This window comes from Azospirillum oleiclasticum (assembly GCF_013423485.1).
Taxonomy (GTDB): Bacteria; Pseudomonadota; Alphaproteobacteria; order Azospirillales; family Azospirillaceae; genus Azospirillum; species Azospirillum oleiclasticum.
In genome coordinates, this window is sequence record NZ_JABFFR010000014.1 from 110,912 (window position 1) to 154,929 (window position 44,018).

General features: G+C 70.1%; 41 protein-coding genes, 2 pseudogenes and 1 riboswitch (1 of these 44 cut by a window edge). Of the genes and pseudogenes, 28 read left to right on the top strand and 15 right to left on the bottom strand.

Annotated elements, in window-relative coordinates:
* Positions 1-40, bottom strand: the 5' end (the start) of a protein-coding gene (locus tag HL658_RS17175) for a YqgE/AlgH family protein (protein ID WP_180283545.1). It extends 536 nt beyond the left edge of the window; only the first 40 of its 576 coding nucleotides appear in the window; its start codon is at positions 38-40; its stop codon lies beyond the left edge, outside the window.
* Between the two features lie 136 nt (positions 41-176).
* On the opposite strand from HL658_RS17175, the gene HL658_RS17180 reads away from it, so the two are divergent.
* Together HL658_RS17180 and HL658_RS17185 are read left to right on the top strand one after the other, a co-directional pair.
* Positions 177-2,234, top strand: a complete 2,058-nt coding sequence (locus tag HL658_RS17180) for a protein-disulfide reductase DsbD family protein (protein ID WP_180283546.1) — start codon at positions 177-179, stop codon at positions 2,232-2,234.
* A gap of 109 nt (positions 2,235-2,343) precedes the next feature.
* Positions 2,344-2,826: a peroxiredoxin gene (locus tag HL658_RS17185; RefSeq protein ID WP_180283547.1), complete on the top strand. Its 483-nt coding sequence runs from the start codon at positions 2,344-2,346 to the stop codon at positions 2,824-2,826.
* A 38-nt stretch (positions 2,827-2,864) separates the two neighbouring features.
* Here the strand turns inward: HL658_RS17185 and rnhA are convergent, their stop codons facing one another.
* Both rnhA and HL658_RS17195 read right to left on the bottom strand, forming a co-directional pair.
* Positions 2,865-3,344, bottom strand: coding sequence for a ribonuclease HI (gene rnhA / locus HL658_RS17190; RefSeq protein WP_180283548.1), 480 nt, complete (start codon positions 3,342-3,344; stop codon positions 2,865-2,867).
* 4 nt (positions 3,345-3,348) lie between these two features.
* Positions 3,349-4,320: a homoserine kinase gene (locus HL658_RS17195; RefSeq protein WP_180283549.1), complete on the bottom strand. Its 972-nt coding sequence runs from the start codon at positions 4,318-4,320 to the stop codon at positions 3,349-3,351.
* 81 nt (positions 4,321-4,401) lie between these two features.
* Between HL658_RS17195 and HL658_RS17200 the strand changes: the two genes are divergently transcribed.
* Positions 4,402-4,635: a hypothetical protein gene (locus HL658_RS17200; RefSeq protein ID WP_180283550.1), complete on the top strand. Its 234-nt coding sequence runs from the start codon at positions 4,402-4,404 to the stop codon at positions 4,633-4,635.
* Positions 4,636-4,911: 276 nt separating this feature from the next.
* Here HL658_RS17200 and ispH read toward each other — a convergent pair whose 3' ends face one another.
* Entirely contained in the window at positions 4,912-5,883 is a 972-nt protein-coding gene (gene ispH, locus HL658_RS17205) for a 4-hydroxy-3-methylbut-2-enyl diphosphate reductase (RefSeq protein WP_180283551.1), read from the bottom strand.
* Between the two features lie 116 nt (positions 5,884-5,999).
* Between ispH and HL658_RS17210 the strand changes: the two genes are divergently transcribed.
* The 9 genes from HL658_RS17210 (at position 6,000) to HL658_RS17250 (ending at position 18,434) form a co-directional block, all read left to right on the top strand.
* The gene (locus HL658_RS17210) at positions 6,000-6,584 is read left to right on the top strand and encodes a hypothetical protein (protein ID WP_180283552.1); all 585 of its coding nucleotides are present in this window, start codon (positions 6,000-6,002) and stop codon (positions 6,582-6,584) included.
* A gap of 95 nt (positions 6,585-6,679) precedes the next feature.
* A riboswitch (glycine riboswitch) is annotated at positions 6,680-6,799 on the top strand.
* A 159-nt stretch (positions 6,800-6,958) separates the two neighbouring features.
* Complete coding sequence (gene gcvT, locus HL658_RS17215; protein ID WP_180283553.1) at positions 6,959-8,071, top strand: glycine cleavage system aminomethyltransferase GcvT; 1,113 nt, start codon at positions 6,959-6,961, stop codon at positions 8,069-8,071.
* 38 nt (positions 8,072-8,109) lie between these two features.
* Positions 8,110-8,484, top strand: a complete 375-nt coding sequence (gene gcvH, locus HL658_RS17220; RefSeq protein WP_180283554.1) for a glycine cleavage system protein GcvH — start codon at positions 8,110-8,112, stop codon at positions 8,482-8,484.
* Between the two features lies 1 nt (position 8,485).
* Entirely contained in the window at positions 8,486-9,826 is a 1,341-nt protein-coding gene (gene gcvPA / locus HL658_RS17225) for an aminomethyl-transferring glycine dehydrogenase subunit GcvPA (RefSeq protein ID WP_180283555.1), read from the top strand.
* A 2-nt stretch (positions 9,827-9,828) separates the two neighbouring features.
* Positions 9,829-11,385: an aminomethyl-transferring glycine dehydrogenase subunit GcvPB gene (gene gcvPB / locus HL658_RS17230; RefSeq protein ID WP_180283556.1), complete on the top strand. Its 1,557-nt coding sequence runs from the start codon at positions 9,829-9,831 to the stop codon at positions 11,383-11,385.
* Positions 11,386-11,541: 156 nt separating this feature from the next.
* The gene (locus tag HL658_RS17235) at positions 11,542-11,994 is read left to right on the top strand and encodes a hypothetical protein (protein WP_180283557.1); all 453 of its coding nucleotides are present in this window, start codon (positions 11,542-11,544) and stop codon (positions 11,992-11,994) included.
* A 112-nt stretch (positions 11,995-12,106) separates the two neighbouring features.
* Complete coding sequence (locus HL658_RS17240) at positions 12,107-12,382, top strand: PGPGW domain-containing protein (RefSeq protein WP_180283558.1); 276 nt, start codon at positions 12,107-12,109, stop codon at positions 12,380-12,382.
* Between the two features lie 73 nt (positions 12,383-12,455).
* On the top strand, positions 12,456-13,619 hold the full coding sequence (locus HL658_RS17245; RefSeq protein WP_180283559.1) for an aminotransferase: 1,164 nt from the start codon (positions 12,456-12,458) through the stop codon (positions 13,617-13,619).
* A gap of 150 nt (positions 13,620-13,769) precedes the next feature.
* On the top strand, positions 13,770-18,434 hold the full coding sequence (locus HL658_RS17250; protein ID WP_180283560.1) for an alpha-2-macroglobulin family protein: 4,665 nt from the start codon (positions 13,770-13,772) through the stop codon (positions 18,432-18,434).
* 24 nt (positions 18,435-18,458) lie between these two features.
* Here the strand turns inward: HL658_RS17250 and HL658_RS37790 are convergent, their stop codons facing one another.
* Positions 18,459-18,593 (bottom strand): hypothetical protein, encoded by a 135-nt coding sequence (locus HL658_RS37790; RefSeq protein ID WP_281378799.1) that lies wholly within the window; start codon positions 18,591-18,593, stop codon positions 18,459-18,461.
* Between the two features lie 360 nt (positions 18,594-18,953).
* Between HL658_RS37790 and HL658_RS17260 the strand changes: the two genes are divergently transcribed.
* The 5 genes from HL658_RS17260 to HL658_RS17280 all read left to right on the top strand — a co-directional run bounded on the left by HL658_RS17260 (position 18,954) and on the right by HL658_RS17280 (position 25,799).
* On the top strand, positions 18,954-19,406 hold the full coding sequence (locus HL658_RS17260) for a MerR family transcriptional regulator (protein WP_180283562.1): 453 nt from the start codon (positions 18,954-18,956) through the stop codon (positions 19,404-19,406).
* The gene (locus HL658_RS17265) at positions 19,403-20,539 is read left to right on the top strand and encodes a thiolase family protein (protein ID WP_180283563.1); all 1,137 of its coding nucleotides are present in this window, start codon (positions 19,403-19,405) and stop codon (positions 20,537-20,539) included. Before HL658_RS17260 ends, HL658_RS17265 begins: the two co-directional genes overlap by 4 nt.
* Positions 20,540-20,561: 22 nt before the next feature.
* Positions 20,562-22,895: a 3-hydroxyacyl-CoA dehydrogenase/enoyl-CoA hydratase family protein gene (locus HL658_RS17270; RefSeq protein WP_180283564.1), complete on the top strand. Its 2,334-nt coding sequence runs from the start codon at positions 20,562-20,564 to the stop codon at positions 22,893-22,895.
* Between the two features lie 19 nt (positions 22,896-22,914).
* A complete protein-coding gene (locus HL658_RS17275; protein ID WP_180283565.1) occupies positions 22,915-24,705 on the top strand; it encodes an acyl-CoA dehydrogenase C-terminal domain-containing protein in 1,791 nt (596 codons plus the stop codon).
* A gap of 461 nt (positions 24,706-25,166) precedes the next feature.
* Positions 25,167-25,799, top strand: coding sequence for a response regulator (locus tag HL658_RS17280; protein WP_180283566.1), 633 nt, complete (start codon positions 25,167-25,169; stop codon positions 25,797-25,799).
* Positions 25,800-25,805: 6 nt separating this feature from the next.
* On the opposite strand, the gene HL658_RS17285 is transcribed toward HL658_RS17280, so the two are convergent.
* The 5 genes from HL658_RS17285 to arfB all read right to left on the bottom strand — a co-directional run bounded on the left by HL658_RS17285 (position 25,806) and on the right by arfB (position 29,386).
* On the bottom strand, positions 25,806-26,204 hold the full coding sequence (locus tag HL658_RS17285; protein ID WP_343055166.1) for a CBS domain-containing protein: 399 nt from the start codon (positions 26,202-26,204) through the stop codon (positions 25,806-25,808).
* A 178-nt stretch (positions 26,205-26,382) separates the two neighbouring features.
* Positions 26,383-27,051: an OmpW/AlkL family protein gene (locus HL658_RS17290; RefSeq protein ID WP_180283568.1), complete on the bottom strand. Its 669-nt coding sequence runs from the start codon at positions 27,049-27,051 to the stop codon at positions 26,383-26,385.
* Between the two features lie 201 nt (positions 27,052-27,252).
* Positions 27,253-27,729 (bottom strand): hypothetical protein, encoded by a 477-nt coding sequence (locus HL658_RS17295; RefSeq protein WP_246337657.1) that lies wholly within the window; start codon positions 27,727-27,729, stop codon positions 27,253-27,255.
* Positions 27,730-27,749: 20 nt separating this feature from the next.
* A complete protein-coding gene (locus HL658_RS17300) occupies positions 27,750-28,922 on the bottom strand; it encodes an NAD(P)/FAD-dependent oxidoreductase (RefSeq protein WP_246337658.1) in 1,173 nt (390 codons plus the stop codon).
* A 44-nt stretch (positions 28,923-28,966) separates the two neighbouring features.
* Positions 28,967-29,386: an alternative ribosome rescue aminoacyl-tRNA hydrolase ArfB gene (gene arfB, locus HL658_RS17305; protein WP_180283569.1), complete on the bottom strand. Its 420-nt coding sequence runs from the start codon at positions 29,384-29,386 to the stop codon at positions 28,967-28,969.
* Positions 29,387-29,586: 200 nt separating this feature from the next.
* Here arfB and HL658_RS17310 point away from each other — a divergent pair, with 200 nt between their 5' ends.
* Positions 29,587-30,054, top strand: a complete 468-nt coding sequence (locus tag HL658_RS17310) for a flagellar basal body-associated FliL family protein (protein WP_180283570.1) — start codon at positions 29,587-29,589, stop codon at positions 30,052-30,054.
* A gap of 54 nt (positions 30,055-30,108) precedes the next feature.
* On the opposite strand, the gene pepN is transcribed toward HL658_RS17310, so the two are convergent.
* The 3 genes from pepN to HL658_RS17325 all read right to left on the bottom strand — a co-directional run bounded on the left by pepN (position 30,109) and on the right by HL658_RS17325 (position 34,140).
* The gene (pepN, locus tag HL658_RS17315) at positions 30,109-32,754 is read right to left on the bottom strand and encodes an aminopeptidase N (protein ID WP_180283571.1); all 2,646 of its coding nucleotides are present in this window, start codon (positions 32,752-32,754) and stop codon (positions 30,109-30,111) included.
* Positions 32,755-32,910: 156 nt separating this feature from the next.
* Positions 32,911-33,093 carry a hypothetical protein gene (locus tag HL658_RS17320; protein ID WP_180283572.1) on the bottom strand — a complete coding sequence of 61 codons (183 nt, stop codon included), beginning with the start codon at positions 33,091-33,093 and terminating at the stop codon, positions 32,911-32,913.
* A 261-nt stretch (positions 33,094-33,354) separates the two neighbouring features.
* The gene (locus HL658_RS17325) at positions 33,355-34,140 is read right to left on the bottom strand and encodes a 3-hydroxybutyrate dehydrogenase (RefSeq protein WP_180283573.1); all 786 of its coding nucleotides are present in this window, start codon (positions 34,138-34,140) and stop codon (positions 33,355-33,357) included.
* 283 nt (positions 34,141-34,423) lie between these two features.
* Here HL658_RS17325 and HL658_RS17330 point away from each other — a divergent pair, with 283 nt between their 5' ends.
* Entirely contained in the window at positions 34,424-35,932 is a 1,509-nt protein-coding gene (locus tag HL658_RS17330) for an ATP-binding response regulator (RefSeq protein WP_180283574.1), read from the top strand.
* Here HL658_RS17330 and egtB read toward each other — a convergent pair.
* A complete protein-coding gene (gene egtB / locus HL658_RS17335) occupies positions 35,929-37,248 on the bottom strand; it encodes an ergothioneine biosynthesis protein EgtB (RefSeq protein ID WP_180283575.1) in 1,320 nt (439 codons plus the stop codon). The genes HL658_RS17330 and egtB overlap by 4 nt on opposite strands.
* A 179-nt stretch (positions 37,249-37,427) precedes the next feature.
* On the bottom strand, positions 37,428-38,018 hold the full coding sequence (locus tag HL658_RS17340; protein WP_180283576.1) for a hypothetical protein: 591 nt from the start codon (positions 38,016-38,018) through the stop codon (positions 37,428-37,430).
* Positions 38,019-38,333: 315 nt separating this feature from the next.
* On the opposite strand from HL658_RS17340, the gene HL658_RS17345 reads away from it, so the two are divergent.
* The 9 genes and pseudogenes from HL658_RS17345 to HL658_RS17380 form a co-directional block, all read left to right on the top strand.
* On the top strand, positions 38,334-39,083 hold the full coding sequence (locus HL658_RS17345; protein ID WP_180283577.1) for a YebC/PmpR family DNA-binding transcriptional regulator: 750 nt from the start codon (positions 38,334-38,336) through the stop codon (positions 39,081-39,083).
* 48 nt (positions 39,084-39,131) lie between these two features.
* Positions 39,132-39,626: pseudogene (gene ruvC / locus HL658_RS37130) on the top strand (crossover junction endodeoxyribonuclease RuvC); the annotation flags it as partial.
* A 123-nt stretch (positions 39,627-39,749) separates the two neighbouring features.
* A complete protein-coding gene (locus tag HL658_RS37135; protein ID WP_246337667.1) occupies positions 39,750-40,262 on the top strand; it encodes an endonuclease domain-containing protein in 513 nt (170 codons plus the stop codon).
* On the top strand, positions 40,259-40,879 hold the full coding sequence (ruvA, locus tag HL658_RS17355; RefSeq protein WP_180283578.1) for a Holliday junction branch migration protein RuvA: 621 nt from the start codon (positions 40,259-40,261) through the stop codon (positions 40,877-40,879). The genes HL658_RS37135 and ruvA overlap by 4 nt, the downstream gene beginning before the upstream one ends.
* A complete protein-coding gene (ruvB, locus tag HL658_RS17360; RefSeq protein WP_180283579.1) occupies positions 40,876-41,955 on the top strand; it encodes a Holliday junction branch migration DNA helicase RuvB in 1,080 nt (359 codons plus the stop codon). The genes ruvA and ruvB overlap by 4 nt, the downstream gene beginning before the upstream one ends.
* Positions 41,948-42,412, top strand: a complete 465-nt coding sequence (ybgC, locus tag HL658_RS17365) for a tol-pal system-associated acyl-CoA thioesterase (protein WP_180283580.1) — start codon at positions 41,948-41,950, stop codon at positions 42,410-42,412. The genes ruvB and ybgC overlap by 8 nt, the downstream gene beginning before the upstream one ends.
* A 17-nt stretch (positions 42,413-42,429) precedes the next feature.
* Positions 42,430-43,140, top strand: coding sequence for a protein TolQ (gene tolQ / locus HL658_RS17370; RefSeq protein ID WP_246337659.1), 711 nt, complete (start codon positions 42,430-42,432; stop codon positions 43,138-43,140).
* A gap of 1 nt (position 43,141) precedes the next feature.
* On the top strand, positions 43,142-43,657 hold the full coding sequence (locus HL658_RS17375; protein ID WP_180283582.1) for an ExbD/TolR family protein: 516 nt from the start codon (positions 43,142-43,144) through the stop codon (positions 43,655-43,657).
* Between the two features lie 23 nt (positions 43,658-43,680).
* Positions 43,681-44,018: pseudogene (locus HL658_RS17380) on the top strand (hypothetical protein); the annotation flags it as partial.

Consider the following 44,018-nt stretch of genomic DNA (forward strand, 5'->3'; position numbering starts at 1 on the left):
GCCCTGTGAGATACTCCGAAGACTTGGTGGCACGGGACATGGGTGTTTATCCTTCGTGTCGAGGGCTTGCCGCCCACGGCCTCCTCGCCGGAGTGTGACAGCACCGGCCGAGGCTTGTCATCTAGAATAGCGGGGCGGAAAACCCGCCCGAACCACATATGAGAACAGCCGGCGCGATGAAAAGGTTTGCATTCGGGGTGCTCGTCCTCCTCATCGCCGGAATGGCCGGTCGGGCCGAGGCGGCAGCCGGTCCGTGGGTGAAGGCCGGCCCGGTGGAGGCCCGCCTGGTCGCCGCCGTGGAGGGCACCGGAACGCTGGACGCGATCCCAGCGGGGCTGGAATTGCGGCTCGATCCGGGGTGGAAGACCTACTGGCGCAGCCCCGGCGACGCCGGGTTGCCGCCCACTTTCGATTGGTCGGGGTCCGACAACCTCGACTCGGCCGTGCACCGCTACCCGGCCCCACACCGCTTCACCCTGCTCGGCATCGAGACGGTGGGGTACGACGCCGAGGTGCTGTTCCCCATCCGCGCGGTGCCGCGCCGGGCGGGAGAGCCGGTCACCCTCAAGGCGTCGGTCGATCTGCTCGTCTGCGCCGACATCTGCATCCCGCAGAAGGTCGCAGTCGGGCTGTCGCTGCCGGCCGGACCCGCCACGCCGGGGCCGGAGGCCAACGACATCGCGCGGGCCGAGGCCGCGGTGCCCGGCGACGGGCGCGCCTCGGGCCTGTCCATCACCGCGATCCGCAGCGCCAGCGGGGTGGTGGAGGTGGAGGCCACGGCGCGCGAGCCCTTCGTGTCGCCGGACGTCTTCATCGAGTCGGTTCCGCCGGTGGCCCTCGGCGCGCTTGAGGTCACCTACCTCGACGGCGACCGGCGGGCCATCCTGCGCCTGAAGGCCACGGATCCCGCCCCGGTCGACCTTGCCGGCCGGACGGTCACCGCCACCATCGTGGACGGCGCGCGTTCGGTCGAGGTCCAGGTCCCGGTCGCCGCCGGAGCCACCGCGGCGGCCGACGGCCGCGGGCTGCTGGCGATGCTGGGGGTGGCGCTGCTGGGCGGGCTGATCCTCAACCTGATGCCCTGCGTGCTGCCGGTGCTCTCGCTGAAGCTGCTGTCGGTGGTGCGCCACGGGGACCGGCCGCCCGCCGCGGTGCGGGCCGGCTTCCTGGCGTCGGCCGCGGGCATCCTGGCGTCCTTCCTCGTGCTGGCCGCGGCGATGATCGGGCTGAAGGCGGCGGGCGCCTCGGTCGGCTGGGGCATCCAGTTCCAGCAGCCGCTGTTCCTCGTCTTCATGGTGGTGCTGGTCACGCTGTTCGCCGCCAACCTGTGGGGCGTGTTCGAGGTGCCGCTGCCGCGCGCCGTCGCCGACCGGCTGGGCGGGCAGGAAGGGCAGGGGCTGGGCGGTCCGTTCGCCACCGGGGCCTTCGCCACGCTGCTCGCCACCCCCTGCTCGGCGCCGTTCCTGGGGACCGCGGTCGGCTTCGCCCTGTCGCGCGGAGCGTTCGAGATCCTGGCCGTCTTCGCGGCGCTGGGTGTGGGGCTGGCGCTGCCCTACCTGCTGGTCGCGGCCGTGCCAGGGCTGGCCCGGCTGCTGCCCCGTCCCGGCCGCTGGATGGCGGCCCTGCGCCGGGTCCTGGGGGCGGCGCTGGCGCTGACCGCGGCGTGGCTGCTGTCGGTAATGGCGGTGCAGGTGGGGACGGAGACGGCGGCGCTGGTCGCCGGGCTGATGGTGGCGCTGGTGCTGGCCCTGTGGCTCGGCCGGCGGCTGGGGGAGGGGATGCGCTGGGCCGGGGCCGGAACGGCGGCGGCGCTGGCGCTGGTCGCCTTCGGCGTGCCGATGGTCTTCCAGCCCGCCGCCGACGCGGCCCCCACCGAATCCGCCACACGCTGGGTTCCCTTCGACGAATCCGCCATCGGCAGGGAGGTGGCGGCGGGCCGCGTCGTGCTTGTGGACGTGACGGCGGAGTGGTGCATCACTTGCCTCGCCAACAAGAAGCTGGTGATCAGCCGCGGCGAGGTGGCGCGCCGGCTGGACGACCCGGCGGCCGGCATCGTCGCCATGCGGGCGGACTGGACGCGGCCCGACGAGCGGATCGCCCAGTACCTCGCCGTGCACGGGCGTTACGGCATTCCCTTCAACATTGTCTACGGCCCCTCCGCCCCCGCCGGCATCCCGTTGCCGGAACTGCTGAGCGAGGCGGCCGTGCTGGAGGCCCTGGAGCGGGCGCGCTGACGGGCGGGCGAGGGGCGGGCGAGCGGGCCGTGGGCGTGACAAGCTTGCCGCCCGCGGCGCGCCCGGCTAGAACGGAGCCGGTTCGATCACAACCCCCCGGGAGGGAAACATGGCCATCCAGGTCGGCGACACGATTCCGTCCGTCAAGCTGAAGCACCTGACCGACAACGGCATGCAGGAGGTCGACACGGCCGACCTGTTCAAAGGCAAGAAGGTCGTCCTGTTCTCCGTTCCCGGCGCCTTCACGCCGACCTGCTCCGCCAAGCACCTGCCGGGCTTTGTCGAGCAGGCCGAGGCCCTGAAGGCCAAGGGTGTCGAGGAGATCGTCTGCACCGCCGTCAACGACCCGTTCGTCATGCGCGCCTGGGGCGAGAAGCACAATGTGGCCGGCAAGGTGTTCATGCTGCCGGACGGCAACGCCGCCCTCGCCACCGCGCTCGGCCTGACCATGGACGCCTCGGGCCACGGCCTGGGCACCCGCGGCCAGCGCTTCGCCATCGTCGTGGATGACGGCAAGGTCACCCACGTCGCCGTCGAGAAGCCCGGCCAGTTCGAGGTCTCCTCGGCCGAAGCGGTGATCGCGGCGGTCTGAGCGAAAAAGGGTGCCGGGCCGTATGGCCGGGCACCCCCTCACTTCCGCCGCGCCTCCTCCAGACCCTGGCGGGCGAGCGCGTCGGCGCGTTCGTTCTCGGGGTGGCCGGCGTGGCCGCGCACCCAGTGGAACTCGATGGCATGACGCTGGCGGGCCTCGTCCAGCCGCTGCCACAGGTCCATGTTCTTGACCGGCTTCTTGTCGGCGGTCTTCCAGCCCTTGGCCTTCCAGCCGTGGATCCACTGGGTGATACCGTTCTTCACATACTCGCTGTCGGTGTAGAGCCGCACGGTCACCGGCCGCTTCAGCGCCTCCAACGCCATGATGGCGGCGGTCAGCTCCATGCGGTTGTTGGTGGTGGCGGGCTCGCCGCCGCACAGCTCCTTCTCCACCCCGCCGAAGCGCAGGATGGCGCCCCAGCCGCCGGGACCGGGGTTGCCGCTGCACGCACCGTCGGTGAAGATGTCGACCGCCTTCGGCGCGTCGTTTTGCGGGGCGTCGGGTGCCGGTTCGTCCATTCCCTCAGCCCTCCATGTCCAGGCCATAGTCGCCGGGGCCGCGCACGCCCTGGTGGAAGCGCAGCTTGCGCCGATATTCCAGCGGGTCCTTGGGCCGCACGAAAGCGCCCTCCGGGTGGTTCAGCCAGTCGTAGAGCCGGGTCAGCAGGAAGCGGATGGCGCTGCCGCGGCAGAGCAGGGGCAGGGCCGCGACCTCGCGCGCCGACAGCGGGCGGACCTTGCGGTAGCCGGTCAGCATGGCCCGCGCCTTGGTGGCGTTGAAGGCGCCGTCGGCCTCGAAGCACCAGGCGTTCAGCCCGATGGCGAGGTCGTAGGCCAGCGCATCGTTGCAGGCGAAGTAGAAATCGATCAGCCCCGTCAGCTCCTCCCCGCGGAAGAAGACGTTGTCGGGGAACAGGTCGGCGTGGATGACGCCGGCGGGCAGGTCGGCCGGCCAGCGCGGGCCGAGATGCTCCAGCTCCGCCCCCAGCTCCGCCGACAGGCCGGGCCGCACCTCGTCCGCGCGGTGACGGCATTTGGCGTAGAGCTCCCGCCACCCGGCGAGGCCCAGCGCGTTCGGCCGCGTGAGGGTGAAATCCGCCGCGGCGAGATGCACCCGCGCCAGCGCCGCGCCGACCTCCGCGCAGTGGACGGGCTGCGCGCGGCGCGGCCACTGGCCGGACAGGAAGGTGACGATGACAGCCGGCCGGCCGCACAGCTCCCGCAGAGCCACTCCGTCGCGCGCCGCCACCGGCAGCGGGCAGGCGATGCCGCGGGTGGACAGATGCTCCAGCAGACCCAGGAAGAACGGCAGATCCTCCCGCTTCGTCCGCTTCTCGTAAAGCGTCAGGATGTGGGGGCCACGCTCCGTGACCAGCAGGAAGTTGGAATTCTCGACCCCTTCCGCGATCCCCTTGCAGGACAGTACGGAGCCCAGATCATAATCGGCGACGAAGGCATCGAGATCCTCGTCGGTCACTTCGGTGTAGACGGCCATGGGCGAAGCGCTACCGGGATTCCCCGTCCCGGTCAACGCCGGGCTTGCCCGGCGGGTGCGGGGGCGTGCATCAATGGCCGCATGCGCACGGCCATCCCGATCCTCCTCGTGCTGCCGGCCCTCCTGGCCGGCTGCGGCCTCGACTTCAGCCACGCGCGGGAGGACGCGAACGCCTGCATCGCGCGCGGGTTGACGCCCGGCACCCACGAGTTCGCGGCCTGCCGCACCGGACTGGAAAAGGGCCGCCGCGAGCGTGCGCCGGCGCCGACCGGGCAGGAGGCGATCCCGTTGCTGTTCAACAACCGGTCGGGGTGACCGGCCGCCGGTCAACGCGACGGGCGGTCGCAGGAGAAATCATCCACAATCGGCTGGACGACTGTGTTGACTTTTTGAAACAGTCGTGTGTCCGCCCGATGCACCGACGCAACCAGCAAAAACCAACAAACATGCGGTTTCGAAGGATCCGGCTTGCCGCACAAAAAATGGGCAAAGCCGCAAAAACGTCATGGAACAGGCGCTTTACGCCGGGAATCCTGCGGATTCGCCCACCGACTTATCCACAGGAAATGGGGGTATCTCGGCAGCGCCGCCTCACGCGGTCACCGCCGGCCCCTCCGCCGCCTCGACCAGCGCCTTGGGCAGCTTGAAGACGATGCTCTCCTGCGCGGTGGTTACCGTCTCCAGCGTGACGTCGAAGCGGCTGCGGATGGCGTCCACCACCTCCTCCACCAGCACTTCCGGGGCCGACGCGCCGGCGGTGATGCCCAGCGTGCGCACGCCCTCCAGCCAGGCCCAGTCGATCTCTGCCGCACGCTGGACCAGCCAGGCGCGCCCGCAGCCGCTGGTCTTCGCCACCTCGACCAGCCGCTTGGAGTTGGAGGAGTTGGGCGCGCCCAGCACCAGCAGCGCCTCGATGCGGTGGGCGATGCTCTTCACCGCCTGCTGGCGGTTGGTGGTGGCGTAGCAGATGTCCTCCTTCTTCGGGCCGGAGATGGAGGGGAAACGGGCCTGCAACGCCGCCACGATCCCCGCCGTCTCGTCGATCGACAGGGTGGTCTGGGTGGCGTAGGCGAGGTTGCCGGTGTCGGTGAGGTCGAGCCGGGCCACGTCCTCCTCCGTCTCCACCAGCACGACGGCATCCTCGGGAAGCTGGCCCATGGTGCCGACCACCTCCGGATGGCCGGCGTGGCCGATCAGGACGATGCGCTTGCCCTCCTCGAAATGTCGTTCCACCTCGCGGTGGACCTTGCTGACCAGCGGGCAGGTGGCGTCGAGGTAGAACAGACCGCGGCGGTCGGCCTCTGCCGGCACCTGCTTGGGCACGCCATGGGCGGAGAAGACCACCGGACGGCCGTCCGGCACCTCGTGCAGCTCGTCCACGAAGACCGCACCCTTGGCCTCCAGCGTCTCGACCACGAATCGGTTGTGGACGATCTCGTGCCGGACGAAGACCGGGGCGCCGTAGCGCTCCAGCGCCGTCTCCACGATCTGGATCGCGCGGTCGACGCCGGCGCAGAAACCGCGCGGTGCGGCGAGCAGGATGGTCAGTGGCGCTCTGGTCATGCCGTATCCCGTTTCTCAGGCTCTCGCGGACGCATGCTGCGGTGCGGCTTGTGCCGGCCCCGCCGCTTCTCTACAGTCGCGGCCGGACGCAACGAAAACGACACCAGGCAACGCGCATGCTCCGCCGTTCGCACCCCTATATAGGAACCTTCGCCCGCGCTTGTCTGCCGCTTTCGGCCCTTGTGGGGCTGGGCGGCTGCGGCAGCATGGGGCTGTCGGCACCGACCCCGACCGAACTGGCGCTGGCTTGCCCGAAGGTCGCCATCGTCCGCGATCTCCAGACCGTGACCCAGTTCCGGCCCGGGGCCGGGCGCGATCTGACCGACGTGGAGTCCCGCGCCGCCCTGGTGGACTACGCCGGCAACTGCGAATACGGCAGCGACGGCGTGACCGTCAACGTCAACCTGTTCCTGGTCGCCGAGCGCGGTCCGGCCCTGCAGGGCAGCCAAGCCAAGTACACCTATTTCGTCGCCATGTCCAAGCCGGGCCAGGACCAGCCGGCGATCAAGACCGCCTTCGACACCACGGTGGACTTCCCGGCGGGCAAGAACCGCGCCGGCAACCGGGAGGAGCTGAACCCGAGGATCCCCCTGCCCAAGGACGTGAACGCCAAGGACTGGGCCATCTTCATCGGCTTCCAGTTGACCCCGGAACAATTGGAATACAACCGGAAGCAACTGGAGCAGCCGGTTGTGAAGTAGTGCGGCTGTATGGAGCGGGGCAACTTTTCCGAAGGGTGGTCCACGCATCCGTTGACAAACCCGCCCGGCCGGGTAGGTTAGGCCGCATACGCCGATCATCCCTCGCGGGAGAGACCGCCGCGGAGCCTGCCCCGACAGGGGCATGCGCCGGCCGGGCGGCGCCGAAGGAGCAACCGCCCCCGGAAACTCTCAGGCAGAAGGACCGCAGGGACAGGCACTCTGGAAAGCGGATCGCCGCGCTCGTTGGCGCGATGATCCCACCGAAGGAGTAAGCCGGCGCCGTCCGCGGCCCGGTGAATCTCTCAGGTCCAAGACAGAAGGGGGCCGACCTCCGCGAACCCGCGGGGGATGGCACCATCGTCGGAGGAACCGGAGTGACCGAGGCGCCTGATACCCTCAAGACCACCCCGCTGCACGGGCTCCATCTGGAGCTGAAGGCCCGCATGGTACCCTTCGCCGGCTATGACATGCCGGTGCAATACCCCATGGGCATCATGAAGGAGCACCAGCACACCCGCGCCCGCGCGGGTCTGTTCGACGTGTCCCACATGGGGCAGGTGCGGCTGTTCGGCGACGATCCGGCGGCGGCGCTGGAGTCGCTGGTGCCGGGCGACATTCGCGGGCTGAAGCCGGGGCGGATGCGCTACACCCTGTTCACCAACGAGGCTGGCGGCATCCTGGATGACCTGATGGTCACCAACGCCGACGGGCATCTGTTCCTGGTGGTCAACGCCGCCCGCAAGGAGCACGACATCGCCCACCTGACCGAGCGGCTGAAGGGCCGGGCGGAGGTGGAGCCGCTGCCCGACGCGGCGCTGATGGCGATCCAGGGGCCGGAGGCGGCGGCGGTGCTCGCCCGCTTCATCCCGGAAGCCGCGACCATGGCCTTCATGAGCTACCTGCCGGCCACCTTCGACGGCATCCCGGTGATCGTCACCCGCTCCGGCTACACGGGCGAGGACGGCTACGAGATCTCCTGCGCGTCGGCCGACGCCGACCCCATCGCGCGGCGCCTGCTGGCGGAGGAGGAGGTCGAGGCGATCGGGCTGGGTGCCCGCGATTCGCTGCGGCTGGAAGCCGGGCTCTGCCTCTACGGCCACGACATCGACGAGACGACCACGCCGGTCGAGGCCGCGCTGGAATGGGCGCTGTCCAAGCGCCGCCGGCAGGAGGGCGGCTTTCCCGGCGCCGACACCATCCTGAAGCAGCTTGCCGAGGGAGCGCCGCGCCGCCGCGTGGGCATCCGCCCCGACGGCCGCGCCCCGGCGCGCGAGCACACCGAGATCACCGACGCCGCGGGACGCCGCATCGGCGAGGTCACCAGTGGCGGCTTCGGCCCCACCGCCAACGCGCCGGTCGCCATGGGCTATGTGGAGACCGCGTCGGCCGCCGCCGACACGCCCCTCCAGCTCATGGTGCGCGGCAAGCCGCTGGCCGCGCGGGTGGCCGCCATGCCCTTCGTGCCGCAGCGCTACTACCGCGGTTGACAGACAACACACACGGACTTCCGGACAGGGGACAGGCGATGACCGTCAAGTACACCAAGGATCACGAGTGGGTTCGCATCGAGGGCGACGTCGGCACGGTCGGCGTCACCGACTTCGCCCAGCAGCAGTTGGGCGACGTGGTGTTCGTGGAACTGCCGGAGGCCGGCCGCGAGCTGACGCTGGGTGGCGAGGCGGCGGTGGTGGAGTCGGTGAAGGCGGCGAGCGACGTGTTCGCCCCGGTCTCCGGCACCGTGACCGAGTCGAACGGGGCGCTGGTCGAGGAGCCCTCGATGGTCAACAGCGCGGCCGAGACCGACGGCTGGTTCTTCAAGCTGACGCTGTCCAGCCCGTCGGAGCTGGACGACCTGATGGACGCCGACGCCTACAAGGCCTACGTCGAGGGACTGCACTGAGATGCGTTACCTGCCCCTGACCGAGTCCGACCGGCGGTCGATGCTGGCGACCATCGGCGCCGCGTCGGTCGACGACCTGTTCCGCGACGTGCCCATGGCGGCCCGCCACTCCGGCCCGATCCCCGAGCTCCCCGGCCACATGGGCGAGCTCGAGGTGGAGCGGCTGCTCGGCTCCATGGCCGCCCGCAACCTCGCGGCCGGGTCCTGCCCGAGCTTCCTGGGGGCGGGGTCCTACCGCCACCATGTGCCGTCCACCGTCGATTACATGATCCAGCGCGGCGAGTTCCTCACCGCCTACACGCCCTACCAGCCGGAAATCAGCCAGGGCACGCTCCAGGTCCTGTTCGAGTTCCAGACGCAGGTGGCGCTGCTGACCGGCATGGATGTCGCCAACGCCTCCATGTACGACGGCGCGACCTCCTGCTCGGAGGCCGTGAAGATGGCCAACCGCATCACCCGGCGGAAGAAGGCCATCCTGTCCGGCGGGCTGCACCCGCATTACCGCGACGTGACCACGACGGACGCCGCCTTCACCGGTTTCGACGCCGTGACCCTGCCGCCCGACGCCTTCGGCGGCGAGGATCTGGCGGGCATGGTGGACGCGCAGACCTCCTGCGTGGTGGTGCAGTACCCCAGCGTCTTCGGCCGCATCTACGACTACACGGAGCTGGCGAAGAGCTGCCAGGCCAAGGGCGCGCTCCTCATCGTGGTGGTGACGGAGGCCGTGTCGCTCGGCCTGCTGACCCCGCCCGGCGACATGGGTGCGGACATCGTGGCGGCGGAGGGCCAGTCCTTCGGCAACCCGCTGAACTTCGGCGGACCGTATGTCGGGCTCTTCGCCTGCAAGGAGAAGTACGTACGCCAGATGCCGGGCCGGCTCTGCGGCCAGACGGTGGACGCCGACGGCAAGCGCGGCTTCGTGCTGACTCTCTCCACCCGCGAGCAGCACATCCGGCGGGAGAAGGCGACGTCCAACATCTGCACCAACTCGGGCCTGTGCGCGCTGGCCTTCTCCATCCACGTCTCTCTGCTGGGCGAGGAAGGGCTGGCGGGGCTCGCCCGCCTCAACCACGCCAAGGCCGTGCAGCTCGCCGAGAAGCTGGCGGGTGTCAAGGGGGTGGAGGTCGTCAACGACGCCTTTTTCAACGAGTTCACGGTGAAGCTGCCGAAGCCCGCCGCGGGCGTGGTGGAGACGCTGGCGCAGCGCCGCATCCTGGCCGGCGTGCCGGCCTCCCGCCTGTTCCCCGGCGAACACCCCGACCTGCTGCTGGTCGCGGCGACCGAGACCAACACCGACTCCGACATGGACGCCTTCGCCCAGGCGCTCGCCGAGGTGCTGTGACGATGAACAACCAGGGACGACCCACCGCCATCCCCGCCCCGACCTCCGCGGCGGGCGACACCGTCACCGGCAACCGCGGCCTGCGCATCGAGGAGCCGCTGATCTTCGAGCAGGACAGCCCCGGTCGCTGCGGCGTCGATCTGCCGGCATTGCCCGACGTCGGCCTGCGCCTCGGCCCGGTGAAGCCGCGCGGCAGCATCGGGCTGCCCGGCCTGTCCGAGCCGCAGGTGGTCCGCCACTACACCCGGCTGTCGCAGAAGAACTATGCGATCGACGCCGGGCTGTACCCGCTCGGCTCCTGCACCATGAAGCACAACCCGCGCCTGAACGAGAAGATGGCGCGGCTGCCCGGCTTCGCCGACGTGCACCCGCTCCAGCCGGAGTCGACCGTGCAGGGGGCGCTGGCGCTGATGGACGAGCTGGCCCACTGGCTGAAGGCGCTGACCGGCATGCCGGCGGTGACGCTGGCGCCCGCCGCCGGCGCGCATGGCGAGATGGCCGGCATGATGGCGATCCGCGCGGCGCTGGAGCACCGCGGGGAGGGTGCCCGCAAGCGCGTGCTGGTGCCGGAGAGCGCGCACGGCACCAACCCGGCGACCGCGGCGGCCATCGGCTACAGCGTCGATCCGATCCCGGCGACCGCCGAGGGCCGCGTCGATCTGGAGGCGCTGAAGGCCAAGCTGGGTCCGGACGTGGCGGCGATCATGCTGACCAACCCGAACACCTGCGGCCTGTTCGAGCGCGACATCATCGCGATCGCCGAGGTGGTGCACGCGGCCGGTGCCTTCTTCTACTGCGACGGCGCCAACTTCAACGCCATCGTCGGGCGGGTGATGCCGGCCGAGCTCGGCATCGACGCCATGCACATCAACCTGCACAAGACCTTCTCCACCCCGCACGGCGGCGGCGGCCCCGGCTCCGGCCCGGTGGTCTTCTCCGCGGCGCTGGCGCCCTTCGTGCCGGTGCCCTACGTGCGCAAGGACGGTGACCGCTTCGTGCTGGTCGAGCGCGAGGGGGAGGGCGGCACCGCCTATGGCCGGATGAAGGCCTTCCATGGCCAGATGGGCATGTTCGTGCGCGCGCTGTCCTACATGCTGAGCCATGGGGCGGATGGGCTGTGGCAGGCGTCGGGCGACGCCGTGCTCAACGCCAACTACCTGATGGCGCGGCTCAACGACGTGATGACGGCGCCGTTCGAGGGGCCGTGCATGCACGAATGCCTGTTCGACGACCGCTTCCTGAAGGGCACCGGGGTCAGCACGCTCGACATCGCCAAGGCGCTGATCGACGAGGGCTTCCACCCCATGACCATGTATTTCCCGCTGGTCGTGCACGGCGCCCTGCTGATCGAGCCGACCGAGACGGAGTCCAAGGACGCGCTCGACCAGTTCGTCACCGCGCTCAGGGCGCTGGCGGAGCGGGCGAAGACGGGCGACGCCGCCTGGTTCCAGGCGGCACCGCGCTTCACCCCGCGCCGCCGCCTGGACGAGACCGCCGCAGCCCGCAAGCCGGTGCTGCGCTGGGCGCCCGAGCCGGAACGGCTGGAAGCGGCGGAGTAACGGGGAGGACGTTGGGTCTTGCGGCAAGCGAAGACCCAACGTCCGCCACTGTTCATGACAGGAGTTTAATTTAGAGGTTAAACAATCTTCAGTATCGGCCCGGCGGAGAATGGTGTAGCCTTCTCGCCGGGTTTGAGGTCAACGTGGGAGGCGGAGATGCCGGTGTGGCGCCGTTACCTCGTTCGCGACGCCTCCGGGCGGATGGTCGAACTGCCGAGCCGCGCTTTGGACAAGGCGGAGGACGGCACCTCGCCGATACCGGGCTTCGCCGGCCGCTGCGTCGATGTGGTGGCCGCCGTCCTGGTCGCCGAGCGCGGCCAGAGTCCGCAGGTGGCCGAGGTGTCCTTCACCAAGCTGTATTTCGACAAGAGCGGCTTCGTCGATACCGGCAAGCGCGAACGCATGATCCGCCTGATGCTGGAGAGCGTCGCCGACAAGCGCCTCGCCCGCATTCCCAACGCGGCGCGGGCGGAAGCGGCGGTGCGCGCCGGTGCCGCCCGGCTCCAACTCGCTGACGAGTTCGCGTGGCAGCCCGGCCCGGCGGAAATGAACGAGGTCATGCTGCGGCTCGACCACCGCCCGGCCGGGCAGGGTCACACCGTTCACTGATGGGGCACCACTGACCGGTCGGCATTGAAGTCCGGCCGTCATTGAAGTCCGGTCGGGTCCGGCACCATATGACGGCTCGGCGATCCCGCCGCATCGAGGCCGCGACACCACCATGGCACGCAGCACCGCCGCCACCCTGTCCCTGGCCCGCATGCGCCAGATCGTGTTGATCGGCATGGGCTGGACCATCATCGCCGTCGGTTTCCTTGTTGTCCCCCTGCCGGGGCCGTTCGGTCTGCCGTTGATGCTGGTGGGCGGCGTCATCCTCCTGCGTAATTCCGACGACGCCAAGCGTCTCTTCGTGCGCATGAAGCGCCGGTTCCCCCGCCTGTTCGTTCCGGTGGAGCGCGTCCGCGACCGCCTGCGCCGCCGCCGCCGCGCCGTCTGACCGGCGCCTCTTTACAGCCGCGTGACGGTGCTGCCATGGTGCCCGCCTTCGGTTCGATGCGGAGGAAGCGGCGGTGCGGTCGGGCAATGCGGTCCTGTCGGGGTACGGGACGACCATCTTCGAGGTGATGTCGCGTCTGGCGGATGAGCATGGCGCCATCAATCTGGGCCAGGGCTTCCCTGACGACCGCGGCCCGGCCGACGTGCTCGAAGCCGCCTCCCGCGCTCTCCAGGATGGGTGGAACCAGTACCCGTCGATGATGGGCACGCCGGAGCTTCGACAGGCGCTGGCCGCCCACGCCGCCCGCTTCTACGGGCTTGATGTCGATTGGAAGACCGAGGTGATGGTCACCTCCGGCGCCACCGAGGCGCTGGCCGCCTGCCTGTTCGGACTGATCGAGCCCGGCGACGAGGTGGTGCTGTTCCAGCCGATGTACGACAGCTACCTGCCGATCGTGCGGCGCGCCGGCGGCATCCCGCGCTTCGTCAATCTGCGCGCCCCGGACTGGAGCTTCACCGAGGCCGATCTGGCCGCCGCCTTCAGCGCGAAGACCAAGCTCGTCCTGATCAACGACCCGCTGAACCCGGCGGCCAAGGTGTTCACCCGCGACGAGCTGGCGCTGATCGCCTCCTTCGTCGAGCGGTACGACGCCTTCGCCGTCTGCGACGAGGTGTACGAGCACATCGTCTTCGACGGGCGCCCGCACATCCCGCTGATGACCCTGCCCGGCATGCGCGAGCGCTGCCTGAAGATCGGCTCGGCCGGCAAGACCTTCTCGCTCACCGGCTGGAAGGTCGGCTACATCACCGGCGCTCCGCGCCTGCTCCAGCCCGTGGCGAAGGCGCACCAGTTCCTCACCTTCACCACCCCGCCGAACCTTCAGGCGGCGGTGGCCTACGGGCTGGGCAAGGACGCGTCCTACTTCAGCGGGCTCGCCGAGGGTCTCCAGGCCAAGCGCGACCGGCTGGCGGCGGGCATCGCCGCGGCCGGGCTGGAGGTGCTGCCGTCCGCCGGCACCTATTTCGTGGTGGCCGACATCCGTTCCACCGGCTTCGACGGCACGGACGAGGATTTCTGCCGCTGGCTGACGGCGGAGGCCGGGGTGACCGCGATCCCGGTCAGCGCCTTCTTCGTCCAGGACGCGCCCACCACCTGCATCCGCTTCTGCTTCTCGAAGCGGGACGAGATCCTGGACACGGCGGCGGAGCGGCTGCGCGTCCGTCTGGCGCGCGGGTGACCGGCGGCCTTCCCGGAAGACTTATCCGTTTGGTGCCAAACCCGTAGCGCTTTTCCAGGCGCTTCGGCATACTCCCGCGCCGATTGAAGCCGGGCCGGCCCCGCGGTCGCACCGCAGGCGGCCCCTTCCTCCTTGGGGGCGTTCCCTGTCATGCTGCGTGCGCCGGCGCGTGTCCTTGCCGTTCTCCTTGCGTCGATCGCCCCCGCATCCGCCGACGAGCCGCCGCCGCTGACGGTCACCGCGCTGGAGGTGGTGGCCGAGCGCGATGTGCCGCAGGTCTGCGCCACCCTGTCGGAGCGGCTGGACCGGGTCGGAACCGACTACCGCTCCTTTGTGGAGGTGACGCCGCCGGTCACCGCGACCGTCGTGGTGCGCGATCGCAACCTGTGCGTGGAAGGGCCGCAGCACGGGCAGAAATACACGGTCACGCTGAAGGCGGGCCTGCCCGGTGCGGATGGCGGGACGTTGGCCGCCGCCGAATCACGTGAGGTGGAGATCCCCAACCGCAAGCCGGCGCTCGCCTTCCGCGGCGGCGGCTACATCCTGCCGCGCATCGGGGCGGAGGGGCTGGCCCTGCGCTCCATCAACGTGGACCGGGTGCGCATGCAGGTGCTGCGCATCACCGACCGCGGGCTGGTGGAGAAGATCTATTTCGGCCGCATCAGCCAGCAACTGTCCGACCACGAGGTGGGCGATCTGGTCGACCGCGCCGCGCAGGAGGTGTGGAAGGGCGACATGGCGGTGACCGGCAACCGCAACCAGCCGGCCGTCACCGCCTTTCCCATCGACGCGGTGCTGGGCCGGCTGGAGCCGGGCGTCTACATCGCCGCCGCCGCCATGGCCGACGGGGTGAAGGCCAGCCAGTGGTTCGTCGTCTCCGACCTCACCCTCAACACCGTGCTGGGGGAGGACGGGCTGGTGGTCTTCGCCCGCTCCCTGGCGACGGCGGGGCCGCTGGGCGGGGTGGAGCTGCGGCTGCTCGCCCGCAACAACGCGGAGTTGGGCAAGGTCAGCACCGGTGCCGACGGCATCGCCCGGTTCGACGCGGGCGCACTCCGCGGCACCGGTGACGACGCACCGCAGGCGCTGTTCGCCCGCGGCGCCGGCGGTGACTTCGGCTTTCTCGACCTCGTGGCCCCGGCCTTCGAGCTGGCCGACCGTTCCACCGTGGCGCCGACACCCGGCCGGGCCGACGCCTATCTCTTCTCCGAGCGTGGCATCTACCGCCCCGGCGAGCCGGTGAACCTGACGGCCCTGCTGCGCGACCCGCAGGGCGCCGCCGTGCCGGGCAAGTCGTTGACGCTGCGCCTGCTGCGCCCGGATGGCCTCGAGGTGGACCGCCGGCCGCTCACCGACGGCGGGGCCGGTGCCTACGCGGCACGGCTGGAGCTGCCGCGGGGTGCGCTGACGGGTGCGTGGTCGGCGACCGCTCATCTGGAGCCGGAGGGGCCGGCCGTCGGGCGCGTGGAGTTCCGGGTGGAGGATTTCGTCCCGCCGCGCCTGGGCGTGACGCTCACCGCCGATCGCCCGGCGCTCGACGCGGAGTCCGCCGCCAGCATCACCATCGCCGGCCGTTACGTCTATGGCACCGCCGCCGCCGGCCTGCCGGGCGAGCTGTCGATGACGCTGCGCGCCGCGGAGAACCCCTATCCCCAGCATCCCGGCTACCGTTTCGGGCTGACGCAGGACGATGTGAAGCCGCAGCGCAGCGAACTGCCGGGCTTCACCACCGGCGAGGACGGTCAGGCGCACGGCACCCTGCGGCTGGACCGTGCACCGGAGAGCACCCGCCCGCTGGAGGCGGTGGTGCGCGCGGCCATGGTCGATGTCGGCGGGCGCCCGGTGGCACGCGAACTGGTGCTCCCCGTCCGCCACCGCCCCTTCGCCATCGGCATCCGTCCCCGCTTCGCCGGTGACGCGGTGCCGGAGGGGGCGACGGTCGGCTTCGACGTGATCGCCGTGGCGCCCAACGGCACCCCCATCGACCGCCCCGACCTGTCCTACGAGCTGTACGAGGAGGAGCCGGAATACAGCTGGTTCGAATCGAACGGGCGCTGGGACTACAAGGTGGAGGTGCGCGACCGCCGGCAGACCGGCGGTACGCTGTCGCCAGCCGCCGGCAAGCCCGCCACGGTGGAGGAGCCGGTGACCGCCGGCCGCTACCGGCTGGAGGTGTTCGACCCGAAGACCGGCGTCGCCAGCTCCGTCCGTTTCGCCGCCGGCTGGTGGCTGACGCCGACCACGCTGGAGCGTCCGGACGAGGTGGAGGTCACCGTCATGCTGCCGCGCTACCGCGGCGGCGAGACCGCCTGGGTGCACATCAGCCCGCCCTACCGAAGCCAGGTCCTGATCGCCGTCGCCGACCGGCGCATCCGCATGGCGACGACTCGGGAGATCGGCCCGGAGGGCGCCTTCCTGCAGATTCCCGTGGACCCGTCCTGGATCGGCGGTGTGCATGTGGTCGCCAGCGCCTTCGCCATCCCCGACCCGCAGCAGAAGAGCGGGCCGCGGCGCGGTATCGGCACATCCTGGCTGGCGGTGGACCCGTCCGACCGGTTGCTGAAGGTCGCGGTGACGCCGCCGGGCGAGACCCGACCGCTGACCCGACTGCCCGTCGAGGTGACGGTGGAGGGTGCCGCACCGGGGCAGCCGGCCTATGTCACCGTGTCCGCGGTCGACGAGTCGGTGCTGCGCCTCACCGACTTCCACGGACCCGATCCGGCGGCCCATTATTTCGGACCGCGCGAGCTGACGGTGGAGATGCGCGACGTGTACGGCCGGCTGGTCGAAGCGGAGCCGCCGCCGCGCGCCCGCACCGCCGTGATGCCGTCGCTGCCGACCCCCGCCATGGGGCCGGGCCGGGCCAGCGCCACCCTGTCGCTGGTCTCAGGGATCGTCGCGGTGGGCGAGGGCGGACGGGCGACCATCCCGCTCGATCTGCCGGACTTCACCGGGCGCCTGCGCCTGACGGCGGTCGCCTGGACCGCCGACCGCATGGGGCGCGCCGACTCGGTGGTGGAGGTCCGCGACCCTGTGCAGGTGGACGTGGCGGTGCCGCGCCATCTCGCCCCCGGCGACCGTGCGACCGTCGCCGTGACCATCGCCAACACCGGCGGCCCGGCCGGTGCCTACGCCGCGCGGATCGCCGCCGATGGCGGCGTCGTGGCGCCGGGCGATCCGGTGGCCGTCGGGCATCTGGAGCCCGGTGGGCGGGGTGCCGCCGCTTTCGAGCTTGCCGCCGAGGGCGATGGTCCCGCCCGCCTCACGGTGGAGGTCACGGGGCCGGACGGCCTGCGCCTGACGCGTACCGTCGATGTGACGGTGCGGAGCGCCGAACCGCTGGCGGTTCGGAGCCAGACCGCGGCCCTCGCGGCGGACGGCCTGTTCACCCCGCCGCCGGAACTGGCCGCCGGCCTGCGCCCCGGCGCGTTTGCCGCCGCGATGCTCGGCGGCCCGGTGGAGATCGACGTTCCCGGTCTGCTCGCCGGTCTTGCCCGCGAACCGGGCGGCGGGGCGGAAGCGGCGGCGAGCCACGCGCTGGCCCTGCTGCCCTTCCTCGACACCGCGGCAGCGTTGGGGATCGGCGGCGAGGACGCTTTGCGCGCGCGTGTCCGTCGCGCCCTGGACCGTCTTTGGGCCTATCAGCGCGCCGACGGCGCCTTCGCCCCGTGGTCGGCGACCGGGGACGCGGACGGCTGGCTGTCGGCCTACGCGCTCGACGTGCTGGGCCGGGCACGCACCGCCGGATTCACGGTGGCCGAGGTCCGCTACCGCAAGGGGCTGGAGTCGCTGAAGCGCAGCCTTGAGAATACCTGGATCGACGGGGCCGGCTTCCCGGCCCGCGCCTACACGCTGCTGGTCCTGGCCCGTGCCAAGCTGATCGACGCGGCCCCGCTGCGCCACTTCCGCGAAGCCTTCTGGGACAAGGCGCCGGGCGATCTGGCGCGCGCCCAGATTGCGGCGGCCTTCGCCGCGCTGGGTGACGGCCGCGCCGCCGCCGAGGCGTTCGAGCGGATGGCCGCCGCCCGTTCCACGACCGCCGGACTGCGCGACGACGCGGCGGTGTTCGTGCTGGCGCTGGAGGGGGCGGCGGATCGCGAGCGTGGTGCGGCGGCCGAGCGTCTGCTGCGCGCCGCCGCCCAGCGCGGTGCCGTCACCGCGCAGGAACGGGCGTGGCTGCTGCTGGCCGCCCGCGCGCTGCTGGACAAGTCAGGGCCGGTCAAGCTGCTCGTCGGCGACCAGACGGTCGATCAGCCGCGCGCCGTCATCCGACGACTCGACGCTGCCGCCCTCCCGCCGATCCGCAACGCGGGTGGCGAGGTGAAGGTGGCGGTCACCGTGGCCGGCACCCCGGCCGACGCTGTCCCCGCGGCCGGACAGGGCTTCGCGCTCACCCGGCAGCTTTTCGACACCGCCGGCCGCCCGGCGGCGATGGATGGGATCGTCCGCAATCGCCTGTATGTGGCGGTGCTTGAGGGCGAAGCGACGGACCCGGCCACCGCCCACGCCATGCTCACCGACGTTCTGCCGGCCGGATTCGAGGTGGAGACGGTGCGCCTGTCCGACAGCGGCGCGCTGGGTGGGTTGTCCTGGGCCGGGGGCAGCGTCGGCGTGCGGCACGCGGAGGCGAGGGAGGACCGGGTGAGCGCCGTGCTCGACCTGCCGGCCGAGCAGCGCCGCTTCCGGCTTGTCTATCTGCTCCGGGCCGTGACGCCGGGCAGCTTCCGCGCGCCGGGGGCCGCGGTGGCCGATCTGGACCGCGCCGGCGTGTTCACGCGCCTGGACGCGTCGCAGGTGACGGTGGTGCCGGAATGACGGTGGAGGAGGAGCGGTGGTCGTTCAGACCAGCTCCTCCGGCTCCGACCGCCGGCGGGTGACGAGCATCAGGATGCCCACGAGCAAGGCGAAGAACACCGTCATGATGGCGTAGAACGCCATCGTGATGCCCACCGTCAAGGTGCCGATCAGCACCATCAACAGTATCCAGACACCGAATGAAACGATCGTTCGCGAAGACATGGCCCGTCCCAACCCGTAAGTGGAAGCCGTGGTTTTTTTGATTTTGGAAAGGGTGCCATAGGCATCGGCCGAAGCTCCGCGTGGCATCCTGTCACAGCGCGCCGCCGCCGCACCCAGACCCGCCGACATACCGCGATGTGCGTTAGGAATTGGTAAGGACGGTGGCCGCGTTGGCGGGGCTGCCAACGCGCCACGCCATGCCGTGGCCCTCGCAAACAATCCGCCAATCCCGCTTGACCTCCGCCGTTTTCTCACTTACCTTTACGTAAACGGAAGGCGTCCGAGCCGGCGCCGCAGGGAATCGGAGGGTCGGGGATGGGCGATGCCGCCCGGTTGCGGGACGACTCGGGATACCCGGAGCGCACCTACGCCATCGGCGAGCTGGCCGACGAGTTCGGGCTGACGCTGCGCAGCATCCGGCATTACGAGGACGAGGGGCTGCTCTCGCCCGGCCGGGAGGGGACGGTGCGCGTCTACGACCGTCGCGACCGGGCGCGCCTCGCGCTCATCTGCCGCGGCAAGCGGCTGGGCTTCAGCCTCACCGAGATCAAGGAATTCCTCAGCCTCTACGACACCGACGGGGCGCAGGTGGGGCAGATGCGCTACCTGCGCCGCATGGCGCGCGAGCGCATTGCCGCCCTGCGCCGCCAGCTCGCCGACGTGCAGCAGACGCTGACCGAACTGACCGACATCGATGACCAGATAACCCGGCACCTGCGGCGGCAGGGAGCCGACGACGCAACGAACGAGGAGGGATCACGCTCATGAAACCGGTCGTCATCGCGGGCTTCGCCCGTTCCCCCTTCACCTTCGCGACCAAGGGCGAGCTGGCGAAGGTGCGGCCCGACGATCTGCTGGCGACCGTGGTGTCGGCGCTGGTGGAGCGCACCGGCGCCAAGCCGGCCGACATCGAGGACGTGATTGTCGGCTGCGCCTTCCCCGAGGGCGAGCAGGGCATGAACATCGCCCGCACCGTCTCCTTCCTGGCGAAGCTGCCGGTGACGGCGTCGGCCACCACGGTCAACCGCTATTGCGGCTCCTCCATGCAGGCCATCCACATGGCGGCCGGCGCCATCCAGATGGGTGCGGGCGAGCTGTTCGTGTGCGGCGGCATCGAATCGATGAGCCGGGTGCCGATCATGGGCTTCAACCCGGTGCTGCACGCGTCCCTCGCCAAGGAATGGCCGGAAACCTACTGCTCCATGGGCATCACGGCGGAGAATGTGGCCCGCCGCTACGAGATCGGGCGGGAGGAGCAGCAGGCGGTCGCCGTCGCTTCCCACGCCAAGGCGGCCGAGGCGCAGGCCACCGGCCGCTTTGCCGACGAGATGGTCGCCATCGCCACGCCCTCCGGCCGGGTGGACCGCGACGGTTGCGTGCGGCCGGGAACCACGCAGGAGTCGCTGGCCGGGTTGAAGCCGGCCTTCGACGCGTCCGGCACGGTGACGGCCGGCACATCCTCCCCCCTGACCGACGGGGCGTCGGCGGTGCTGGTGGCGACCGAGGAGTACGCGCGGGCCAACGGCCTGCCGATCCTCGCCCGCATCCGGTCCGTGGCGGTCGCCGGCTGCGCGCCGGAGGTGATGGGCCTCGGCCCCGTCGAGGCGACGCGCAAGGCGCTGGCCCGCGCCGGCCTGTCCATCGGCGACATCGGCCTCGTCGAGCTGAACGAGGCCTTCGCGTCGCAGGCCATCGCCTGCATGCGCGAGCTGGGCATCGACCCCGCCATCGTGAACCTGGACGGCGGCGCCATCGCGCTCGGCCACCCGCTGGGCGCCACCGGTGCCCGCATCACCGGCAAGGCGGCGTCGTTGCTGAAGCGCGAGGGCAAGCGCTACGCGCTGGCCACCCAGTGCATCGGCGGCGGGCAGGGCATCGCCACCATCCTCGAAGCGGTCTGACGGCGCGGGAGGGAGACGGATCATGGAGATCAAACGCGCCGCCGTGATCGGGGCGGGGGTGATGGGAAGCGGCATCGCCGCCCACATCGCCAACACCGGGGTGCCGGTCCTGCTGCTGGACATCGTGAAGCCGGGGGCCGCCGACCGCAGCGCGCTGGCCAAGGGTGCCGTGGAGCGGCTGCTGAAGGCCGACCCCGCCCCCTTCATGCACCCGAAGAACGCCCGGCTGGTGACGCCGGGCAACCTTGACGACGACCTCGGCGCCCTGTCGGAATGCGACTGGATCGTCGAGGCCATCGTCGAGGACCCCAAGCTCAAGGCCGACCTCTACACCCGCATCGACGCGCTGCGGAAGGACGGCTCCGTCGTCTCCTCCAACACCTCCACCATCCCGCTGGCGATGCTGACGCAGGGCCAGTCCGAGCGCTTCAAGCGCGATTTCCTGGTCACCCATTTCTTCAACCCGCCGCGCTACATGCGCCTGCTGGAGATCGTGGCGGGGCCGGAGACGCGGAGCGACGCGCTGGCCGCGGTGGCGGATTTCTGCGACCGCCGGCTGGGCAAGGGCGTGGTGCGCTGCAAGGACACGCCGGGCTTCATCGCCAACCGCATCGGCGTCACCTGGATCCAGTCCGCCGTCAACGCCGCCTTCGACCTGGGCCTGACGGTGGAGGAGGCGGACGCGGTGGTCGGGCGGCCCATGGGCATTCCCAAGACCGGCGTGTTCGGCCTGATGGACCTCGTCGGCATCGATCTGATGCCGCACATCGCCAAGAGCCTGCTCGCCACCCTGCCGGAGGGCGACCTCTACCGCCGCCTGCACCGGGAATTCCCGGTGATCCAGCGCATGATCGCCGACGGCTACACCGGGCGGAAGGGCAAGGGCGGTTTCTACCGCCTGAACCGAGAGGGCGGGGCCAAGGTGAAGGAGGCGATGGACCTCGTCACCGGCCAGTACCGCCCCGCCGAGCGGCCGAGGCCCGAGAGCGTGGCCGCCGCCGGAAGGGATCTGCGGGCATTGGCCGAGCACCCCGACCGCACCGGCCGCTACGCCCGCCGCGTGCTGGCGGAGACCCTGTCCTACGCCGCCTCTCTGGTGCCGGAGATTGCCGACAGCATCGTCGCGGTGGATGAGGCGATGCGCCTCGGCTACGCCTGGAAGCAGGGGCCGTTCGAACTGATCGACCGTCTCGGCACGGCGTGGTTCGCCGAGCTCTGCCGGTCGGAGGGGTTGCCGGTTCCGGCCCTGGTGGAGCAGGCGGCCGGCCGGCCCTTCTACCGGGTGGAAGACGGCAAGCTGCAATATCTGACCACCGGCGGCGTCTACGACGACGTGCGGCGTCCCGACGGCGTGCTGCTGCTGTCCGACGTCAAGCGCGCGTCCAAGCCGGTCTGGAAGAACGGCTCGGCCGCCCTCTGGGACATCGGCGACGGCGTGATGTGCCTGGAGTTCACCAGCAAGATGAACGCGCTGGATGGCGACACCATGGCCGCCTACCAGAAGGCCATGACCCTGATCGGCAGCGGCAAGGGCGACTGGAAGGCGCTGGTGGTCCACAACGAGGGGGACAACTTCTCCGTCGGCGCCAATCTCGGCCTCGCCATGTTCGTCGCCAACATCGCGCTGTGGCCGGCGATCGAGGAGATGGTGGAGGCCGGGCAGCGCACCTACCGCGCGCTCAAATACGCCCCCTTCCCGGTGGTGGCCGCACCCAGCGGCATGGCGCTGGGCGGCGGTTGCGAGATCCTGCTGCACGCCGATCATGTGCAGGCGCATGCGGAGACCTATACCGGGCTGGTCGAGGTGGGCGTCGGCGTGATCCCCGGCTGGGGCGGCTGCACGGAGATGCTGGCCCGCCACGCCGCCAACAGCCGCGGGCCGAAGGGGCCGATGCCGCCGGTGGCCGGCGCCTTCGAGACCATCAGCCTCGCCAAGGTCGCCAAGTCGGCCGCCGAGGCGAAGGATCTGCTGTACCTGAAGGCCACGGACGGTATCACCATGAACCGCGACCGGCTGCTGGCCGACGCCAAAGCCAAGGCGCTGGCGCTGGCCGACGGCTACACCCCGCCGGAGAAGCCGGCCTACACGCTGCCGGGGCCGGGCGGCAAGACGGCGCTGGACCTGTTCGTCCAGGGCTTCGCGCTCCAGGGCAAGGCCACGCCGCACGATGTGGTGGTCTGCGACCATCTCGCCCGCGTGCTCACCGGCGGCCCCAAGACCGATCCGATGGAGCCGGTGGGCGAGGATCGCATCCTGAAGCTGGAGCGGGAGGCCTTCATGGCGCTGGTCCGACACCCGGCGACCATGGACCGCATCGAGCACATGCTCACCACCGGCAAGCCGCTGCGCAACTGAGGAAGGGGAGGGACCGACCATGCCGATCTACAAGGCGCCGCTGGCCGACGTGGAGTTCGTGCTCGATTCCATCGTCGGGGTGAAGGCGCTCTCGACCCTTCCCGGCTTCGAGGACGCCACCCCCGACCTGATCCGCCAGATCCTGGAGGAGGGGGCGAAGCTCTGCGAGGAGGTGCTGTTCCCGCTGAACCAGTCCGGCGACGCGGAGGGCTGCAGCTTCGAGAACGGCGTCGTTCGCACGCCGGCGGGCTTCAAGGAAGCCTATCAAACCTATCTGGAGGGTGGCTGGACCGGGCTGTCCTGCGACCCGGCCTATGGCGGGCAGGGTCTGCCGAAGCTGGTGAACACCATGCTGGAGGAGTTCATCTGCTCCGCCAACCTCAGCTTCGGCATGTATCCCGGCCTGTCGCTGGGGGCCTACAACGCGCTGTCGCTCTACGGCTCCGACGAGTTGAAGGCGCGCTTCCTGCCCAAGCTGGTGGACGGCACCTGGTCCGGCACCATGTGCCTGACCGAGCCGCATTGCGGCACCGACCTGGGGCTGATCCGGACCAAGGCGGTGCCCGGCGAGGACGGCGCCTACGCCATCACCGGCACCAAGATATTCATCTCCGCCGGCGAGCACGACCTGACGGAAAACATTCTGCATCTGGTGCTGGCCCGCCTGCCGGACGCGCCCGCCGGCACCAAGGGCATCAGCCTGTTCCTGGTGCCCAAGTTCCTGCCGCGGGCGGACGGCACGCCAGGGCCGCGCAACGGCGTCGCCTGCGGCTCGATCGAGCACAAGATGGGGATCAAGGCCTCCTCCACCTGCGTGATGAACTTCGACGAGGCCACCGGCTGGCTGGTGGGCGAGCCGCACAAGGGCATGCGGGCGATGTTCGTGATGATGAACGCGGCCCGTCTGGCCGTGGGCATCCAGGGTCTGGGCGTCGCCGAGGTCGCCTATCAGAACGCCGTCGCCTACGCCCGCGACCGGCTCCAGGGCCGTTCGCTGAAGGGCACCAAGGCGCCGGACAAGCCGGCCGACCCCATCATCGTGCACCCCGACGTGCGGCGGAACCTGTTGACCGCGCGCGCCTTCACCGAAGGCGCGCGGGCGCTGGGCGCGCTGGTCGCCTTCCACCTCGATCTGGCGGAGAAGCACCCGGACGCGCGGCAGCGCCAGGAGTCGGACGAGTTCGTCCAGCTCATGACGCCGATCGTCAAGGCGCTGTTCACCGACATCGGCTTCGACGCGGCCAACATCGCGGTGCAGGTGCATGGCGGCCACGGCTTCATCTGGGAGACCGGCGTCGAGCAATATGTGCGCGACGCCCGCATCACCCAGATCTACGAGGGCACCAACGGCATCCAGGCGCTCGACCTCGTCGGCCGCAAGATGGGGCAGGATATGGGGCGGCTGCTGCGCCGCTTCTTCCACCCCGTCCAGGCCGAGCTGGAGGCGGCCATGGACGACGACGGGCTGCTGGAATTCGCCGGCCCGCTGGCCAAGGCCTTCGGCAAGCTTCAGCAGGCGACCGCCCTGATCGCCCAGAAGGGCATGAAGGACCCGGAGGAGGCGGGGGCGGCGGCCAGCGACTATCTGCGGATGTTCGGACTGGTGGCGCTCGGCTGGATGTGGCTGAGAAGCGTCAAGGCGGCCCGCGCCAAGCTGGCGGCTGGGGAGGGCGACGCGGCCTTCCTGGACGCCAAGGTGAAGACCGCCCGCTTCTTCATGGCGAAGCTGCTGCCGCAGACCGGCGCCCTGTTCACCACGATCCTTTCCGGTGCCCGACCGCTGATGGAGATGGAAGAAGCTGCATTTTGATGCGTATTTTAGGTTGCTCCGCCGCTCCGGGATTTCGTGTGTTCCCGGAGCGGCACCAGATGCGTTGCCAACGGAAGCGCGGCCATGGCTTCCCAAGCGAAATCAACAGATAATGCTGTTGTGTGTACGCCGCCGCCAGCCCATAGTGCAGCGGTGGATTGAGCGAAATCACGTCTTTCCATCAGAGCTGCATGTCACAGGGATGACCCCACGGCGTCGGGCGTTCTCAAGTAATGGTTCGGACACATTCTGTCTGATTGTGCGCTGCACCGGACTGTGACAACCGGTGAAAGCGGTTGTCGCTGATCTACCGTTCGTGGTACACCAGAATAGTAGCTCGGATGGAGGCGTGGCTCGTATAGCTTTCGACCCATCGTCATATGCGGATCGACTGCCAATGGCACCAAATCCTCATGTGAAAGGGATGAAATTCGGGCCGGAGTGGAGCGCGGGAGAGTGAGATGAGGATCCTGATCGGCGACGACCATGTGCTGTTCCGGGAGGGACTGCGCAGGCTCCTCGAACAGCTCAAGGACGGCAGCGACTTCCAGGAAGCCAGCAATTTCAATGAGCTGCTCGACATGGCGGCGGCGGGAGAGACGTACGACCTGGTGCTGACGGACCTCCGCATGCCCGGCTGGCCCGGATTCGAGGGGATCGCGATGCTGCGGGAGCGTCAGCCCGATGCCAAGGTGGTGGTGGTCTCCGCGTCGGAGGCGCACGGCGATGTGCGCGACGCGCTGGAGCGGGGCGCCGCGGGTTATATTCCGAAATCGTCCAGCGTGAAGATCATGCTGAGCGCGCTCGACCTGATCTTCTCCGGCGGCGTCTATGTGCCGCCGACGGTCCTGCGCGAATCGGTGAGCGAGCCGGAGACGCGCTCCATGCCGCCGTCCGACCCGGCGCTGGAGCAGTTGCTGACCCAGCGTCAGCGCGAGGTGCTGGAGCGGCTGCGCGAAGGCAAGTCGAACAAGCAGATCGCGCATGAGCTGGGTCTGTCCGAGGGCACGGTGAAGATCCACATGACCGCCATCTTCAAGTCCCTCGGCGTGCGCAACCGCACCCAGGCCGCTATGGCGTTCCCGCAGTCCTGACCGCGTTCAGCCGATCCCCGCCACGAAGTCGCGCAGCGACTCGACCTCCATCTCGGTCTCGTCGAGCCGGGTCTTCACCACGTCGCCGATGCTGATGACGCCCACCATGCGCTCGTCCTCGATGATGGGCACATGGCGGATGCGGCGCTCGGTCATCACGGACATGACGTGGGCAACGGTGTCCGCCGGGGTCGCGGTTACGAGCTGGCGCGTCATCAGGTCGGAGGCTGGGCGGTCAAGGGCCGCTGCGCCATCGGCCGCAATGGCGCGGACGATGTCGCGTTCGGAGACGATCCCGCAGGGCAGCGCCGACCCGTTCTCCTCCATCACCACGACCGCACCGATGCGGTGGCGGGTGAGAGTGCGCGCGACGTCGCCGATGCTGTCGCCCGGCCGCACCGTCACGACGTCCGCTCCCTTCCGTTTCAGAACCGCTGCCACATGCATGGCCTGCTCCTTCCCGAATTGTTGGGATGACCAGCAGACACCGCGCGCGCCCTTGTGGGAACCCTCTCAAACGGCAACGCCGGATATGCCCTAGGGCATATCCGGCGTTGCGCGAACAACCAGCGTGTGACGACTATCAGAACTTGTAGCCGACACCGACGCCGATCAGCCACGGGTTCAGATCGACCTCGGAGCGCAGCGCGGTCGAGCCCAGGTTGACCTTCAGCGTGCTGTCGAGCCAGATCTTCTTCACGTCGAAGTTCAGCAGGATGTTGTCGGTGAGGAAGTAGTCCACACCGACCTGCAGCGCCGCGCCGAAGCTGTTGTTGACCTTCAGGCTGTTGAAGCCGGCATCCTCGTCCGCGCCGTAGAACAGGGTCCAGTTCACACCGGCGCCGACATAGGGGCTGAAGCGCTCCTTCGGCATGAAGTGATACTGGGCGGTCAGGGTGGGCGGCAGCAGGGAGATCTTGCCGACGTTGATCTCGGCGCCGCCACCGACGGCCTTCACCTGGTGGCGCGAGGTGCCGGCGATCAGCTCCAGCGCGATGTTGTCGGTGACGAAGTAGGAGAAATCCACCTCGGGGATGTAGTCGTTGTTGACGCGGCCATCCAGGCCGGTAGCGGCGCCGCTGGCGGTCGTGATGCTGCCGTCCTCATCCGGGACGACGGCAACGCCACGCGCACGAACGATCAGGTTGCCGGCCGACTTGCCCTTGAACTCCTGGGCGATCGACGGGGTGGCGACGGAGGCGATGGCGGTGGTCGCCAGCAGGGCAACCGCGGCACGCTTCAGGAAGGACATGGTCATGCTCCAGGGCACAGAGGGTCGTTTCGCTCGCTTCGAGCTTGTTGTGACCGCTCTATTACCAAAACCCGCGGAGCATTTCCAGACGAGCGCAACCAATCCGATGCACTGCGGCGCTCGCGCAACAGTGACGAGATGCCGCATCGACTTCGACGCACGCACTATGTGTGCATACGAATTGTTGACTCGCCTGCTCCGTCAATTCACCGGGGTGAGGCAGTTCTGCACGATGGCGTAGCATTCGCTGGCGTTGCCGCCGCCGGGGCCGCCATAGACGATGCGTTCCACCGTCCCGTCCTTCAGGGTGAAGGTGGCCTGGCAGGAATAGGTCCGGATCTCGTCGCCGATGTAACCGGGCCATCCCCAGCCGCCCCAGCCATAGCGGTAGCCGGGATACCACGGCCCGCCATACCAGCTCCCGAAACTGCCGCCGGGGTAGGAGACGATGCGGCTGTTGGAATAGGTGTAGAACTCGTAGCCGTCGGCCGACGCCTGCCGCTCCGGAACCCCGGCGCAGGACAGGAGCTGTTGCTTGGACAGGCCGACGAGGCTGCGTTGCGCCGAGGCCGCCTTCTCCACCGCCGGGTTGGCGCAGGACGCCACGAGCAGCCCGGCCCCCAAAGTGGCGGCGATGCCCGCCGCCCGCGCACCCGTCCTCCGAACACGATCGGTCATCATGCCCTCCTTGCAGATCGTCACGCGCGCAGCCGGTGAGGTGACAACGCCAATTCCGTGGCTCCGAGTTCCACCACATCCCCCGGAAGTGCCGCGCCGGTCGCCAGTGCCGCCGCGCTGCGGCCCATGGCAGGAGCCGTCTGGATCCCGTAGCCGCCCTGGCCGGCCAGCCAGAAGAAGCCGGGTGCCGCGTCATCGAAGCCCACCACCGGCACCTTGTCGGCCACGAAGCTGCGCAGTCCCGCCCATTTGTGGGCGATCCGCCGCACCTGGAAGCGTGCGGCGGCGGTCACCCTTTCGACGGTGACGGCCACGTCCCATTCCTCCGGCTGCGCGTCGCAGGGCTCGACCGGCGTCTGGTCCGCGGGGGATGCCAGCAGCCGGCCGGCGTCCGGCTTGACGTAGAAGGTCTCGTCCACGTCGATGACCATCGGCCAGCCGCCCAGACTCTCCAGCTCCGACGGGTCGTCGAAGACCGGGTCGAACAGGATGGCGGTGCGCCGCTTCGGCACCAACCCGATCGGCCGGACCCCGGCAAGTCCGGCCAGCACGTCGGCCCAGGCGCCGGCGGCGTTCACCAGCACCGGGGCGGCGAAGGCGCCGGCCGCGGTCTCCACCACCCACAGTCCGTCCCGCCGCTCCGCGGCTGTCACGCCGGCGCTGGTCACCAGCCGCCCGCCGCGGGCCTTCAGCCCGCGCAGGTAGCCCTGGTGGATGGCGTGCACGTCCATGTCCATGGCGTCCGGCTCCCACACCGCGCCGACGGCGTAGTCGTCGCGCAGCAGGGGCGCACGAGCCAGCGTCGCCGCCCGGTCCAGCCGTTCGATGGTGGGGGCCAGCGCACGCCCCTCGGCGTAGGCGGCGGCGAGGGATGCCTCCTGATCGGCCCGGCCGATCAGCAGCACGCCGCGCGGTGTCAGCAGCGGCGCCTCCGTGAACCCCGCGGGCGGGGCGCTGTAGAAGCCCCAGCTCGCCGCCGTCATCGCCCGCACCACCGGATGCCCGTAGGTGCGCGTATAGAGCGCGGCCGAGCGGCCGGTGGAGTGGTAGCCGGGCTGCCCCTCGCGCTCCAGCAGCAGCACGGAGCCGTGCGCCGCCAGCTCGTACCCCGCCGATGCGCCCGCCATGCCCGCCCCGACGATCAGGAATTCCGCCCGCTCCATACCGATCCCTCCCGGCGCCTCAGTCGTCATGCTAGCGCAGGATATCCGGACAAGCCACGCACCGGCACAGCTTGTCAGTCGGTCGCCGGTCCGCGCCGCCCCTGCTTGATCTCCGACCGCTTCGCCTTTCCTTCCAGCCGGCGCTGCTTCGATCCGAAGGTGGGCTTCGTCGGCCGGCGCGGCTTGGGTGGCACCGAGGCGTCGCGGATCAGATCCACCAGCCGTTCCCGCACGTCCTCGCGGTTGCGGATCTGGCTCCGGTGGCTGTCGCCCATCAGGATCAGGACGCCGTCCGAGGTCATGCGGGATCCGGCCAGCCGAACGAGCCGGGCCTTCACGTCGTCCGGAATGTTCGGCGAGTTCGCCACGTCGAAACGCAGCTGCACGGCGCTGTCGGTCTTGTTGACGTGCTGGCCGCCGGGGCCGGAGGCGCGCACGAACTCCTCCCGGAGCTCGCTGTCGTCCAGGGTGATGCGGGGCGTCACGCGGAGCATGGCCGGCTCCGGAGAGGATCGGGCGGGGCAAGGGGCCGGCCGGTGCGTCGGGCGATCGTGTCCATGCCGGCGAATGTCGGGCTTCCCGCCGTCCGTGGCAATGGTCGTGTTCCGGTCCACGCGCGCTTTGACGCACCTCGTTTTCTCGTGCAAGATCGGAGAAGGAATCGAATCGGCCCCGACGGGGCGGGAAGGCTGTCGTGCGTGTGCGGCTGTGGGACGGCAGTTGGGATGCCCGGTCGCTGCGGTTCCCGCTTCTGATCGTCGGCGGCCTTGTTGCGCTGGGTGCCCTCAGCGTGGGCGGCGCCGCTGCCGTGAAGTCGATGCTGGCACCGCCCAAGCCCGATGCGGCGGTGCGGATGGGCCCGAAGCGCAACTACGCCGCGCTGCCGGAGATCTCCGTCGCCGTCGGCGGTGCCGCCGACCGCACGGTGGACCTGCGCATCCTGGTCGAACTGGATCCGCAGGTCGATCCCAAGGCGACCGATCCCTACGCCCCCCGCATCGCCGACCGCGTGGGCGACCGCATCCGTGAGATCGGGCTGGACCGGCTGAACGGCAGCGAGGGCGCCGGGCTGGTGAAGGACGCCATCACCGCCGTGGTGGACCGCGAGATCCGTCCCCTGCGGGTCCGCGAGGTTCTGCTGGACCGCATGATCATCCGCTGAACGAATGCAACCGACGCGGGCGCCGGGACCAACGCCCCGGCGCCCCTTGTCCATTCACGCCTCGAGGCTCTTCGACGCCACCTCGAACACGTCCGGCGACAGGGCGGGGGTGGCGACGATGCGTTCGAGCTGGGTGCGCATCTGCGCCTGCCGCGTCGCGTCGTAGCGGCGGATGCGCGAGAACTGGCCCATCAGCCGGGACGCCACCTGCGGATTCATCGGATCGATGCGCAGCACCTGGTCGGCCAGGAAGGCGTAGCCGGCGCCGTCGGTGGCGTGGAAGCGCACGGGGTTGCCGCCGGCGAAGGCGCCGATCAGGCTGTAGACCTTGTTCGGGTTGCGGATCTCGAAGGCGGGGTGGTCGAGCAGCGCGCGCACCCGATCCAGCGTGTCGGGCCGGTGCGAGGTGGCCTGGACGTTGAACCATTTGTCCACCACCAGCCGGTCGTCCTTCCAGCGATCGTAGAAGGCGGCCAGCGCGTCCTCCCGCTCCGGCGCGTCCGACCCGGCGAGCAACTGGAGCGCCGCGATCACGTCGGTCATCGCCCGGCTGCCGTGGAACTGGCCGATGGCGAGGCCCACCGCCTCGGGGTCCGGGCGCGCCATCAGGTAGGCGAGGCACAGGTTCTTCAGCGACCGCCGGCCGATCGCCGCCGCGTCCACCGAGAAGGGCTCGTTGCCGGCGTGCGCGCGGTGGGTGGCGAGCCAGCGGTCGCGCAGCCGCTCCGCCAGCGTGCGGCGGGCGAACTCGCGGGCCTCGTGGATGGCGATGGGGTCGATCACCGCCATCTGCGTGCCGAGGTATGACTCGCCCGGCAGCACCAGCGCCTGCGCCGCGAAGGCCGGGTCGTGCCCGGCGTCGCCCAGCACCGCCCCCATCGCCCCGACGAAGCCGTCGGGCAGGGCGAGCGGCCGGCCGGACTGGATGTCGGCGACCAGCCCCAGCAGGATGCGCACGCCCAGCACCTGCCCGGCCTCCCACCGGTTGAACGGGTCGCTGTCGTTGGCGGTGAGGAAGGTCAGGTCGGCGTCGGTCAGGTCGGCAGTCAGCTTGACCGGCGCCGAGAAGCCGCGCAGCAGCGACGGCACCGGGCGGGCCGGCACGTCCACGAATTCGAACCGCTGCTCCGCCGCGCGCAGCTCCAGCACGCGCGAGGTGCCGCCGGGCGCCGCCTCCCCCGCCAGCCGCAGCGGCAGGTCCTTGCCGTCCGGTCCCAGAAGCCCGGTGACCAGCGGCATGTGCATGGGCATCTTGTCGGGCTGGCCGGGGGTGGGGGGCACCGTCTGCCGCACGGTCAGGCGGTAGGTCCGGGCCGCCTCGTCATACTCCCCGGTCACCCGCAGTTCGGGCGTTCCGGCCTGGCTGTACCACAGCTTGAACTGGGTGAGGTCGACGCCCCCGGCGTCGGCCATGGCCGCGGCGAAGTCGTCGCAGGTCACCGCCTGCCCGTCGTGGCGCTGGAAGTAGAGATCCATTCCCCGGCGGAAGCCCTCGGCCCCCAGCAGGGTGTGGTACATGCGGATGACCTCCGCCCCCTTGTTGTAGACGGTGGGCGTGTAGAAGTTGTTGATCTCCACATAGGATTCCGGCCGCACCGGGTGCGCCATGGCGCCGGAATCCTCGGGGAACTGCACGGTGCGCAGGCCTTGCACATCCTGGATGCGCTTGACCGCGGCGGAGTTCATGTCGGCGCTGAACTGCTGGTCGCGGAAGACCGTCAGCCCCTCCTTCAGCGAGAGCTGGAACCAGTCACGGCAGGTGACGCGGTTGCCGGTCCAGTTGTGGAAATACTCGTGCGCCACCACCGCCTCGATGCCGAGGAAGTCGCCGTCGGTCGCCGTCTCCGGCCGCGCCAGGATGTATTTGGTGTTGAAGACGTTCAGCGACTTGTTTTCCATCGCCCCCATGTTGAAGTCGGACACGGCGACGATGTTGAAGATGTCGAGATCGTATTCGAGGCCGTAGACCTCCTCGTCCCACGCCATCGATTTCTTCAGGGAGCGCATGGCGTGGTCGCACTTGTCCTCGTTGCCCGGCTCGACATAGATGCGCAGGGCGACGTCACGGCCGGAGCGGGTGCGGAAGCGGTCCTCGACCGCGCGCAGGTCGCCGGCCACCAGGGCGAACAGATAACAGGGCTTGGGGAAGGGGTCCTCCCACTTGGCCCAGTGCCGCCCGTCGGCGGCATCGCCCGAGCCGACGAGGTTGCCGTTGGACAGCAGCACCGGATACCGGGCCTTCTCCGCCTCGATGACCGTCGTGTAACGGGCCATCACGTCGGGGCGGTCGATGAAATAGGTGATCTTGCGGAAGCCCTCCGCCTCGCACTGGGTGCAATAGTTGCCGGAGGATTTGTAGAGCCCTTCCAGCGCCATGTTGTCCTGCGGCCGGGTGCGGACGACCGTCTCCAGCACGAAGGTGTCGGGCGTGTCCGGCAGGGTCAGGTGGTCGGGTGACAGGATGTAGCCGTCGGGACCGAGCGGCACCCCGTCCACAGTCACCGACACCAGCTCCAGCCGCTGCCCGTCGAGCACCAGCGGCTCCGCGCCCGCGCGCGCCGGGTTCTGGCGGATGCCGAGCCGGGCGCGCACCGTGGTCGCCTCCTCGCGCAGATCCACATGCAGATCGACGGTGTCGATCAGGTGCGTGGAGGGTCGGTATGCGGTGAGGTGGATGGCCTTCGGGGTGCCCTTGTCCATGATGGTGTCTCGTCTCCCGTGGGATGCCGCCTGGGCGGGTCGTCGTCGACAGACATATGGGGAAACCGTCCGCAGCCCAAGCGTCAGCCGTCGGAAACCGCAGGCTGACGCGTGCAGGGCCGCCTTGCGTCGCGATGGCGCGATGGCCGGGGGGCGTCAGGGGCGAAGGTCGGGAGGCGAAAGCGGTGAGGCCGGCCGGTTGAACCCGCCGGACCGCTCCTGCGGCGGCCGGTTCCGCAGCTTGGCGGCACCGCGCTGCAGCGCGGCGGCGATGACGAGAAGGGTGTTGCGCGCGCCTGGATTCTTCATGGCCAAGCGGTAGAGTGTCAGTGCGTGCATGTCGAGAGTCACTGCCGGTCCCTCCTGACACCCACCGTCCAGCCTTCGAGCAAGAAAGCCACGGCTCGACCCGAGGATCGCAGGGAACTCCGATGTGGTCAACACGAGTTCGATTGCGCGTCGGTAACCGGAATTTCGACGTTTGTTACCATTTGCAATGCGAATTACCGGATGGATATCTGAGTATGACCTATCGGTAGTGGCGTTGTTGCGGCCGGTCGGGAAGAAAGGACTGGGCGGGACGGTGTCCCGCCCCGGCGATCACTGCGCGGTCCAGCCGCCATCCATGGTGAGGGCGGCGCCGGTCATCTGGTCGGCACTTGCGCTGCACAGGAACACGGCGAGGCCGCCGAGCTGCTCCGGCGTGACGAAATCGCCCGAGGGCTGCTTCGAACCAAGGAGCTTGGCGCGCGCGTCGGCGTCGCTCAGCCCCTGCTCGGCGGCCAGCGCGTCGATCTGCTTCTGCACCAGCGGGGTCAGAACCCAGCCCGGACAGATGGCGTTGCAGGTCACGCCGGTGCCCGCGGTCTCAAGCGCCACCGTCTTCGTCAGCCCGACCACGCCGTGCTTTGCCGCGATGTAGGCGCCCTTCTGGACCGACGCGACCAGACCATGGGCCGATGCGATGTTGATGATGCGGCCCCAGCCGCGCTGCTTCATGCCGCCGACCGTCAGGCGCATGCCGTGGAACACCGCCGACAGGTTGATGGCGATGACCGCGTCCCAGCGCTCGGGCGGGAACTCCTCGATGAGGGCGACATGCTGGATGCCGGCGTTGTTCACGATGATGTCGACCGGCCCCAGCGTTGCGGTGGCGTGGTCGATCAGCGCCTTCACCCCGTCGCCCGACGACAGGTCCGCGCCGTGGAAGGTCGCCCGCACCCCGAACTCCTCGGCCAGACCGGCACGGATCCGCTCGATCTCGGCCGCATCGCCGAACCCGTTGAGCACCACGTCGGCGCCGGCACCGGCGAGCGCCCGCGCGATGCCCAGGCCGATTCCGCTGGTCGATCCGGTGACGACCGCGATCCTACCCTTCAGCGTCATTGCTTATCTCCATCCCGAATGAGCGCCGGACCGGTTGCGCGCCGCCGGCGGCGAGCCGAACCATGCAACCTGCCGGCCGGTTTGTCACGCCGCGCGACCGCACATGCCGGGTAGGGACCGGCCGATCAGCGTCCAGCCCAAGGTCGCGGCTTGCGAAGCTGGATTGCGATGTTAAGGTACGCCCTCGAATGACAGCGGCTTGCGCGACGGGCGCGCGGGATCGCCGGCACAGGGGGTGGCCCCGGTGCAATGTCCGGCGATCCCACCAGTGAAAGGCGTCGGGATGGCATCCCTGGAGACACTGGCGCGGGCTGCCGACCTGTCGAAGGATTCGGTGGCCGTTCTGCGCATCGCCGGGCCGGACGGGGACGGCGCAATCATTACGTACGCCAATCACGGTTTCCTGCGCCTTGCGGCCATCGGCATCGCCGACATCGTCGGGGAGCCGCTTGTGCGCCTGCGTCACCCGCTGGCCGGGGTGGAATGGACGGACGCGCTGCGTGCGGCCCTGGTGTCGGGGGATGACGGCCGGGTCGAGCTGGCCGGCACGGCGCCCGATGGCCGGCCGCTCCAGCTCGAACTGTCGGTCCGGCACCTTCCGGAAGAGGGGCTCCTGCTTCTCTCTCTGCGCGACGTGACCGAAACCTGGCGGATGATCGAGGAGCTGCGCGAGGCCAAGGAGCTGGCGGAGGCCGCCAACCTCGCCAAGTCGCGCTTCCTGGCGTCGGCCAGCCACGATCTGCGCCAGCCGCTGCACGCCATGAGCCTCCTACTGGGCGTGCTGCGCAACCGCATCGAGGATCCGGAGCTGCTGCCGGTCACCGACCAGCTCCAGCAGTCGCTCGACGCCATGATGGAGCTGTTCAGCGCCCTGCTCGACATTTCCAAGTTCGAGACGGGGGCGGTGTCGGTCAACAAGTCGGTCATCCGGGTGGACCAGCTTCTCAGCCGCATCCAGGTCGATTTCGGCGCGGCGGCGCGGGCCAAGGGCGTGCGGCTGCGCATCGTCGGCTGCCCGCGGTCGGTGTGGAGCGACTCCATGCTGCTGGAGCGGATGCTGCGCAATCTGGTGTCCAATGCCATCCGCTACACCCCGTCCGGCGGGCGGGTGCTGCTGGGCGCACGGCGGCGGCGCGACGCGCTGCGGCTCGACGTGCTGGACACCGGCCCCGGCATCCCACCGGACCAGCTCCGCTCGATCTTCGAGGAGTTCCACCAGGTCGGCAACCCCGCCCGGCAGCGGTCGGAGGGGCATGGGCTGGGCTTGGCCATCGTCAAGCGGGGGGCCGGGCTGTTGGGACACCGGCTCGACGTCGCCTCCACCCCCGGCCGGGGCTCGCGCTTCTCGGTCGAGGTGCCACTGTCCGCCGATCTCGGCGATGTGCTGCAGGTGCTGTCGGCGCGCGACGAGCCGGCACCGGCCACGAACACCAGCCGCGTCGTGGTGGTGGAGGACGACCCGCTGGTCGCGCTCGCCATGCGCATGGTGATCGAGGACATGGGCTGCGAGGTGGTGGTCGCCAGCGATGGCACCGCCGCCATGGCGGCGCTGTCCGACGGGCGGCCGGTGCATCTGATCCTGTCCGATTACCGGCTGGGTGGCGGAGAGGACGGGATCACGACCGTGCAGAAGCTGCGCGCCCTGTACGGACCCGCTGCCATCGCCGGCATCGTCACCGGCGACCTGTCCGCGGACATCCAGACCCGTGCCAAGGCCATCGGTGCCCGCTGCTTCCTGAAACCGCTGCGCCCCGAGCAGCTCAAAGCGCTGGTGGCGGAAGCCGGCTGCTAAGGCGACGGATCGTCGTCCGCCAGCCTTATCCCCGCGAATGCCGTCCGCATCTCCGGGTGCAGGTGGTGGCGGGTGGTCGGAGCGGCCACGTCGAAGGGCGTGACGCAGCTTCCGCCACGAAGCACCATGCGGTTGACCATGAAGCGCCCGTTCACGGCCCAGCCCGTGTCCGGCGGGCGGCGGTGGCCGGGGTAGGGGACGAAGGCGCTGCGGGTCCATTCCCAGACGTCGCCGTACATCTGCCAGGGGCCCTCGTCCTGGCAGCGTCCGGGCAGCGGGTGGCGGTTGCCGGTGCCGAGCAGGTTGCCGATCGCCTCGCGGTGGCTCGCCACCGCCTCCCACTCGGCTTCGTCGGGCAGGCGCCGGCCGGCCCAGCGGGCGTAGGCGTCGGCCTCGTACCAGCTCACATGGCAGACCGGCTCGGCCGGGTCCAGCGAGCGTAGACCGTAGAGGGTGAAAATCCGCCACGCCCCCTCCCGCCACTCCCAGTAGAGCGGCGCCATCCACCCTCCGTCGCGCACCGCGGCCCAGCCATCCGCCGTCCAACAGGCCGAGCGCGCGTAGCCGCCATCCTCCACGAAGGCCAGATACTCCCCGCAGGTCACCGGGCGCGCGGCGAGCCGGAAGGGGGCGAGCACCGCCGTGTGGCGCGGCGTCTCGTGATCGAGGCCGGGGGCCGGGCCGTCGCGCCCGATCTCCACCGGCCCGCCGGGATGCTCGATCCAGGACTCCGGTGCCGGCGTCGTGTTGTCGGGCGGCGGCGGCGGCTCGTAGGCCGGCCTCAGCGGGTTGCACCAGAAGGCGTGCTTCACGTCGCACAGCAGCCGTTCCTGGTGGCGGCGTTCGTGCAGGATGGCGATTTCCATGCGCGCGGCCACGTCCGCCAAGCCATGCGCGTCCACACGGTCGAGCAGATGCAGGACCATGCCGTTCACATGGTCGCGGTAGCGCATGACCTCCTCGGCCGAGGGGCGTGACAGCAGCGCCAGCGTTCCCGGCGCCAGATGGCGCCCGACGCGGTCGTCCCTGGCCGCGAAAAGATGCAGGAAAAGCGGCTCCATCGGCCGGTAGCCGGACAGCCAGGGCTCGATCACATGGGTTTCGAACAGCCATGTGGTGTGGCCCAGGTGCCATTTCGGCGGCGCGCCTTGGGCCGTCGACTGGATCATCATGTCCTCGGGCGACAGGGGGGCCACCAACTCGGCGGTGCGCCGCCGCGTACGATGGAAGCGGGTGGCGAGCGACTGTCGCAGACTGTCGTCGCCGGCCAACGGGGTTTCGGCGGTGGGGGCGGCGTGATCGCGGGTGTCGGGCATGGTGCGTGCTCCCGGGAGCACGGGACCGTGGGAGCCCGTCCCGTACCCATGCTCCGCGCTCCATTCTGCGCCCGACACGGGGATGGCGGGGACGTGCATCGGAGGATGCGGAAGCACCCGAACGGCGGATATCCATCATCGAAGTGGGGGTATGGCCATCCGGCCGCACCACGACGCTGTCACACCTCGATCACCACATGGGGACGGAGGGCGCCGTCGACGCTGAGCAGAAGGTGCAGGTAGATCGCGATCTTGCGGGCGGTCTCGGTGCGCCGGGTCAGGCAGTCGCGGAGCTGGGCCGCCAGGACGGCGTTCTCCTCCATCTCCTCGGCGGGCAGATCCTCATCGACGGTCGTCACTTCCGCGGCGATCCGATCGGGGTCGATCGGCACCTCGGGAAGGTCGGCGGGACGGATGTCCGGAGCGTCGGGCGGCAGAGGCGGCAGCGTGGCCGATTGCGGCGGCGGTCGCGGTAGCACCGCGTCGTGCTGGCCGACGCGGCTGCGCAGGTTCCGGCGGAGCCGCTCCTTCTGGCGGACGTCCAGATCCGGGATCTGCTCGATCTCGTCGAACAGCAGGTCCAGCAGGCGGCGCCGTCGTCGGTTGTTGGCATCCGCGGCGCGGCGGTCCTGGGGCTTCGGCTCGTCCTTGCCGTGGCGCGGCGGCTGCCTGGGCTGGCGCTGCTCGCGGTCGGTGGCGCCGCCGGAGCGCTCCACCGCACCCGGTGCCCGAAGCAGCGGCCCGGAACGGCCGATCGTGCCCTCGCCCATGATGGCCCCTCCTGCGGTTGGGGTCCGTCGTCTACAAATGTTGCGTCGCGCACCCGTGGAGCGTCAAGCCTGCGATTCGCCGTAGGCTTGTGTCGGAATGGAAAAGGGCATGCTGTCGCTTCATCGCCGCGCGGGGGATCGCGCCGCGGCTGAATCCGCCCCATTTGCGCCATATTGACTTTCTAAGGGATCGGGTGTCGTCTCCCACCCCCAAAGGCTGCGGCGGCGCACTGGAAAGGGTCCATGTTCCGGGGCGTGCCGCGCATGTCCTGCCAGTGTTTGTCTTGATCATCCAGCGTGGGGTTCGTTCGCGAAATGGCCGGTCATTCCCAGTTCAAAAACATCATGCACCGCAAAGGCGCCCAGGATGCCAAGCGGTCGAAGATCTTCAACAAGCTGGCCCGCGAGATCACCGTGGCGGCGAAGGCGGGACTGCCCGACCCGGCCTCCAACCCGCGCCTGCGCGCCGCCATCACCGCGGCGCGCCAGCAGAACATGCCGCGCGATCGCATCGACCGCGCGATCAAGAGCGGCACGCCCGGCGGCGACGACGCCAACTACGAGGAGGTGCGGTACGAGGGCTACGGCCCCGGCGGTGTGGCGCTGATCGTCGAGGCGCTGACCGACAACCGCAACCGCACGGCGTCCGAGGTGCGGTCCGCCTTCTCCAAGCACGGCGGGAGCCTGGGCGAGACCAACTCGGTGAGCTTCATGTTCAACCGCGTCGGTGCCGTCTACTACCCGGCGTCGGCGGCGTCGGCGGACGCGATGTTCGAGGCGGCGCTGGAAGCGGGTGCCGACAACGTCGAATCCGACGACAACGGGCACGAGGTGACCACCACGGTGGAGAGCTTCGCCGTCGTGCGCGACGCGCTGGAAGAGAAGTTCGGCGCGGCGGAGAGCGCGCGTTTGACCTGGAAGCCGCTGAACACCGTCGCCCCGCCGGAGGATGCCGCGGCCAGCCTGATCAAGCTGCTGGACGTGCTGGAGGACAACGACGACGTTCAGACGGTCGAGGGCAACTACGACATTCCGGCGGATCTGCTGGAGAAGCTGACGGCCTGAGGAGCGGCGGCGCGCGTGCTGGATGGAAGTTCCGCAAGTCCGGCGGTCGTGCGCCTGCTGGGGATCGACCCCGGCCTCCGGCACACCGGCTGGGGCGTCATCGACGTCCGCGGCAACCGGATGACGCATGTGGCGGACGGCGCCGTCCATTCGGACGACGCCATGCCGCTCGCCGGCCGGCTCTGCCAGCTCCACGACGCGCTGGCCGAGGTGCTGGAGCGCTACCGCCCCGACGAGGCGGCGGTCGAGGAAACCTTCGTGAACACCAACGCCGTCTCCACCCTCAAGCTGGGCCACGCCCGCGCCGTCGCCCTGCTGGTGCCGGCCCGCGCCGGCCTGACCGTGGCGGAGTATCCCAACAACCAGGTGAAGAAGGCCGTGGTCGGGCAGGGGCGGGCGGAGAAGACTCAGGTGCAGGCGATGATCCGCCTGCTGCTCCCCGGCTGCACCCTGTCCAGCCCCGACGCCGCCGACGCCCTGGCCGTGGCGATCTGCCACGCGCATCACCGCTCGTCGCTGATCGCGTGGAGCACGACGGAAGCCCTCTCCCCCCCGGGGAGAGGCCAGAGGAAGCAGTTGGGCGAGGGGGCCGCCTCGCCTCGCAGCGACCGGATCGGCCGCGTTTCCCCCTCACCCCGACCGTCTCCCCGGGGGGGAGAGGGGGAGATGGTCGCGGCGGCTAGGGGCAAGCCCACGCCTGAGCGGACCGACTTCGCCCGCGACCTCCGCCGCGATTCCACCGAGGTGGAGAAGCTGCTGTGGCAGCGCCTTCGGAATGCCCAAATGGGGGCCAAGTTCCGCCGCCAGGAACCTCTATTGGGATACACCGTCGATTTCGTCGCCCATGACCACCGGCTGATCGTCGAACTGGATGGCGGCCAGCACGCCGAGCGCGCGGAGCAGGACCGCCAGCGCACCCGCGTGCTGGAGCAGGCGGGTTTCCGCGTCCTGCGCTTCTGGAACAACGAGGTGAACGACAACCTCGACGGCGTTTTGGAGACCATTCTGTTGCGCCTCAACGAAACCACCGTCCTTCGCAGGCCGGAAGCCCTCTCCCCCCCGGGGAGAGGGTTGGGTGAGGGGGAAACGTCCCACCCGCCGTCGCGTGACGGCAGACGCGAGCTTTCCCCCTCACCCCAGCCCTCTCCCCGGGGGGGAGAGGGGGAGAAACCGTCATGATCGCCAAGCTCTCCGGCGTGGTGGACACGCTGGCGCTCGACAGCGTCGTGCTCGACGTGAACGGGGTGGGCTACCTGCTCACCGCGTCGGGCCGCACGCTGGGGCGGCTGGTGGCCGGCGACCGGGCCGCGCTGCTGGTGGAGACCTTCGTGCGCGACGAGCGCATCGTGCTCTACGGCTTCTTCGACACCGGCGAGCGGGAGTGGTTCCGGCTGCTCACCACCATCCAGGGGGTGGGGCCGAAGGCGGCGCTGGCGCTGCTGTCGGTGCTCGACCCGGAGCAGCTCGCCCGCGCCATCGCGTCCCAGGACAAGACCGCGCTGCTCCGCGCCGACGGCGTCGGGCCGAAGCTGGCGCTGCGCATCATCAACGAGCTGAAGGACAAGGTCGGCAACCTGGCGCTTGGGACCGCCGCCCAGTCCGCGACCCCGGCGAAGGCCGGTGCCACGGCGGTGCCGGCCGACGGACGCCTCGCCGACGCGGTGTCCGCCCTGATCAATCTCGGCTACGGCCGGTCGGAGGCCTTCGGGGCCGTCATGAACGCCAGCCGCGCGCTCGGTGACGGGGCCGCGGTGGGCGACCTGATCCGCCAGGGCCTGAAGGAGCTGAGCCAATGACCCCCGCAGCGGACCCGAACCGCCTGGTCCAGCCGGGCCAGGGGGCGGGCGATGGCGGGGAGGCGTCGATCCGCCCGCTGTCGCTGGCCGAGTTCATCGGCCAGCGCGCCGCCCGTGAAAACCTGTCCATCTTCATCCAGGCCGCCCGCTCCCGTGGCGAGGCGCTGGACCATGTGCTGCTGTTCGGCCCGCCGGGGCTGGGCAAGACCACGCTGGCGCAGATCGTCGCGCGCGAGCTGGGTGTGGGCTTCCGCGCCACTTCCGGGCCGGTGATCGCGCGGGCCGGCGACCTCGCCGCGCTGCTGACCAACCTGCAACCGCACGACGTGCTGTTCATCGACGAGATCCACCGCCTTTCCCCCCAGGTGGAGGAGGTGCTGTACCCGGCGATGGAGGATTTCCAGCTCGACCTGATCATCGGGGAGGGACCGTCGGCGCGCTCCATCCGCATCGACCTGCCGCCCTTCACCCTGGTCGGCGCCACCACCCGCTCGGGCCTGATCACCCGGCCCCTGCGCGAGCGCTTCGGCATCCCGCTGCGGCTCCAGTTCTACGAGCCCGACGAGCTGGAGCTGATCGTGCGGCGCGCGGCGGGGGTGCTGGGCATGGCGATCACGCCGGACGGGGCGGCGGAGATCGCGCGGCGCTCGCGCGGCACGCCGCGCGTGTCCGGCCGGCTGCTGCGTCGGGTGCGCGATTTCACCAGCGTCGCCGGTTTGGAGGAGGTGGACGCGAGGGCGGCCGACGCCGCGCTGACCCGCCTGGAGGTCGACCGGCTCGGCCTCGACAGCATGGACCGCCGCTACCTCGGCTGCATCGCCGGCAATTACGCCGGCGGCCCGGTGGGGGTGGAGACGCTGGGGGCGGCGCTTGGCGAGCAGCGCGACGTGCTGGAGGAGGTGGTGGAGCCCTACCTGATCCAGCAGGGCTTCCTGCAGCGCACGCCGCGCGGACGCATGCTGACCGACCTCGGCTTCCGCTACCTCGGCCTCAACCCGCCGGCCGCACCAACTCGCCAGTTCGACCTGCTCGACCGGCTGGGGGCGGCGGACGAGCCGGAGGACGCCGATGGCTGAGCGCAACGCTGCCATGCTGGACGGCTGGATCGGCGATGACGGCGTGCACCGGCTGCCGGTCCGCGTCTATTACGAGGACACCGACGCCGGCGGTATCGTCTACCACGCCAACTACCTGCGCTTCATGGAGCGCGGGCGGACGGCCATGCTGCGCCTGATGGGGCTGACCCACCGTGATCTGGCGGACACGGCCGGTGTGTCATTTGCGGTACGGCGGATGCGGATCGAATTTATCGCTCCCGCGCGGCTCGACGACGCGCTTGAAGTGGCGACGCGGATCGACAATATCGGCGGCGCCTCCTTCGCAGTTGCACAATCCGTCCGCCGCGACGACCGCGAGGTGGCGTCGGCGGAGGTGAAGCTGGCCCTGCTCGGTCCCGAGGGCCGCGCGGTCCGGTTCCCGGCCATCCTGCGCGAGGCGCTGGCCAAACACCACGAACGGCAGAAGCGAGACTGACGGCAATGGAGCACGCGATGAACGCCGCGGGTGCGGTGGGCAAGGTCCACGATCTGACGATGTGGGGCCTGTTCATGCAGGCCGACCTGGTCGTCAAGCTCGTGATGGTGATGCTGCTGCTGGCATCCGTGTGGTGCTGGGCGATCATCATCGAGAAGCTGATGCGCATCCGCCGCCTGAACGCCCAGGCCGACGGTTTCGAGGAGGCCTTCTGGTCCGGCGGGTCGCTGGACGCGCTCTACGACCGCATCGGCAAGCGGCCGGAGGATCCGATGTCGGCCACCTTTGCCGCCGGCATGCGCGAATGGCGCCACGCCGCCGACCGCGGCCTGTCCGGGGCCATGAAGACCTCGCTGCAGCAGCGGGTGGAGCGGGTGATGTCGGTCACCATCGGGCGCGAGATGGCGAGGGCCGAGCGGTACATGACCTTCCTCGCCTCGGTCGGCTCGGTGGCGCCCTTCATCGGGCTGTTCGGTACGGTGTGGGGCATCATCAACAGCTTCACCGCCATCGCCAACACCAACAACACCAGCCTCGCCGTGGTCGCCCCCGGCATCGCGGAGGCGCTGTTCGCCACCGCCATCGGGTTGGTCGCCGCCATTCCGGCGGTGGTCGCCTACAACAAATTCACCACCGACCTCGCCCGTTACGCCGACCGGCTGGAGACCTTCGCGGGCGAGTTCACTGCCATCCTGTCGCGCCATCTCGAGGAGCGGGGAGCCGCCTGACATGGCCGCACAGCTTTCCGGCAAGGCGCACCACGGGCGCGGGCGCCGCCGCGCCTATCGACCCATGGCCGACATCAACATGACGCCCTTCATCGACGTCATGCTGGTGCTGCTGATCGTGTTCATGGTGGCGGCCCCGCTGCTGACGGTGGGCGTGCCGGTGGACCTGCCCAAGACCAACGCCGCCCCCATCGAGGCGCAGAAGGACCCGCTGTTCGTGACGGTCCAGGCGGACGGGCGCGTCTATGTGCAGGAGACCGCGGTCGAGGTCGCCAACATGGTGCCGCTTTTGGTCGCCATCACCAACAACAACCCCGATGCGCGCATCCTCGTGCGCGGCGACGCCAAGATCGCCTACGGGAAGATGCTTGAGGTGATGGGAACCATGAGTGCGGCCGGATTCAAGAAGGTGGGGCTGGTGGCCGAGCTGCCCAATCTGGCCGCCGGACCGGCCGCGGCCCCCGGCCAGCGCGTCGGTGGCCAGCCCCCGCGCGCCCCACAGGCCCAGCCGCGTTGACGCCGATGCCCAGTGACGGTCCCTTGCGCGATCCCCTGGTCGCTTCCGCGGTCCTGCACACGGCGCTGATCGCGCTGGTCGTGCTGGGGCTGCCGGACAGCGACCGCAAGATCGACATCCCGCCCTCGATCCCCATCGAGCTGGTGGATCTGGGCGAGGTGACGGAGGCCGCGCGCACCACCCAGGGCCAGCCCAGCCCGCCGGCCCCGCCGCGCCCCCCGGTGCCGGAGGCGAAGCCGACCCCGCCCGCTCCCTCACCGCCGGAGGAGGCGGCCGAGGAAGCCCCGCCGCCCCCGCCGCCGCGCACGCCCGAGCCGCCGCGCGTCGCCCAGCTGCCGCCACCCCCGCGCGAGCCATCGCC

What these genes read in the sequence shown, in the direction of transcription:
- HL658_RS17280 (WP_180283566.1), top strand. Translation starts at nt 25,167, where the DNA reads ATGAGGATCCTGATCGGCGACGACCATGTGCTGTTCCGGGAGGGACTG.
- HL658_RS17185 (WP_180283547.1), top strand. Translation starts at nt 2,344, where the DNA reads ATGGCCATCCAGGTCGGCGACACGATTCCGTCCGTCAAGCTGAAGCAC.
- ybgC (WP_180283580.1), top strand. Translation starts at nt 41,948, where the DNA reads ATGGCTGAGCGCAACGCTGCCATGCTGGACGGCTGGATCGGCGATGAC.
- HL658_RS17270 (WP_180283564.1), top strand. Translation starts at nt 20,562, where the DNA reads ATGGAGATCAAACGCGCCGCCGTGATCGGGGCGGGGGTGATGGGAAGC.
- HL658_RS17345 (WP_180283577.1), top strand. Translation starts at nt 38,334, where the DNA reads ATGGCCGGTCATTCCCAGTTCAAAAACATCATGCACCGCAAAGGCGCC.
- gcvPA (WP_180283555.1), top strand. Translation starts at nt 8,486, where the DNA reads ATGCGTTACCTGCCCCTGACCGAGTCCGACCGGCGGTCGATGCTGGCG.
- rnhA (WP_180283548.1), bottom strand. Translation starts at nt 3,344, where the DNA reads ATGGACGAACCGGCACCCGACGCCCCGCAAAACGACGCGCCGAAGGCG.
- ruvA (WP_180283578.1), top strand. Translation starts at nt 40,259, where the DNA reads ATGATCGCCAAGCTCTCCGGCGTGGTGGACACGCTGGCGCTCGACAGC.
- HL658_RS17260 (WP_180283562.1), top strand. Translation starts at nt 18,954, where the DNA reads ATGGGCGATGCCGCCCGGTTGCGGGACGACTCGGGATACCCGGAGCGC.
- HL658_RS17195 (WP_180283549.1), bottom strand. Translation starts at nt 4,320, where the DNA reads ATGGCCGTCTACACCGAAGTGACCGACGAGGATCTCGATGCCTTCGTC.
- HL658_RS17340 (WP_180283576.1), bottom strand. Translation starts at nt 38,018, where the DNA reads ATGGGCGAGGGCACGATCGGCCGTTCCGGGCCGCTGCTTCGGGCACCG.
- arfB (WP_180283569.1), bottom strand. Translation starts at nt 29,386, where the DNA reads ATGCTCCGCGTGACGCCCCGCATCACCCTGGACGACAGCGAGCTCCGG.
- HL658_RS17250 (WP_180283560.1), top strand. Translation starts at nt 13,770, where the DNA reads ATGCTGCGTGCGCCGGCGCGTGTCCTTGCCGTTCTCCTTGCGTCGATC.
- HL658_RS17180 (WP_180283546.1), top strand. Translation starts at nt 177, where the DNA reads ATGAAAAGGTTTGCATTCGGGGTGCTCGTCCTCCTCATCGCCGGAATG.
- HL658_RS17275 (WP_180283565.1), top strand. Translation starts at nt 22,915, where the DNA reads ATGCCGATCTACAAGGCGCCGCTGGCCGACGTGGAGTTCGTGCTCGAT.
- HL658_RS17320 (WP_180283572.1), bottom strand. Translation starts at nt 33,093, where the DNA reads ATGCACGCACTGACACTCTACCGCTTGGCCATGAAGAATCCAGGCGCG.
- HL658_RS17295 (WP_246337657.1), bottom strand. Translation starts at nt 27,729, where the DNA reads ATGACCGATCGTGTTCGGAGGACGGGTGCGCGGGCGGCGGGCATCGCC.
- HL658_RS17325 (WP_180283573.1), bottom strand. Translation starts at nt 34,140, where the DNA reads ATGACGCTGAAGGGTAGGATCGCGGTCGTCACCGGATCGACCAGCGGA.
- HL658_RS17240 (WP_180283558.1), top strand. Translation starts at nt 12,107, where the DNA reads ATGGCACGCAGCACCGCCGCCACCCTGTCCCTGGCCCGCATGCGCCAG.
- HL658_RS17235 (WP_180283557.1), top strand. Translation starts at nt 11,542, where the DNA reads ATGCCGGTGTGGCGCCGTTACCTCGTTCGCGACGCCTCCGGGCGGATG.
- HL658_RS17200 (WP_180283550.1), top strand. Translation starts at nt 4,402, where the DNA reads ATGCGCACGGCCATCCCGATCCTCCTCGTGCTGCCGGCCCTCCTGGCC.
- HL658_RS17300 (WP_246337658.1), bottom strand. Translation starts at nt 28,922, where the DNA reads ATGACGACTGAGGCGCCGGGAGGGATCGGTATGGAGCGGGCGGAATTC.
- HL658_RS17375 (WP_180283582.1), top strand. Translation starts at nt 43,142, where the DNA reads ATGGCCGCACAGCTTTCCGGCAAGGCGCACCACGGGCGCGGGCGCCGC.
- HL658_RS37135 (WP_246337667.1), top strand. Translation starts at nt 39,750, where the DNA reads ATGGTCGCGGCGGCTAGGGGCAAGCCCACGCCTGAGCGGACCGACTTC.
- ruvB (WP_180283579.1), top strand. Translation starts at nt 40,876, where the DNA reads ATGACCCCCGCAGCGGACCCGAACCGCCTGGTCCAGCCGGGCCAGGGG.
- pepN (WP_180283571.1), bottom strand. Translation starts at nt 32,754, where the DNA reads ATGGACAAGGGCACCCCGAAGGCCATCCACCTCACCGCATACCGACCC.
- egtB (WP_180283575.1), bottom strand. Translation starts at nt 37,248, where the DNA reads ATGCCCGACACCCGCGATCACGCCGCCCCCACCGCCGAAACCCCGTTG.
- HL658_RS17290 (WP_180283568.1), bottom strand. Translation starts at nt 27,051, where the DNA reads ATGTCCTTCCTGAAGCGTGCCGCGGTTGCCCTGCTGGCGACCACCGCC.
- gcvH (WP_180283554.1), top strand. Translation starts at nt 8,110, where the DNA reads ATGACCGTCAAGTACACCAAGGATCACGAGTGGGTTCGCATCGAGGGC.
- HL658_RS17330 (WP_180283574.1), top strand. Translation starts at nt 34,424, where the DNA reads ATGGCATCCCTGGAGACACTGGCGCGGGCTGCCGACCTGTCGAAGGAT.
- gcvPB (WP_180283556.1), top strand. Translation starts at nt 9,829, where the DNA reads ATGAACAACCAGGGACGACCCACCGCCATCCCCGCCCCGACCTCCGCG.
- HL658_RS17265 (WP_180283563.1), top strand. Translation starts at nt 19,403, where the DNA reads ATGAAACCGGTCGTCATCGCGGGCTTCGCCCGTTCCCCCTTCACCTTC.
- HL658_RS17210 (WP_180283552.1), top strand. Translation starts at nt 6,000, where the DNA reads ATGCTCCGCCGTTCGCACCCCTATATAGGAACCTTCGCCCGCGCTTGT.
- HL658_RS37790 (WP_281378799.1), bottom strand. Translation starts at nt 18,593, where the DNA reads ATGGTGCTGATCGGCACCTTGACGGTGGGCATCACGATGGCGTTCTAC.
- ispH (WP_180283551.1), bottom strand. Translation starts at nt 5,883, where the DNA reads ATGACCAGAGCGCCACTGACCATCCTGCTCGCCGCACCGCGCGGTTTC.
- tolQ (WP_246337659.1), top strand. Translation starts at nt 42,430, where the DNA reads ATGAACGCCGCGGGTGCGGTGGGCAAGGTCCACGATCTGACGATGTGG.